44 protein-coding genes are annotated in these 50,622 nt (G+C 71.0%); 11 read left to right on the top strand and 33 right to left on the bottom strand.

Annotated features, from left to right (window positions below; genetic code table 11):
• Nucleotides 1-159: 159 nt before the first annotated feature.
• The 14 genes from ACFWWU_RS29450 to ACFWWU_RS29385 form a co-directional block, all read right to left on the bottom strand.
• The gene (locus ACFWWU_RS29450; RefSeq protein WP_384149484.1) at nucleotides 160-699 is read right to left on the bottom strand and encodes a carboxymuconolactone decarboxylase family protein; all 540 of its coding nucleotides are present in this window, start codon (nucleotides 697-699) and stop codon (nucleotides 160-162) included.
• Between the two features lie 214 nt (nucleotides 700-913).
• A complete protein-coding gene (locus ACFWWU_RS29445) occupies nucleotides 914-1,384 on the bottom strand; it encodes a hypothetical protein (RefSeq protein ID WP_384149483.1) in 471 nt (156 codons plus the stop codon).
• Between the two features lie 62 nt (nucleotides 1,385-1,446).
• Nucleotides 1,447-2,007: a hypothetical protein gene (locus ACFWWU_RS29440; RefSeq protein ID WP_384149481.1), complete on the bottom strand. Its 561-nt coding sequence runs from the start codon at nucleotides 2,005-2,007 to the stop codon at nucleotides 1,447-1,449.
• A gap of 110 nt (nucleotides 2,008-2,117) precedes the next feature.
• Complete coding sequence (locus ACFWWU_RS29435; RefSeq protein ID WP_384149479.1) at nucleotides 2,118-3,269, bottom strand: putative PEP-binding protein; 1,152 nt, start codon at nucleotides 3,267-3,269, stop codon at nucleotides 2,118-2,120.
• A 51-nt stretch (nucleotides 3,270-3,320) separates the two neighbouring features.
• Nucleotides 3,321-5,204, bottom strand: a complete 1,884-nt coding sequence (locus tag ACFWWU_RS29430) for an FAD/NAD(P)-binding protein (RefSeq protein WP_384149477.1) — start codon at nucleotides 5,202-5,204, stop codon at nucleotides 3,321-3,323.
• 175 nt (nucleotides 5,205-5,379) lie between these two features.
• The gene (locus ACFWWU_RS29425; protein WP_384149476.1) at nucleotides 5,380-5,883 is read right to left on the bottom strand and encodes a hypothetical protein; all 504 of its coding nucleotides are present in this window, start codon (nucleotides 5,881-5,883) and stop codon (nucleotides 5,380-5,382) included.
• Nucleotides 5,884-6,947: 1,064 nt separating this feature from the next.
• A complete protein-coding gene (locus ACFWWU_RS29420) occupies nucleotides 6,948-7,556 on the bottom strand; it encodes a DUF2306 domain-containing protein (RefSeq protein WP_384149474.1) in 609 nt (202 codons plus the stop codon).
• A gap of 162 nt (nucleotides 7,557-7,718) precedes the next feature.
• On the bottom strand, nucleotides 7,719-8,492 hold the full coding sequence (locus ACFWWU_RS29415; RefSeq protein ID WP_384149472.1) for an SDR family oxidoreductase: 774 nt from the start codon (nucleotides 8,490-8,492) through the stop codon (nucleotides 7,719-7,721).
• 22 nt (nucleotides 8,493-8,514) lie between these two features.
• Entirely contained in the window at nucleotides 8,515-10,038 is a 1,524-nt protein-coding gene (locus ACFWWU_RS29410) for an FAD-binding oxidoreductase (RefSeq protein ID WP_384149470.1), read from the bottom strand.
• A complete protein-coding gene (locus ACFWWU_RS29405) occupies nucleotides 10,035-10,892 on the bottom strand; it encodes a class I SAM-dependent methyltransferase (RefSeq protein WP_384149468.1) in 858 nt (285 codons plus the stop codon). The genes ACFWWU_RS29410 and ACFWWU_RS29405 overlap by 4 nt, the downstream gene beginning before the upstream one ends.
• A gap of 55 nt (nucleotides 10,893-10,947) precedes the next feature.
• Nucleotides 10,948-12,054, bottom strand: coding sequence for a 4-hydroxyphenylpyruvate dioxygenase (gene hppD, locus ACFWWU_RS29400; RefSeq protein WP_384149466.1), 1,107 nt, complete (start codon nucleotides 12,052-12,054; stop codon nucleotides 10,948-10,950).
• 11 nt (nucleotides 12,055-12,065) lie between these two features.
• Nucleotides 12,066-12,278 carry an MbtH family protein gene (locus ACFWWU_RS29395; protein ID WP_384149464.1) on the bottom strand — a complete coding sequence of 71 codons (213 nt, stop codon included), beginning with the start codon at nucleotides 12,276-12,278 and terminating at the stop codon, nucleotides 12,066-12,068.
• Nucleotides 12,275-14,059, bottom strand: coding sequence for a non-ribosomal peptide synthetase (locus ACFWWU_RS29390; protein WP_384149462.1), 1,785 nt, complete (start codon nucleotides 14,057-14,059; stop codon nucleotides 12,275-12,277). Before ACFWWU_RS29390 ends, ACFWWU_RS29395 begins: the two co-directional genes overlap by 4 nt.
• A gap of 21 nt (nucleotides 14,060-14,080) precedes the next feature.
• Entirely contained in the window at nucleotides 14,081-15,655 is a 1,575-nt protein-coding gene (locus ACFWWU_RS29385; RefSeq protein ID WP_384149510.1) for a 4-hydroxyphenylacetate 3-hydroxylase family protein, read from the bottom strand.
• Nucleotides 15,656-15,874: 219 nt separating this feature from the next.
• Between ACFWWU_RS29385 and ACFWWU_RS29380 the strand changes: the two genes are divergently transcribed.
• A complete protein-coding gene (locus tag ACFWWU_RS29380) occupies nucleotides 15,875-17,212 on the top strand; it encodes an extracellular solute-binding protein (protein WP_384149460.1) in 1,338 nt (445 codons plus the stop codon).
• A 57-nt stretch (nucleotides 17,213-17,269) separates the two neighbouring features.
• Here ACFWWU_RS29380 and ACFWWU_RS29375 read toward each other — a convergent pair whose 3' ends face one another.
• Nucleotides 17,270-18,664, bottom strand: a complete 1,395-nt coding sequence (locus tag ACFWWU_RS29375; protein WP_384149458.1) for a condensation domain-containing protein — start codon at nucleotides 18,662-18,664, stop codon at nucleotides 17,270-17,272.
• A 182-nt stretch (nucleotides 18,665-18,846) separates the two neighbouring features.
• Here ACFWWU_RS29375 and ACFWWU_RS29370 point away from each other — a divergent pair, with 182 nt between their 5' ends.
• The 6 genes from ACFWWU_RS29370 to ACFWWU_RS29345 all read left to right on the top strand — a co-directional run bounded on the left by ACFWWU_RS29370 (nucleotide 18,847) and on the right by ACFWWU_RS29345 (nucleotide 24,687).
• The gene (locus ACFWWU_RS29370) at nucleotides 18,847-20,085 is read left to right on the top strand and encodes an acyl-CoA dehydrogenase family protein (RefSeq protein WP_384149456.1); all 1,239 of its coding nucleotides are present in this window, start codon (nucleotides 18,847-18,849) and stop codon (nucleotides 20,083-20,085) included.
• A gap of 26 nt (nucleotides 20,086-20,111) precedes the next feature.
• The gene (locus ACFWWU_RS29365; protein ID WP_384149454.1) at nucleotides 20,112-21,497 is read left to right on the top strand and encodes an FAD-binding protein; all 1,386 of its coding nucleotides are present in this window, start codon (nucleotides 20,112-20,114) and stop codon (nucleotides 21,495-21,497) included.
• A 123-nt stretch (nucleotides 21,498-21,620) separates the two neighbouring features.
• Nucleotides 21,621-21,980, top strand: a complete 360-nt coding sequence (locus ACFWWU_RS29360) for a YciI family protein (RefSeq protein ID WP_384149452.1) — start codon at nucleotides 21,621-21,623, stop codon at nucleotides 21,978-21,980.
• Nucleotides 21,981-22,056: 76 nt separating this feature from the next.
• Entirely contained in the window at nucleotides 22,057-23,247 is a 1,191-nt protein-coding gene (locus tag ACFWWU_RS29355; RefSeq protein WP_384149450.1) for an acyltransferase family protein, read from the top strand.
• A 31-nt stretch (nucleotides 23,248-23,278) separates the two neighbouring features.
• Nucleotides 23,279-24,475: a cytochrome P450 gene (locus ACFWWU_RS29350; protein WP_384149448.1), complete on the top strand. Its 1,197-nt coding sequence runs from the start codon at nucleotides 23,279-23,281 to the stop codon at nucleotides 24,473-24,475.
• A 14-nt stretch (nucleotides 24,476-24,489) separates the two neighbouring features.
• Nucleotides 24,490-24,687, top strand: coding sequence for a ferredoxin (locus ACFWWU_RS29345; protein ID WP_384149446.1), 198 nt, complete (start codon nucleotides 24,490-24,492; stop codon nucleotides 24,685-24,687).
• 109 nt (nucleotides 24,688-24,796) lie between these two features.
• On the opposite strand, the gene ACFWWU_RS29340 is transcribed toward ACFWWU_RS29345, so the two are convergent.
• From ACFWWU_RS29340 to ACFWWU_RS29310, 7 genes are all read right to left on the bottom strand, one after another.
• On the bottom strand, nucleotides 24,797-26,344 hold the full coding sequence (locus ACFWWU_RS29340) for an MFS transporter (RefSeq protein WP_384149444.1): 1,548 nt from the start codon (nucleotides 26,342-26,344) through the stop codon (nucleotides 24,797-24,799).
• A gap of 116 nt (nucleotides 26,345-26,460) precedes the next feature.
• On the bottom strand, nucleotides 26,461-27,714 hold the full coding sequence (locus ACFWWU_RS29335) for an RNA polymerase sigma factor (RefSeq protein WP_384149507.1): 1,254 nt from the start codon (nucleotides 27,712-27,714) through the stop codon (nucleotides 26,461-26,463).
• Between the two features lie 180 nt (nucleotides 27,715-27,894).
• Complete coding sequence (locus ACFWWU_RS29330) at nucleotides 27,895-28,683, bottom strand: SDR family oxidoreductase (RefSeq protein WP_384149442.1); 789 nt, start codon at nucleotides 28,681-28,683, stop codon at nucleotides 27,895-27,897.
• Between the two features lie 87 nt (nucleotides 28,684-28,770).
• Nucleotides 28,771-29,139 (bottom strand): YciI family protein, encoded by a 369-nt coding sequence (locus ACFWWU_RS29325; RefSeq protein WP_384149440.1) that lies wholly within the window; start codon nucleotides 29,137-29,139, stop codon nucleotides 28,771-28,773.
• A gap of 177 nt (nucleotides 29,140-29,316) precedes the next feature.
• Nucleotides 29,317-30,333, bottom strand: a complete 1,017-nt coding sequence (locus ACFWWU_RS29320) for an alcohol dehydrogenase catalytic domain-containing protein (RefSeq protein ID WP_384149438.1) — start codon at nucleotides 30,331-30,333, stop codon at nucleotides 29,317-29,319.
• Nucleotides 30,330-31,568, bottom strand: coding sequence for a cytochrome P450 (locus ACFWWU_RS29315; protein WP_384149436.1), 1,239 nt, complete (start codon nucleotides 31,566-31,568; stop codon nucleotides 30,330-30,332). Before ACFWWU_RS29315 ends, ACFWWU_RS29320 begins: the two co-directional genes overlap by 4 nt.
• A 37-nt stretch (nucleotides 31,569-31,605) precedes the next feature.
• Nucleotides 31,606-32,781, bottom strand: coding sequence for an acyl-CoA dehydrogenase family protein (locus ACFWWU_RS29310; protein WP_384149434.1), 1,176 nt, complete (start codon nucleotides 32,779-32,781; stop codon nucleotides 31,606-31,608).
• 207 nt (nucleotides 32,782-32,988) lie between these two features.
• Between ACFWWU_RS29310 and ACFWWU_RS29305 the strand changes: the two genes are divergently transcribed.
• From ACFWWU_RS29305 to ACFWWU_RS29290, 4 genes are all read left to right on the top strand, one after another.
• A complete protein-coding gene (locus tag ACFWWU_RS29305) occupies nucleotides 32,989-33,405 on the top strand; it encodes an SgcJ/EcaC family oxidoreductase (protein ID WP_384149432.1) in 417 nt (138 codons plus the stop codon).
• 43 nt (nucleotides 33,406-33,448) lie between these two features.
• Complete coding sequence (locus ACFWWU_RS29300) at nucleotides 33,449-34,843, top strand: FAD-dependent oxidoreductase (RefSeq protein WP_384149430.1); 1,395 nt, start codon at nucleotides 33,449-33,451, stop codon at nucleotides 34,841-34,843.
• Between the two features lie 11 nt (nucleotides 34,844-34,854).
• On the top strand, nucleotides 34,855-36,012 hold the full coding sequence (locus ACFWWU_RS29295) for an epoxide hydrolase family protein (RefSeq protein WP_384149428.1): 1,158 nt from the start codon (nucleotides 34,855-34,857) through the stop codon (nucleotides 36,010-36,012).
• Between the two features lie 103 nt (nucleotides 36,013-36,115).
• Nucleotides 36,116-37,720 carry a PQQ-binding-like beta-propeller repeat protein gene (locus ACFWWU_RS29290; protein WP_384149426.1) on the top strand — a complete coding sequence of 535 codons (1,605 nt, stop codon included), beginning with the start codon at nucleotides 36,116-36,118 and terminating at the stop codon, nucleotides 37,718-37,720.
• 115 nt (nucleotides 37,721-37,835) lie between these two features.
• On the opposite strand, the gene ACFWWU_RS29285 is transcribed toward ACFWWU_RS29290, so the two are convergent.
• From ACFWWU_RS29285 to ACFWWU_RS29235, 11 genes are all read right to left on the bottom strand, one after another.
• A complete protein-coding gene (locus tag ACFWWU_RS29285; RefSeq protein ID WP_384149424.1) occupies nucleotides 37,836-39,407 on the bottom strand; it encodes an MFS transporter in 1,572 nt (523 codons plus the stop codon).
• Nucleotides 39,408-39,472: 65 nt separating this feature from the next.
• Nucleotides 39,473-40,804 carry an alkaline phosphatase family protein gene (locus ACFWWU_RS29280; protein WP_384149504.1) on the bottom strand — a complete coding sequence of 444 codons (1,332 nt, stop codon included), beginning with the start codon at nucleotides 40,802-40,804 and terminating at the stop codon, nucleotides 39,473-39,475.
• 53 nt (nucleotides 40,805-40,857) lie between these two features.
• The gene (gene eboE / locus ACFWWU_RS29275; RefSeq protein WP_384149422.1) at nucleotides 40,858-41,961 is read right to left on the bottom strand and encodes a metabolite traffic protein EboE; all 1,104 of its coding nucleotides are present in this window, start codon (nucleotides 41,959-41,961) and stop codon (nucleotides 40,858-40,860) included.
• On the bottom strand, nucleotides 41,958-42,818 hold the full coding sequence (locus tag ACFWWU_RS29270; RefSeq protein WP_384149420.1) for a TatD family hydrolase: 861 nt from the start codon (nucleotides 42,816-42,818) through the stop codon (nucleotides 41,958-41,960). The genes eboE and ACFWWU_RS29270 overlap by 4 nt, the downstream gene beginning before the upstream one ends.
• Complete coding sequence (locus tag ACFWWU_RS29265; RefSeq protein WP_384149418.1) at nucleotides 42,815-43,432, bottom strand: EboA domain-containing protein; 618 nt, start codon at nucleotides 43,430-43,432, stop codon at nucleotides 42,815-42,817. The genes ACFWWU_RS29270 and ACFWWU_RS29265 overlap by 4 nt, the downstream gene beginning before the upstream one ends.
• A 2-nt stretch (nucleotides 43,433-43,434) precedes the next feature.
• On the bottom strand, nucleotides 43,435-44,370 hold the full coding sequence (locus ACFWWU_RS29260) for a sugar phosphate isomerase/epimerase family protein (protein WP_384149416.1): 936 nt from the start codon (nucleotides 44,368-44,370) through the stop codon (nucleotides 43,435-43,437).
• Nucleotides 44,367-45,269, bottom strand: coding sequence for an SCO3242 family prenyltransferase (locus ACFWWU_RS29255; RefSeq protein ID WP_384149414.1), 903 nt, complete (start codon nucleotides 45,267-45,269; stop codon nucleotides 44,367-44,369). The genes ACFWWU_RS29260 and ACFWWU_RS29255 overlap by 4 nt, the downstream gene beginning before the upstream one ends.
• Nucleotides 45,266-46,429 (bottom strand): inositol-3-phosphate synthase, encoded by a 1,164-nt coding sequence (locus ACFWWU_RS29250; RefSeq protein WP_384149412.1) that lies wholly within the window; start codon nucleotides 46,427-46,429, stop codon nucleotides 45,266-45,268. The genes ACFWWU_RS29255 and ACFWWU_RS29250 overlap by 4 nt, the downstream gene beginning before the upstream one ends.
• A gap of 73 nt (nucleotides 46,430-46,502) precedes the next feature.
• Nucleotides 46,503-47,801, bottom strand: coding sequence for a PQQ-dependent sugar dehydrogenase (locus tag ACFWWU_RS29245; protein WP_384149410.1), 1,299 nt, complete (start codon nucleotides 47,799-47,801; stop codon nucleotides 46,503-46,505).
• A 154-nt stretch (nucleotides 47,802-47,955) separates the two neighbouring features.
• Complete coding sequence (locus ACFWWU_RS29240; protein WP_384149408.1) at nucleotides 47,956-49,125, bottom strand: LLM class flavin-dependent oxidoreductase; 1,170 nt, start codon at nucleotides 49,123-49,125, stop codon at nucleotides 47,956-47,958.
• A gap of 229 nt (nucleotides 49,126-49,354) precedes the next feature.
• Nucleotides 49,355-50,023: a dihydrofolate reductase family protein gene (locus tag ACFWWU_RS29235; RefSeq protein ID WP_384149501.1), complete on the bottom strand. Its 669-nt coding sequence runs from the start codon at nucleotides 50,021-50,023 to the stop codon at nucleotides 49,355-49,357.
• Nucleotides 50,024-50,622 lie beyond the last annotated feature (599 nt).

The following is a 50,622-nucleotide window of genomic DNA, read 5'->3' as shown; positions in this document are numbered from 1 at the left end:
GTGGTGGTGTGGGTGTTCACCTTTGGGGGGGGGGGGGGGGGGTGTTGTGGGGGGGGGGGGGGGGGGGGGCCCCCCGGGGGGGGGGGGGGGGGGCGCCCCGGGGGGGGGGGGGCGGCGCCCCCCCCCCCCCCCCCCCCCCGCCCCCCACGGCGCGCCGCGTCAGTTCCCCGAGACGTACCCCTCGACCGTGATCCGCTTCGCCCCCTGCTCGAAGTACCCCGGATCCTGCGGGAGTTCGGTATCCAGACCGGTGACATAGCGGTTGTACATACAGAACGCGGCGGCGATCAGCACCGTGTCGTGGATCTGCGCGTCATCGGCGCCCGCCGCCCGCGCGGCGGCGACCGTTTCGGGCGCCAGGGACCGCACCGGCCCCCGGATCTCGGCCGCGATCCCCAGCAGCGCCCGCAGCCGCGGCGTGATGGGCGCACTGTCCGGATCCGCGAGCACCGCGTCGACGACCTCACGCCCGCCCTCGAGCTGCGCGGCGGCGAACGCTCCGTGCGAGCCGGCACAGTAGGGCGTGGTGTTGAGGTGCGAGGTGTAGGCCGCGATCAGCTCCCGCTCCCCGCGCGACAGCGACATCGGGGAACGCAGCAGCGTCTCCGCCAGCACGCTCAGCGGAGCCGCGGTATCGGGCCGGTGGGTCATCAGCCCGCGAATACCGGGCTGGTCGTTGTTGAGATCGATATGGGCCACGGTAGGTGTCCTCTCCCGAACACGACGGTGCGGCCGTGAACTACGGCCGCTTCATGCTCCGCCTCCGACGGGGGAGCGGGCCACTCCCGCAGTGCGCGGCGCCCTCGCGCGGGCGCCCGCCGCGACAGCCGGCACCCACCCCAGGGACCCCCGGCCGGGCGGACGTCGCCCGACCCGGCACCCCGCACACTCTCTCCCGCCGAAGCCGGACGTTCTACGACGGCCCGCGGGCCGCCTTCCCCGCCCCGGCCGCCACCTCGTGGCCGGCGGCCGCAGGACCACCGCGCGCGCCGGCGCGCGGCGGCGGCATCAGATGCCGCCTGGCCAGCAGGACGACGATCCCGTAGCCGCCGACGAGCAGCACACCCGTGAAGATCCATTCGTGGGATCCCCCGGGACTGTAGACCCGCCCCGCGGCCCCGATGTCGACCGCCGCGACCTCCTGGCCGACCGCCAGCGCGTCACGGCCGCGCCCGTACATCTTGACCGGCTCGCGCACGATCACGCCGTCGGCGGAACGAAACGAGCCGACCCACTCGCACGTCTCGTGTCCCGGATGGCGCACACAGGCCAGCTGACCGGCCCTGAACACCCCCGGGACACCGTCGGCGGTCGCCGCGCGCATCACATTGCCCAGATTGGTCAGCGAGACCGCCAGCAGCGCGCACCCCGTCACCAGCAGCACGGCGGACACGAAGCCCGACGGCCGCCTGGCCCGCGCGCCGCTCGGCGCCCCAGGCCCCCCGGTCAATCCCGCGCCGCGCAGGAACAGCGCGCCGCCGCGTTGTCCGCCCGCTCCGCCCGCGCGTGCACGACCATGGCGATCACCATGGGAAGGGTGACGAGCGCGTTGTAGAACAGGTGCAGTTCCACCCGCGGCGCGATCAGCTGGATGATGCTCGTCGGCACCGCGCGGCCGGCCAGATACGCCCCCGCCAGCGCCTGGACCAGCAGCAGCAGGTGCTCGAAGTGGTGCCAGACCTGGACGCCCAGGGTGACGTTCCACCACGTGCGCGACGTGCCGGTGAACCCCGGACGCAACAGCACGAAGCCGACGAGCATCACCAGGGCGTAGCCGTAGTGCATCCACTCCGAGGTCACCAGCCAGGGGAACGGGATGCCGAGGACACCCTTGGCCTCCGGCACCGGCCAGCCCAGCACGTAGATCTGGACCGCCTGGGCGAGATGCTCCGCCCAGTGGGCGATGACGATGACCGCGAAGATTCTTAACCCGGTCTTGTGGAGTCTGCTGTTGAGAAGGTCCATACCGGTGCGGATCCGGTACGGCGCCGCGGTGTCGGCTGACATGGGAAACCCTTTCTGGTCCGATTCGAGGGGAGCCACCCCGGCAGTCTGCCCAGCGCCAAACCCTTTATCTATAGGCGAAGTTGAGTTCCCCGCCGACCCCTTCCCGGGGGTCAGGCCGGCGACTGGAGCAGCACCTGCCGGAGCTCGGCGGTGCACATCATGTAGCCGTCCGGGGACGGCAGCCGCTCCAGGTAGTGGGCGAGGTCCGCACCCAGCGCGAACACCCTCACCGGGGTACGCGCGGCGCGCGCGGCCTCGACCACCCTGAGCGCTCCGTCCAGGACCGCCGGGTGCCGGGTCTGGTAGGTATCGGCCACCAGATGGTTGCTGCGGTCCGCGGCGAGATAGAACTGCACCAGGTCCTTCATGCCGACGAACAGCTCGCTGGCGCCCGCGGCGCATATCGCCGTGGTGGCGTGCACCGCCGCGGGCGTCTCGATGAACGCGGACAACGACACCCCGGCCGGCAGCTCAAGGTGCGCCCTGAGCTGCGCGAACTCCTTCTCGTCGTTGAGGAACGGAGCCGACAGGTGCACGCGGCCCGCCTCCTCACCCAGCCGTTCGCGCAGGGCCCCGAGCACGGCGTGCAGCGCGTCCCGGTACGCGGCCGAACCCAGCAGCCACCGTGCGCCGTGCAGGCCCAGCTCGGGGTTGGGCTCGACCGGGACGGCGGCCAGTTCGGTGACGTCGGCGGCGTGGTCGGAGCGCAGGTCGAGAAGCCTCAGGACGAGGCGCTGGCCGGGCAGCAGCGCCTCGGCGAAGGCGCACAGCCGGTCCGCGACGGCCCGCCCGTACACGGCGATGTCGCCGGGGCCGCCGTCCAGGGCGTCGAGCGGGCGCAGGCCCGCCGCCAGACAGAGGAACTCCTCCCGGATGAAGAAGGACTCGACCCGCTTCGCGTTCGGCCCGCACGAGTTGATCGTGTGAATGTCCTGCAGGTCCGCGATGACCGCGCATGCCGAGCCGAGATCGTCCGGTGTGGGACTGGCCGGACTCGTGCCCGAGCCGATGACGACCGACTGGCTCTCCAGGTCCAGCGTCACCTCGCCGACCAGGCCGGCGAGATCCGCCTGGTCGACGCGGAGCACCGGGATTCCCCTGCCGCGGCAGATCGACTGCATGTGCCCGGTCAGCCCCCCCGAACCGCAGACCACCGCACGCGCCGCCACGATCGCCTCGTACAGACCCGCTTCGAGGGAGGGGGTGACGAGGATCGATCCCTCGAGTGGTCTTCTCGTGCGGTTACAGATCCCTCGTAACACACCCTGTTTGCCACCGGTCAGTAAAGATCCCTGAACCCGCCGCCCGTCCACCTAGTCCTCCAGAGCTTCGGCGTTCTCTATCCTCAATTGCCGGCGCAGCTGCCGTGGCGTCACGGAGACGTCGGTGAGCCGTCCGACGGCGACCCGGTTGACGACCGCCCTCGTCAGGCGTTCGCGGCGGGAAGCATCCACGGCGAGGGCCGGAATCGGGCCCATGGACCGGATACAGGCGTCCAACCGGGAATCGAGCAGTTCTCGCTCACGGCGAGTGCTCGTGGCCAACCTCCTCACCTCCAGGACGACAGCCTCCCCGAACCGGATCCGGTCCGCTTCCTCTATGTTGCTCACGTGGCTGCGGAATTGGGCTTCGATATGAGCCACCTCGTCTTCCGCCGATTCCAGCTGCTCGACGGCGCGCGCGGCGACCGTGATGGAGTGGTTCTTGATGGCGGCGAGATTGAAGGCGAACGCGCCGGTCCGCCCGTTCCGCACGATCTCGTCGCCCTCTCTGAGCACACCGACCGTGGAGATCGGGCCGGCCGGGCGGCCGTCGGTGCCCAGCAGCGTCCCGTGGTCGTCGACTTTCAGACCGCGCCCGGTGCGCTCATGGGGTACCGCGATCCCTCTGCGCAGGAGATTTTCCCAGAGCGAGTGCCCGACCTTGCTGTAGTCCCACTCCCGGCCGAAACTGGACACCACCAGGTCGGCCTCGATCGTCTGCTTTTCGTCCGGGGCCACCACCGAGACGACCAGCCGCCCGTCCCGCGCCGGCGTGATCCGCTCCACTTTTCCGACGACCAGCTTCACCACGCCGTCCGCCGACCGCATCGCCCGCTCGATGATCTCCATCGTGTACTTGACGGCGCCGACCCGCAGCGCGGCGATCGCGGTACTGAACTCGTCCAGCAGGCTTCGCAGTTCCGCCGTGGGAATCTGCTCGACGGCCTGCGGAAGATGCGGCTCCCACGCCTTGGCCACCCGCTCCGCGACCACCGCCGCATCGATCCCGGGGTGGTCGCGGGCGACCGTCGAGCACGCCGTGTCCCACTCGGTGCGGACCCGGGCGAGGAACTCCTCGCGATCGCGGTACGGCTCCAGCAGCGTTTTCGGGCAGGGCAGTTCCAGCACACCGTGTTCGTGGTCGCCGGGGTAGGTCCGAAACAGTGTCCCGGACCTGGAGATCAGATGGATCGTGCCGGTGTGCCCCTGACGCAGCAGAAGGCCCGCGGAGTCGTACGCGCTCAGCACGGATCCGACGATCGCGACGCTCGCCTCGGGCGGGAGGCCGGCGAGCTTGCGGACGCCGTCCGCGGAGTACGCGTTGCGCACGAACGCCGGGTGCGCCAGTACCTCGGTGGCGAAGGGCGGTTGTCTCAGTTCGAGGCCGGTCGCGAGAACGACGTGCTCGGCGCGGATCACGGCCGGCCGCAGACCCCGCCCGGCCCGCGGTCCGCCGGTGGACGGACGCCGCACCGTCACCTCGACCGCCGAGGGGAGCACTTCCATGTCGACCGCCTCGCCGTCCGCTTCGACGAGCACGACGCCGGGACACGCCTGCCCTCTCGCCTCGGCCAGCCGGTCGGTGAGGTAGTCCTGGAAGATCCGGCGGGGCGCCGGGCCCTGCTCGGTGAACTCCAGCTCGGCCCAGGGCGCCGGCCAGTCACGCCGGTCGGCCTCGTGGTTGGCCCAGCGGACGAAGTCCAGGACGTCCTCCCGGAACACCGACATCCGGCCCGCCTGGATGTTGAACACATGGTCCCAGGGATTGCCGTCCCGGTGATAGGCGACGCCGGCGGACCGGTACTCCGAACGCCGCTCGAGCAGGACGATCTCCAGCGGCCTGCGCGCGAAGCGAAGCAGCCGGATCGCCGTGGCGGTGCCGGCCAGACCGGCACCGACTAAGAGCACGCGCGGACGGGTGACTGTTCGACTCATGGCGAAACTCCCGGTGAGTGATCGAACCCGGCGCCGCAGTCCCACGCCGGGCACAAAGGACTGTCGACGGAGTATCCCTCCGGACCCCACACCCACGGCTCGGACCGACGCGATCCGCTCCAGGCCGGGGGGCGCCGCACCCGGCGGCGCTCCCCGGCGCTGCGCTCGCCCGTGGTCAGGCCAGGGCCGCCCGATCGGTCGTCACCGTGCGGCACTGCCCCGGGTCCGGGGCGCGAAAGACAGGCAGGACGGCGACGCCGTCCGCGGCGGCGCGCTCGGCGAACTGCCAGTAGTCCCGCTCGTTGGCGCGCGTCGCCGACATGATCACGATCATTCCGGAGCCCTGGGCGGCCATTTGCTCGGCGGCCGTCTCGGCGGCCGTCAGCTGGGCGCCGGCGTCCTCGCCTCCGATCGCCACGACGGCCACGTCGATGCCGCCGGTCCACTCCACCAGCTCGGCTGTGTACTCCTGGAGTCGGCCACGGTCGAAAAGGTCGACCTCGGCCGCTTCGGCGACTCCGCCGGCATCAATTATCCGGCGGGCCGCCGCATCGGCGTTATCGCGCGAAGAATCAGCTAAGAAAATCAGCGCACGCTGACTGGCGAACGCTCTGACCAGCACGGCGCTGTGCGGGGCCGTAACACCGTACACGACCACCGTTTTGTCCTCGAGGAGCACGAAGCACTTCCTATCCACGTTCTGCAGTTACGGGATGTGCATCGCCCCGGCGACGAGGGCGACGGCTGCTTTCCCATGAGGCGCCGCGGGGTTGTTCCTTTCCGGCGGCTCGATACGCCGATCGTATGAGAATAATCGCCGAAAGCAAATTCGAAGAACATTCGAACATTTGCGCCGAAAGTCGGGATATGTTGATCGCAGGCGGCTGTGTCACCGTCTAGTGCGGCTGGTTCAGCGGGGCGGCATATGCGCGGCTGGCCGGAGCACGGCGCGGGAGAGGCCGAATCGGTACCCCGGTGAATCGAGGATGTGCCACGGATCCGGGCCGCGCAGGAGATCCTGCGCACCATCGGCGTTATAGGGAGAAAATCGGACGAGCCGCTCACTTGGAATGCTCCGGCCGGTCCGGCGGGGCGGGGTGCGTACTTTTTCTCCCGCATGTTCCCGCGGGCTTCCGGAGTGACGCCGCACGGATTCCTCCCGGCGCCGAGGCCGGAACACCCGGAGAAACTCCGGCCGGCCGCGAACGGGACAGTCGCGGCCATGACAGCGGCCGCCGCATTCAATAGCGCCGGAACATTCGGCGCGCGCTTTGGCCGGCGCGCGGGGCCGTCCCCGACGAGCTGCCGGCGATCCTGCGGCTTCGCACCGTGCACCCATGGTGCGGAACCTTACGTCCCCGCCTCGCACGGTGTGCGGACCGGGGGCACGCTGCCGCGCTGTCGCCTGATCCCGGCGACGGGACGGCAGGGGAGCGGTGTGCTCGGGGACGGGGCGGAGAGCCTGCGGGGCACCGTGGCCCGAGCACGCCCGGGCGCCCTCAGAGCGCTCCACCCGAGCACTCCCGGCGCCCGCAGGGCGCTCCACCCGAGCGCTCCCGGGTGCCCTCAGAGCGCTTCACCCGAGCGCTCCCGGGCGCCCGCAGGGCGGTGCGCCGGTGTGTCCCGCCGCCGAGGACGCTCCCGCGCAGGCCCGCGACACGACGAAGCTCCGGTTGACGGCGGCCCGCCAGGGCCGCCCCGTCAACCGGAGCTTCGTCGTGCGTGTGGCCGGTGTCCGGCCGGTTACCGCGCCAGCAGGGCCGCCCGGGGCGCGGTGCGCTCCAGCCACCAGTGGGCGATCAGGAGATTGACCACCCAGCTGGTCCAGGTGGAGAGTTCCACGGCGAACGCGATGCTGACCTGGAGCCCGGGGAAGGCCAGGACCAGCTCGGTCAGCACCCGGCCCCAGGTGGTGCCGAGGGAGATGGCGAAGCTGTAGATCATCCAGCGGCGGTGGTCGACGAACCGGCGCTGGCGGACCGCCCGGTAGCCGAGCAGCGTGGTGACGATCCACAGCACCCCCGACAAGGCCAGTCCGGACGCGCCGAAGGGGGCCAGGCTGAAGGGCAGGAGGACGAACGCCAGCAGCGTCGTGGGCAGCATCGCGACGAAGATGTAGACCCGGCCGCTCACCCGGTGCACCCGCGGGTGGTGACGGCGAATCCAGGGCAGGACCTGGAGGAAGACCGTCACCAGCGCGAGATTGCCGAGGACGGCGTGCACCACCACGACCAGGTGGTGCTGCGGGAAGTCCGGATCCAGCGAGATCCGGGACTGCTGCGGATCCCCGCTCAGGTAGCGGGGCAGGGCGTACAGCAGGTTGAACACCACGACGACGGCCAGCGCGGCCACCCATGGACTGTGCCACCAGCTGGGTGCCGGGCCCGGCGCGCGCCGTGTGCCCGGTCCGCGGTGCCCGGCTCTGGCATGGGGGGCACCGGTTCCCTCCGTGTTCTGTGTCACCGCGGGCCTCAACTTTCCTCTGGGGGCGGGGAGTCGGTCAGGGCGATGGGGTCAGTGGTGGTATTCGCCGGCGTTGGCGTCCAGGCAGTGACCGGTGACGGCGCGGGCCATGTCGGAGGCGAGGAAGAGCACCACGTCGGCGATCTCGTCCGGTTCGGGCAGCCGGCCGAGGTCGAGGGTGGCCGCGATCTCGTCGTAGATGTCCTGGACGGTGACGCCGCGCTGCTCGGCCCAGTGGCCGAAGCCCTCGCGCAGGGCGTCCGCCCAGATGTAGCCGGGGGCGACGGTGTTGACCCGGATGCCCTGCGGGCCGAGCTCGGTGGCCAGGCTCTGGGCCAGGGACAGCAGGGCGGTCTTGCTCATCTTGTAGGTGCCGAAGAGCCGCTTGGAGTGGTGCAGCACCGCGGAGTTGATCATCACGACCGATCCGCGGCTGTCGGCCAGCGCGGGCGTGAACAGCCGGGTGAGCCGCAGCGCGGCGTACACGTTGGTCTCGAAGCCGGCCCGCACGTCGGCCAGGTCGACGTCGACGAGGTCGGTCAGCGGGGGAACGGCGAAGGCGTTGTTGACCAGGGCGTCGACGCGGCCGAAGGTGTCCGTCACCACCTTGGCCAGGGCGGCGGCCGACGTCTCGTCGGTGATGTCGGTCGGCACGGCCAGTGCCCGGCGCCCGGTCTGCTCGATCTCGGCGGCGATCTGCGTCAGCCGGGATTCGGTTCGCGCGGCGAGGACGACGTCCGCCCCCGACCGCGCCGCCGAAAGGGCGATCGCCCGCCCCAGACCCGGCCCGACACCGGAGACGACGACGACCTTGTTCTCAAGCACGGTGATCCTCCGGAAAGTGGATTCATTCTGGCGGGAGTTCGATCGACAGCGAGTGTCGGAAGACGTTGCGGGGGTCGTAATCCCGCTTGACCCGCTGCAGGCGCGGGTGGTTGTCGCCGTAGTAGATCCGCGACCAGGGCACTCCCGAGGAGTTCCAGGCCGGGTCGGCCAGGTCGGCGTCGGGATAGCCGATGTACGCGCCGGAGCTGACGTCGCCGGGGACGGGCACCCCGCCGGTCTCCGCGTAGACGTCGCGGTAAAAGCGCCGCATCCACGCGATGTTGGCCTCGTCCTCGTCCTCGGACTGCCAGACCCCGCAGCTGTAGACGACCTTGAGGATCGAGTCGCGCTGGACGGTGGCCGTGGCCTCGGGGGCGACGGTGTTGACCTTCCCGCCGTAGCCCGCGATGACGACGCACGTCGTCGGATTGGACCGGGCGGCATCGGTGAGGTAGCGGTAGACGACCCTTCGCTGGTACTCGGTGAAACCCTTGCGAAGGTTGCCAGACTTGTCCTTGTAGCGGCCCTTGGGGTCGTTCGGGAAGGTGTACGAGGGCATCCAGGAGCCGAACCAGGAGACGACCTCCGCGGTGTGCACCACCGGTTCGACGCCGACACCCCTGACGACGGCCTCGTACTGCTCGGTGAACACCGCCTCGGCGTCCGGCCCGTCACGGTCGATCACCACCGTCATGCCGAACATCCCCGATGCCCGGTGGGTGGCGACCAGATTGCTCCACAGCCCCGCCGCCGCACTGCCGGCGTCGTCGTTCTTCTCGTACCAGGCGCAGTAGTTGTCCAGCAGCGTGCCGAAGGCGTCCTCGGTCATGCCCTCCCAGGGCCACATCACCGTACGCTTGAACACCCGGGCCGGGGCCTTGGGCAGCAGCTCCCCGGGGGCGTCGGACGTGACGCCCGGCGTACGCAGCCAATACCGGGTCACCACACCGAAGTTGCCGCCGCCACCGCCGGTGTGCGCCCACCACAGCTCGCGGTGCGGGTCGTCATCGTCGGCGGTGGCCACCACGGCCCGGGCCTGGCCGGACTCGTCGACCACGACCACCTCGACGGCGTACAGGTGGTCGACCACCAGACCGTCGCGGCGCGAGAGATGACCGTAGCCGCCGCCCATGACGTGCCCGCCGGCACCGACGTCGAAGCAGGTGCCGCCGGGAATCGTCACCCCCCACCGCTTGAACAGGGTGCGGTAGACATCGCCCAGGGTGGCCCCCGCCCCGATCTCGATGGCACGGCGCTGCCCATCGTGCGCGATGCGGTTCAGCTGGGACAGGTCCAGCAGCACATCGATCTCCGGCGAGGCGGTGAAGTCCTCGAAGCAGTGCCCGCCGCTGCGGACCGCGATCCGCTTGCCGGCGGCCACCGCGTCCCCGACCGCCGCCACCACCTCATCGGTGTCCAAGGGCAGGCACACCCGTTCGGGCCGGCCGGTGAAGCGGTGGTTGTAGCCCTGGAGAAGGTTCTCGTAGCGGGCGTCCCCCGGCTCGATCACCAGCGGGGAGGCCGGTCCAACTCCCGTGTCCCTCATGCCTGTTCGCGCCTCTCTGTGCCCGGTGTCGCAAGCGACGCTCGCACCTCGGCACCCGGCGCCGCATCTCGCGTATTGCGCTCCTCCTCCACCAGCCCCAGCGACCTCGCCAGCGCGACGGTGTCCACGCGCACCCGGCTCCCCAGCCGCGGCCGCTGCCCGGTGTCGGAGTACTTCCTGGGCGTCGCGCCGCTGGTACGGCGCAAAACGGTCATGCTGTTCTGGCGCAGCTTGTGGTTCTCCAGCAGGCTCAGCACCTCGAACTCGCCAGGGCGCAGCCGCTGGCTCTCGGCGATGTACTGGAGAATCGCCTCCCCTTCCGGATAGGTCATCAGGTAGTGCATGACCACGATCCCGCCGTCGGGATCGATCAGATCCCAGCAGTTCTCGAAGAAGTACAGGCAGTCCCAGGCGTCCACCCACGCGAAGTCGATGGGCCGAAACGCACCGGGCAGACGCTTCATGGCGCCGCGCATGTCGGAGTTGACCACCGTGACCCGGTCGGCCAGGCCGAGTTCGGCCAGCGCCTCGGTCACCTGCGGCGCGGACGAATCGGCATCGGAGAGATCGTCGATCGCGACGAACTCGGGCCGGTAGGGCTGAAGGTAGCGGGACGGCACCAGCAGCGCCGGCTCGGCCTCGACCCACGCCTCGTCCAGCTCCCGGCCGTCCCTCAGGTACGGCAGGGTCTTGCGGGCCAGTCCCTCGGCCTCGGCCTCGGCCAGCGCCTCGGCCTCGGCCAGCGCCCGCGCCAGGAACGGTGTCGTGTGCCCCATGCCGATCTCCAGCACCCGGCGCGGCCGCACCAGGTGGATCAGCGAGGAGAGCAGCGGCGCCACCACCTCGGTGCCCATGCCGGGCATCCTCAGTCGCTCGACCACGGCCTGGAACCGCGCTTCGGCCACCACCTCAGGAGGCATCGCCGGTCCCCCTGCCCTGCTCGTACTCGACGGCCTGGTAGAGCGCCTTGATGTTGCCGCTGCCGAACGAGCGCGCCCCCATCCGCTCGATGACCTCCAGGAAGAGAGTGCCCCGCGGGTGCACCGACCGGGTGAAGATCTGGAACAGCTGCCCGTCGTGATCCTCGTCGATCAGGATGTTCAGCCCCTCCAGCTCGCCCACCGAATGCCCCAGTGGCGTCAGACGCTCCAGCAGCAGGCGGTAGTAGGCCTCCGGGGTGGGCAGGAAGTCCACGCCCCGGGAAGCGAGCGAACCCACCGAGCGCACGATGTCGTCGGTGGCGAAGGCGATGTGCTGCACCCCGGGCCCGTTGTGACTCTTCAGGAACTCGTCCAGATGACCGGTGGCCCTGCTCTGATCCGGCTCGATCAGGGTGAAGGTGACCGCCCGGGAACGGCTCTGCACCACCTTGGTGATCATGACCTGTTCGTCGACCTCGATCCGCTCGGTGAACACCAGCTCGAAGTCGAGGACCGTCCGGTAGAAGTCCACCGTCGCGTCGATTCGCCCGGGCTCGACGCAGATCGCGAAATGGTCGATCTCCGTCAGCCCGCAGTCCGGGCCCTCCACCGTCCCCGGCCCGACCGGCCAGAGCCCGGGCAGCGCGCGCTCCCCGCTGCCGCCCCCGCGCTCCACGAACGTATGCGTGATGTCGCCGACCCCCGCGATGGCCGCGACGACCAGGTCACCGCGGGCGACCGGCGCCGACACCGGCCGCGCGCCGCGGCGGACCGCTTCCGCGAAGGCGGCGCCCGCGTCCGCGACGCCCAGCGCGATGTCGGCCACCCCGTCCCCGTGCCTGTCCACGTACTCCGCCCCGGGATGACCGGCCGCGACCGGCTCGCTCAGCAACAGCCGGATCCCGCCCCGCCCCAGCGCCAGCGACCGCACCCCCACCGGCTCGCTGTCCGAACGCGCGTACACCGTCAGGCCGTACCCCCCGGTCAGCCAGTCCGCCGCCCGCGTGAGGTCCGCGACGTAGAACCCGACATGGTCGAGGACCATGTCCGAGAAGGCCGCCGTGGCCGCCGTGGCCGCTTCTATCCGTCCGCTCATCGTCCTCTCCTTCAGTTCGTCCGCAGGCGCCGCGCGAGAGCGCGCGGCCGAAGGTCGCTCCAGTGCTCCTTCACATACGCCAGCGAAGTGGCGCGATCGGCCGCGGGCCGGGCCACGGTCCACCCCCTCGGCACCGGCGCGGCGGCCGGCCAGAGCGAGTACTGGCCCTCCGCGTTGACCAGGACCGAGAACAGGGCGCTCTCGTCGTCGAAGGGGCCGCTCATCGTCGCTCTCCTTCCGTCCGCTCCTCAGGCGCCGCCCCGGCCGGCCCCAGCAGGCCGTCCAGCCCGAGCACCGTCGGCGCGTCGAAGAACTGGGTGATCGTCAAGTCCGTGTCGAACAGCGACCGGATACGGCTGATCAGCCGCATCGCCGCCAAAGACTGCCCGCCCAGGTCGAAGAAACTGTCCTCGATCCCGACCCGGGGCACCTCCAGCGCCTCCGCGAACAGCGCGCACAACGTCCGCTGCCGCTCGTTCAGCGGCTCCCGGCCGGCGGCAGGGCCCGACTCCGGCCCCGGCTGCGGCAGTGCCCGCCGGTCCAGCTTGCCGTTGGGCGTGAGCGGCAGCTCCGCTACGGCGACGAAAGCACTCGGCACCATGAAGTCGGGCAGCAGCCCCGCCAGATGCGCCCGCAGACCCGCGGTCTCCAACGCACCTCGCGCCGGCACGTAGTACGCCACGAGCCGCCGGTCCCCGGCCGCCGACGCCACCCCCGCCACCGCGGCCTGACGCACACCCGGGAAACGCGCCAGCGCCGCCTCCACCTCGGCGAGCTCCACCCGGAAACCGCTCACCTTGACCTGCTCATCGGCCCGGCCGAGACACTCCAGCAGGCCGTCACCGCCCAGACGCACCAGATCCCCGGTGCGGTACATCCGCTCCCCGGGCGCGCCGAACGGGTTCGCCACGAACCGCTCCGCCGTCAGATCGGGCCGCCCGAAGTACCCCCGGGCCAGACCACGTCCGGAGATATGGAGCTCACCGACACCGCCGGCCGCGACCTCGTTCAGGTCCGCGTCCAGGACATGCAGCCGCACGCCGTCCATCGGGTGCCCCACCGCCACCGGACCGTCGGCCACGAACGGCGCGGTCATCGGCAGATGCGTACTGAACAGCGTCACCTCGGTCGCGCCGTACATGGCCCGCACCACCAGCCCCGGGTTGGCCTCCAGCGCCTGGCGCACCGCGGCCGGCGCGATGACGTCACCACCGGTCAACACCTCGCGCACACCGGCCAGACACCCCGGATCCGCCTCCATCAGCACCCGGAACAGACCCGCCGTCAGATGGACGCCGGTGATCTCCTCCTCGGCGATCAGCCGGCGCACCAGAGCCACGTCCAGGTCCCCCGCAGGGGCCACCGCGACGCGGCCGCCGTGCAGCAGCGGAACCCACAGCTCATAGGTGGAGACGTTGAAGGCGTAGGGCGCCAGCGCCAGCACCCGCTCGTGCCGGCCACCCTCCCAGATCGAGTCCAGGGCCAGGCCCAGCGCCTCCTGGTGGGTGACGGCGACCCCCTTGGGCACCCCCGTCGAACCCGAGGTATGGATGACGTACGCCAGCTGCGCCGCCTCGACCGGGACGCCCGGGTCACTCGCCGGGTACGGGGCCAGGCCCTTCTCGCCCTCGACGGTCACGACCGAGGCACCGTGCGGCACGCCCCGCGCGCGCATCTCCTCGTCCACCAGCAGGACGGGCACGGCACAGTGATCCATGATCGACTGCATGCGCCGCAGCGGGTACGCGCTGTGCAGCGGGAGGTAGCAGCCACCGGCCTTGAGGACCGCCAGGATCGCCACCACCACGTCCACGGACCGCTCCATCAGCACCGCGACCGGCGTCTCGGCCCGTACCCCGAGCTCTCCCAGCCGGTGGGCCAGCCGGTTGGCCCGCTCGTCCAGCTCCCGGTAGGTCAGGCGGTACTCGCCGGACGAGAGGGCGATCGCATGAGGCGTCCTGCGTGCCTGTTCGGCGACATTCCCGTGCAGGGAAGGGGAAGTCATGGTCTTCTCCGATGTGTGGGATCAGCTGTCGAGAAGGTCCTGAACGGATTGCCCCAGGTCGGGGAACGAAGAAAGGTCCGGGACCGTCCATCCGTTGAGGTCGTACTCCGCCATGCACTCGTCGACGAGGCCCTTGTAGGAATCCAGATGCCCATTGGCCATCTGCGAGAACAGCAACTCGATCCGGGTGTTCTCGTGATTTCCCGCGTAGTTGCGCTCGTAGAGTTCATGACGTCCGCCGAATTCACTGCCCACGGCGTCCCACAGCAGTTTCATCAGTTTGACGCGCTCGACCGCCTCGACACCGCCGGATCCGCGGACGTACTTGTCCAGATACGGCCGGATCTCCGGGTTGGCGAAGTCCCGGGAACTCGAGTTGACGTAGATCAGCCCGCTGGCCACGTCCTGCAGCACGATCTCCCTGATCCGCGGATAGCCGACCTGCATGAACCAGCGGTAGGCGAGGCCGTACTGGGGGTTGGGCAGCACCGCGCCGTTCTGCCAGGCGACCGGGTTGCGGGCGGCGGCGTCCGACAGACCCAGGAACAGGTTGCGCCAGGCCAGCACCTCGCCCAGGCGGCTCTGCACACCGCGGAAGTCGCTCGTGCCGGTGACGTCGAGGGCCTTGGCGAGCAGCCCGGCGATGAACTCCAGCTTCACCGCGAGCCGCGTGCAGCCGTGGAAGGTGAAACGCTCGATGAAGCCCGACTGGCCGGTGAACATGCGGATCTTCTCCGGCTGGCCGTAGATGAAGACGTTCTCCCAGGGGATGAGCACCTTGTCGAGCACCAGGATGGTGTCGTTCTCGTCCAGCCGCGAGGAGAGCGGGTAGTCGAAGGGGCTGCCCATCGCCGCGGCCGTCGCCGTGTACGACGTGCGGCAGATCAGCTTCATGCCGGCGGCGTCCATCGGCACCGTGGCCACCAGCGCGAAGGTGCGGTCCTTGATCGGCAGACCGTAGTGGGCGATGAAGTTGTAATGCGTCAGCGCCGAACCGGTCGCCACCACCTTCGCCCCGGACACCACCAGGCCGGCGTCCGTCTCCCGCTCGACATGCACGAACACATCGGCCACCTGGTCCGGCGGCAGGCTGCGGTCGACCGGCGGGTGCACGATCGCGTGGTTCCAGTAGAGGACCTTCTCCTGCGACTCGGCGTACCAGCGCCGCGCGTTGTCCGCGAACGGCTCGTAGAACTCCGCGTTCGCGCCGAGCGTGCCGAGGAACGACGCCTTGTAATCGGGACTGCGGCCCATCCAGCCGTAACTCAGCCGCGCCCAGGCGGCGATGGCCTGCTGGGCGCCGACCAGGTCCTCGGCGCTGCGCGGGGTGGTGAAGAACCGGTGCGTGAAACCGTCGCTCCCGGTATCGGTCGGCGCCGTCAGCACCGGGCTGTGGCGCGGATCGTGCAGGGCGTCGTAGAGCCGGGCGACCATCCGGACCGGATTGTGGAACGCGGGGTGGGTGGTGACGTCCTTGACGCGCTCTCCGTACAGGTAGATCTCGCGATCGTCGCGGAGGCTGTCGATGTATTCCTGACCGGTCAGCGGACGCGTCTTCCGCCTGGTCTTGTCACTGCCATCGCGACCCTCGGTCATCAGACGCCTTCCGTTTCCACCGCCTCGAAGGAACATCTCAGAGCGTGGCATCCCGACCGCCCCCGGGCTTCTCTCAAGATGCGCAGCCCGAACCGCGGGAACACCCAACTGGGCAACCTCAAAGATGCCCGGCCCGGAAGGCGCACAAATCATTGGCAGGGCCCGAAGGCAGGCCTCCCGGCAAGACCTCCGGCAAGACCTCCAAAGGAGAATCCCCGAATGAGGAACCGCATCGACATTGACATATGGGTGCCGGTCTACCCGTTCATGCCGTACTTCCTGGACCGGACCCGAGAGCTCGCCGAGAAGTTCATGACCGCCCATCCCGAATACCGGATCCAGGTGACAGGCGCGGACTGGCTGGCACTGCCGCAGGCCGTGCACGACGCGGCCCGCCAGGGTGCCGCTCCGACCATCGCGCAGTACTTCTACACCTCCACCCAAGAGGCCCGCGACGCCCAGAACACGAGCGGCGGGCCGCTGTTCACCTCGGTGGAGCGGGCGATCGCGGGCCGCACCGAGATCCTCGGCGAGCCGGTGGTCCTCGACGACATCACCGACGCGGCCCGCCGCTACTACACCTTCGACGGCGAGGTGGCGGCCATGCCCCCGCTCACCTCGACCACCCTGCTCTACGCCAACACCAGCCTGCTCAAGCGCGTCGGGCTCGACGACGCCCCGCAGACCTGGGCCGAGCTGGAGGCCGCCTGCCGCGCTGTCGTCGCGCTGCCGGACGGCCCGGCCCACGGGATCAGCTGGCCCAACCACGGCTGGCTGTTCCAGCAGGCCGCGGCCCAGCAGGGCGCGCTGCTCGCCGACCACGACAACGGCCGGTCCGGCAGGGCGGAGAAGACGCACCTGGACTCGGAGGCCATGCTGGCGTACTTCCACTGGTGGCGGCGGATGCACCGGGACGGGCTGTACCTCTACCGCGGCAGGCCGACGTCCGACCAGAGCGACTGGGACGCCAACTTCCGTGCCTTCGCCGATCAGAACGTCGCCTTCACCCTCACGACCTCGGTCGAAGCCGAACGGATGATCGCCGCCGGCCGGGACGGCGGCTTCACGGTGAAGGCGTGCCGCATGCCGTACAACGAACAGGTGCCCTACGCGGGCAACGTGATCGGCGGCGACGCGCTCTGGCTGGCGGGCGGCCTGGACGCGGACACCCAGGACGGCGCACTGGCCTTCATGCAGTACCTCAACGCTCCGCGGGCCGCCGCCGACCGCCACCGGGACACCGGCTTCATCGCGGTCACCGACGGCGCCTTCCGGTTGCTGGACCAGGAAGGATGGTTCGCAGAAAACCCGCACTTCCGCACGGCCCTGGACCAGCTCGCCGCCAACGACGGCTCACCCGCCGCGCAGGGCGCGGTCCTGGGGGACTTCGCCGGGATCCAACAGACCCTGACCCAGGCCATGCACGACGTACTGGTCTCCGACGTCGACGTGCGCGAGCGCCTGACCCAGGCCAACGCCCGGGCCCAGCAGCTCCTTGACACCTACAACGACGGTGTCCGCGGCCTGCGCCCCAAGGGACCGATCACCGTCGGCTGAGCCGGTGAGGTGCGGGGCGACTCCGCTGCCCCGCACTCGCCCGCCGGCCCCCACGGCTCACGCCGGAATGCCCAGCGGAGCATCCGGCGCGTCGACCACCTCCGACAGCGTCCGCCGGAACAGGTCGACCATCGCGGCCACCGAACTCTCGTCGTAGAGATTGCTGTTGTACTGGATGCCCGCGACCACATCACCGGCCGGATCGAGGTTGAGCGTCCAGAGCGCACCGTTGGGCACGTCCGAGCCCACCGGCTGGGAATCCAGCCGACGCCGTATCTCGGTGTACTCCAGATCGCCGATCCGCGTCCCGTCCAGCACGAACGGGAACGGGAACACCTGAAAGACGCAGGCGGCCCGCCCGTCCTCCATGACCGGCTCCATCAGATCGGGTGCCTCCGCCAGGATCTGGACCGACGGAATGTCATGGGAGTAGGCCTCCAGGCAGGTGGTCCGGATCCGGGCCACCACCTCGCGGAAGTCCCGGCACCCGGCCAGCTCGGTGCGCAGCGGCAGCAGGTTCAGGAACGGCCCGACCGTGTACTGGAACCTCTCCTGGTCGCGCCCGGGAGAGAACGTCGGCACCACCACATCGGTGCTGCCGGTGGTCCGCTGGACCATGAGCGCGAACGCGCCGAGCAGCACCATGAACGGCGTGCTGCGCAGAGCCTTGGCCATCTCGACCGCCCGCGACACCAGGGGAGCGTCGATGCCGAAGCGGTACACCGCCGTGGACTCCGGCAGCCCGGACGACTTCGGCCGGTCGGTGGGAACGGACACGATCCGGGCACCGGCCAGGTTCTTGCGCCAGAACTCACGCGAACGCTCCGCCGCCGCACTCGCCACGAACTCCCTTTGCCAGGCGACGAATTCGCGGTAGGGGAGAGCCGGCGGCAGTTCGGGCACCGCGCCGCCGCGCAGCGCGGCATAGAAGACGGCCAGATCGCGGATGATCCGCCGGACCGACCAGCCGTCGGCCGCGGTGTGGTGCACGATCAGGACCAGAACCGACGACTCCGCGTCGAAGCGCAGCAACGTCGCCTTGATCAACGGCAGTTCACGCGCGTCGATCGTGCCGGACTCGACCTCGATCAGCAGCCGCTCCGCCGCCCGGTCCCGGCCGGCCGCGTCGAGCCCGCCCCCCTCTACACCGGCCGCCTCCCGCACGTCCCACCGCACCGGGACCGGCGTCCGGACCCGCTGATACCACCCCTCGCCGCCCCGGACCACCTCCGTCCGCAACGCCTCATGGCGTGCCACCACGGCGTCCAGGGCCTGCCGCAGGGCGTCGACGTCCACCTCACCGCGCAGCCGCCAGCCGTGGACGATGTGGAACCGCGGCCCGAACGGCCCCTCCTCGTCACCCCGGTCGAACCCGTAAAGAAACTCCTGATTGCAGGAGAGCGGAATCCTGCCGGCCACCTCGCCGGCCTGTGACGTGCTGTCGTGGCTCATAGGGGGTCCAGTCCTCCCGCCGAAATCAGCCGAACGTTCCCGCCGAACCCTAGCCGCCGGCCTTCCGCGCGGGTTCTTCCGTCATGCTGGCAATCCGGGAGATGCGCCCGCGCATGGCCGACGGGGACCGTGGCTGCCAGCCCATCCACCAAGGAAAGAACGGCCAGAGGAGCTGCGCTGGAATGACGGCCACCACGATTCCCGCTTCCGGACCGCCGTCCCGGCCCGAACCCGAGGTGACGCCCGCCGAGATCATCGCCAGAGCGCAGGCCATCGCGCCGACCCTCGTGGCCCGCCAGGCGGAGACCGAGCAGCGCACCTACTACGCCCAGGACACCCATGAGGCGTTCTCCGACGCCGGCTTCTACCGGCTCCTGGTTCCCCGGCGCTACGGCGGCTACGAGTTCGGCGTCGACACCTTCCTCCAGGTGTCCATGACACTCGCCCGCGGCTGCCCGTCGACCGCGTGGATGTTCTGCCTCGGGGCCACCCACGCCCTCCCGGTCGCCTCGCTGTTCGGCGAACAGGCCCAGGCCGAACTGTTTCGCGGCGGCGACTTCATCTGCCCGGCGACCATCGTCCCCTCCGGCTCGGCGAAACCGACACCCGAAGGGGACTGGGCCGTCGAAGGGACGTGGAAGTACTGCTCGGGCTCCCCGTACGCCACCCACTTCCTCGGCCATGTCCCGGCTCCCGGCCCGGACGGACAACCCTCGGCACCGATGCTCTTCGTCGCCCCGCGCAGCGAGTTCCGCCGCCTCGACGACTGGGGCGGCCAACTGGGCCTCAAAGGCAGCGGATCACACAGCATCGTCATCGACAACGGCCGGATCCCCGGGCACTTCGCGCTGCCGGGCACGCATATGAGCGAGGCCGACACCACCGGCGGCACACCGGGCAGCCGGCTGCACTCCAACCCCGAGTACGGCGGCGGCCCCCTCAGCTTCATGCTGCTGGAAGTCTCCTCCCTCGCGGTCGGCATGGCCCAGGGCGCCCTGGACGCCTACGAGGAACTCATGCGCTCCCGCACCACCCTGTTCCCCCCGATCGTCACCCGGGCCGAAGACCCCGACTACCAGTTCTGGTACGGAGAGGCGGCCGGGCTCATCGCGACCGCGGAAGCCGCCCTCCGGCAGGCGATCGGGCAGTGGCGCGACCTGTGCGCCGACGGCCCCGGCGCCTTCACCCGGGAGCACGATCTGCGCATCGCCACCATCTGCCGCGAGGTCGTCCGGCTGTGCTGGCGCGCCGTGGAAGGACAGCTGTTCCCCACGGCCGGCTCCAGCGCCGTCCGGCACGGCGAGCGCATCGAACGGGTCTGGCGTGACCTGTCCACCCTCCACAGCCACGCCGGGATCGGCGTCCTTCTGAAATCGGTGACCACGCGGGAACTGGCCCGCGCCCACTTCGGCATCACGTAGCCGACATCCACGAAAGGAACCGACCCATGACCGGGATCGACCCGCCGGCGGTGACGATCACGCACCCCGGCCAGGCCTCGTTCGCCGCGGCGACCGCCGTGTTCAACCTGGCCGCTCCGGTCCGGCCCGCCGCGGCCGTCACGGTCCACACCGCCGAACAAGCCCGGGCCGCCGTCCGCCACGCTCTCTCCGAACGGCTGTGGGCACGGCCGCACACCACCGGCCACGCCTCCTCCTCGGCCCGCCCGATGCACGACGCGCTGCTGATCCGCACCGAGCCCGCCGGAGCGGTCGAGATCGACGCCAAGGCCCGCACCGCCCGCGTCCCGGCCGGGACACGCTGGGGTGCGGTCGTCGAGGCCGCCGCCGCACACGGGCTGGCCGCCGCGCACGGGACGTCGTCGACCGTCGGCGTGGTCGGATACCTGCTGCGCGGCGGGATCAGCGTCTACGGCCGGCACACCGGACTCGCCGTCAACACCGTCCGCGCGATCGAACTCGTCACGGCGGACGGCGAGTCACGCCGGGTCGACGCCACCCGCGACCCGGAGCTGTTCTGGGCACTGCGCGGCGGCGGCGGCGGCTTCGGCGTGGTCACCGCCCTCGAGATCGGCCTCTTCCCGGCGGCCCGGGTGATCACCGGTGCGGCATTCTGGCCCGCGGCCCACGGCCCCCAGCTGTTCTCCCGGTGGATCCGGTGGACCCGCGACGCCCCCCAGGCCGTCACCACGGCACTGCGCGTGATGAATCTGCCCGACGTGCCCGGCATCCCACCCGAGCTGACCGGGGGACCGGTGGTGTGCCTGACCGGCACGGTACTCAGCCCGACCGACGACGACCTGGCGAACGCGCGACTGCAGGCCCACGACCTCCTCGGACCGCTGCGCGCCGTCGCCCCGACACTGCTCGACACCTGGAGCGACACCGCACCGACCGCGGTGGCCGCCTCCCACATGGACCCCACCGACCCGGTGCCCGTCGTCGGCGACCACCTGCTGCTCTCCACCCTCGACCAGGACGCGACCGACACCTTCCTCAGGCTGCTCGGCGAAGGCTCACACTCACCCCTGGTCAACGCCGAACTGCGCCAGCTCGGCGGCGCACTCGCCGCCCCAGACCCCCACGGCGGCGCACTGAGCCGACTCGACGCGGCCTTCGCCTTCACCGCCGGCGGCCTGGCGCTCGATCCGGCCGCGGCGGACACGATCAGGGCACACTGCGCCAAGGTCCGCTCCGCCCTGGCCCCGTGGGACACCGGATGGACCGCGCCCACCCTGGTCGAGCGCCCCGACCAGCCCCAGCGCCACCTCCCGCCCGACGCGATCGCCCGAGCCGACCGCGTCCGCCGCCGCGTCGACCCGTCCGGAATCTTCCGCTACGACATCCCTCCGGGCGCCTCGGCCCGGTACTGACAAGAAGAAGGGGAGTCCACCCGCAGCCGCAACGATGTCGAATCCCGGCCACCGGCACCGACGTACGGGCGAGCGACGTCTGTAGGAGGCGTCCGCGACGTCAGGAGCGCAGGTGTGAAGTACATGCTGATACTGCACATGGACCCCGCCGCGTGGGACGCCCTCACGGACGCCGACCGCGAGGAGTTCGTGCAGGGACACCGCGCCTTCCACAACACCGTCGCGGAGGCGGGTGAACTCGTCGCCGCGCACACCCTGGCCCACGTGTCCCAGAGCACGGTGGTCCGCGTCGTCGGCGGCGCCGTGTCGGTCTCCCGCGGCCTGCCCACGACCTCCCCGATCCAGTTCTCCGGCTTCTACCTGATCGACTGCGAAACCGAAGAGCGCGCCCACGAGCTCGCCGCACTCGTCCCCGAGGCCCGCACGGCCGGGCTGGGCATCGTGGTGCGGCCGATCATGCAGCCCTCAGGCGTCGAGATGTGACCGTGGGCCCGCCCGCCCACCGGGAGTTCGAACCGTGTCGCCCAGCCATTCCATGTACGGGAGAAAGAGGTTGCACATGAGCTCGCCGTCACCTGCCCGTCCGAGAACACTGCGCTCACTCGAAGGCCTGCGCGCCCTCGCCGTCGTCTTCGTCTTCGCCAGCCACGCCCTCGTCCTCGGCGCGTTCACCTCAGCGGACGCCGCCGCCGTCTTCAACACCGCGACCGGCGAAGGACGTATCGGCTTCCTCGCGGTGTCGTTCTTCTTCGTCCTCAGCGGATTCGTCCTGACCTGGTCGGCCAAACCGAGTCAGACCGCCACCGGATTCTGGCGGCGCAGGCTGATGCGCATCGGCCCCTGCCACCTGCTCATCGGGGCCATCGCCCTGACCCAGTTCGCCGCCGCGGGCGAGACGATCCGATGGGGCCCCGCACTGGCCAACGTCTTCCTGGTGCAGAACTGGTGGCCCAGCCAGGACCTGATCATGTACCAGTTCAACGGCGCGACCTGGACCCTGGCCGTCGAAATGCTGTGCTACGCGATGTTTCCCCTGCTGATCCGCCTGGTGCGCCGGCTCAGCACCCGAGCCCTGTGGTACTGGATCATCGGCCTGGGCGTGGCCGCCGTCCTGATCCCCCTGATCAGCTACCCCCTGCTCTCGGGATTCCCGCCGAGCAAGTTCTACCCCCTGGGATCATGGCCGCAGCTGTGGGCGCTGTACTTCTTCCCGCCCGTCAGGGCCATCGACTTCGTCATCGGCATGCTCCTCGCCCGGATCATCGCCACCGGAGGATGGCCGAACATCCGGATCCTGCCCGCCGTCCTGGCCAACGTCGGCGTCTTCCTGCTCCTGTTCTACCTGCCCATACCCTTCGGGATAGCCGCCCTCTACCCCATCCCGACCGCCCTGCTGATCGGCGCACTGGCCACCAGAGACCTCTCCGGCCGCACCACGGTGCTCGGCAGCCGGTTCATGGTGTGGCTCGGAGAACTGTCCTTCTCCTTCTACATCATCCACATCACCGTGATGTTCGCGGTACACGCCGCCTTCGCGGGCGACCTGGTGGGCTACGCCCACGCCTACACCCCCACGCAGTTCAGCACCCCCGTCGCCATCGCGTTCATCATCGCCCTCTACGCCCTGTGCGTCGCACTCGCCTGGGTACTGAACAGGACCGTCGAACTTCCGGCCATGCGCCGCTGGAGCCGCCCGGCGTCCGAACGCACAGCCCGCCGCCCCGAACCGGAACCCCAGCCCCAAGCCTGACCACCCGTCATATCCACGAGAGGAGACGTCCATGGCCGACACCGACCCCCCGTCCTACCCGATGCCGCGAACCTGCCCGTACGCCCTTCCGGACGGATACCGAGAACTGCGTGAACGCCCGACCCTGGGCAAGGTCCGGCTGCCCAACAGCAAACTCGCCTGGGCCGCCACACGCTACGAAGACGTCAAGGCCATGCTCGGCGACAACCGGTTCAGCTCCGATCTGCGCCACCCGGGATTCCCGGTGATGATGGACCACCAGGTCCCCGCACCCGAGTTCTCCACCTCACTGGTGGGAATGGACCCCCCGGAGCACACCCTGGCCCGCCGCGCCGTGGCCACCGACTTCACCCCGCGCAGCGCCCGGCGCCTGCGGCCCCGCATGCAGGAGATCGTCGACGAGTACCTCGACCGGATCCTGGACGGGCCCCGCACCCTCGACCTCGTCGACGCGTTCGCCAACCCCGTACCCCTGCTCGTCATCTGCGAGCTGATCGGCGTCCCCTTCGACGACCGCGACTTCTTCCTGCGGATCTCCTTGACGGTGATGAACGCCACCACACCGGAAGCCGGCGCCCAGGGCGTGGCGGAGCTGATGGGCTACATGGACAAGCTGGTGACCGAGAAGGAAAAGGAGCCGACCGACGACGTCATCGGGCGGCTCGCCGCGCGCCGCGGCGAGCCGGGCGTCCCCGACCACCGCGACCTCGCGGCCATGGCCTTCATGCTGCTGATGGCCGGACACGAGACACCCGCCAACCTCATCGGACTGGGCGCCATGCTGCTCCTGGACCGCCCCGACCTGCGCCAGGCCCTCAGCGACGACCCGTCACGCTGGCCGGCGGCCGTCGACGAGATGCTGCGGTACTTCACCATCGCGGAGATCGCCAACTCCCGCGTGGCCCTGGCCGACGTCGAACTCGGCGGCGTGCGGATCGCGGCCGGCGAGGGAGTGCTCGGCCTGACGGTGGGAGCCAACCGGGACCCGGAGCGCTTCACGGACCCCGACACCTTCGACCTCGACCGCGGCGACCAGCGCAGCCTCGCCTTCGGGTACGGCGCACACCAGTGCCTCGGCCAGCACCTGATGCGCATCGAACTGGAGGTCGCCCTGCGGACGCTGTTCGACCGCATACCCGACCTGCGGCTCGCCGAGCCCGTCGAAGCACTGCGGTTCAAGGAGGAACACGTCAACTACGGCCTCCACGCCCTACCGGTCACCTGGTGAAAGGAGGGGAACACGTGAGGGTCCGGACCAACCGGGACACCTGCATCGGCGCCGGCCGGTGCTACCTCGTGGCGCCCGAACTGTTCGACCAGCGCGATGACGACGCGACCGTGATCGTCCTGGTCGAGCACGTGACGGGCACCGCACTGGACAAGGCACGCGAAGCAGCCGACGAATGCCCCACGCGCACGCTGTACCTGACCGAGGAATAACACCCCTCACCGCCGGCGCGGGCCCCGGGCCCCGCGCCGGCGGTGAGGGGTGACGCGGCCGGCCGCGGTTCCCCGGGCGCGATGGCCGCGCCCGAGGACCGCGCCCCGTTCACTGCGGCGAGTCGCCCGCGCGGCTCACCCGCTGGAAGTACACCCCCGCCAGGACCGCCAGCCCGAGCAGGATGGCGGTGGAGACGCCGGCGACGACGTTCAGCCCGGTCAGGAACGCATCGTGCGCCGTCTCCAACAGCGCCGCCGAAGCATCCGGCCCGAGGCGCGACGCCTCGGCGGAGGCCCCGGCGACGGTCTCCCGCGCACTGTCGGCGGCGGCGCCGTCCAGACCCGCGGGCAGCGCACCGCTCATGCGGTGGGTGTAGACGGCCGAGCCGATCGTGCCGAGGACCGCAAGACCGAGCGCACCGCCGAGATAGTTCGAGGTCTCCGCCATCGACGCGGCGGAACCCGCCCGCTCCGGCGGCACGGATCCGACCACCAGGCCGGTGCCGAGCGCGAACATCGGACCGGCCCCCAGGCCGATGATCCCCGTGCCGAGCACGATCGGCCAGGCCCCGAGGCCGTCCTTCACCACGATCAGAATCGCCGCCCCGATCGCGGACAGGAGCAGGCCGCCGATGATCGCGGTCCGCGGCGTGATCCGCTGCGTCAGCGCCGGCGTGGACATCGTCCCCACCGCCATGCACAGCCCCATCGGCATGAACCACAGGGCCGAGGCCAGCGCCGAGTAGCCGAGCACCGTCTGCAGCAGCTGCGTGACGGTCAGCGCGGTGCCCGCCAGGACCATCCCCGTCAGCGCCAGCGCCGACAAGGTGAGCGTGAACGAGCTGTTCGCGAAGAGCCTGAGGTCGAGCAGCGGGTCCTCGGCATGCAGCTGACGGCGCACGAACAGCGTGCCGAACACCAGACCCACGACCAGCGCCCCCCACGCGGACACCGAGCTCCCGTTCCCCAACGACAGCGCCTTGATCGCGTACACCACCGGCAGGATCCCGAGCAACGAGAGCGCGACACTGGTCAGGTCAAGACGCCGCGCCCGCTCCGTGCGGAACTCCGGAAGCACCAGCGGACCGGCGATCAGCACCACCGCCGCGACCGGGATGGCCAGCAGGAACACCGCACCCCACCAGAACGGGACCAGGAGCACCCCGCCGAGCACGGGCCCGAGCGCCGCGCCCGTGAACGTGCAGGTCGCCCAGATCGAGATGGCCTTCCCGCGCTCCCTGTCGTCCCGGAAGATATTGCTGATCAGAGCGAGCGTCGACGGCATAAGCGTGGCGCCCGCCATGCCCTGCACACCGCGCGCCACGATCAGCATGTTCGGGCTCGTCGCCCAGGCACACACGATCGAGGCCAGGGCGAACACCGCCATACCGATCATCAGGAGCCGGCGGCGCCCGATCCGGTCGCCGAGCGTTCCCATGGTGATGACCAGCCCGGCGACCATGAACCCGTACGCGTCGGTGATCCACAGCTGCTGGGCGTTGCTCGCGCCCAGATCGGCGGTGAGCTCGGGCAGAGCCAGGAGCAGGACGTTCGCGTCGAGCGCGACCAGCAGCGTCGGCAAAGCGAGGACCGCGAGCGCCCACCAGCGCCGCGATCCGCTATCAGTGAGGCTTTTATCCTCCGTGGTGACCGACATGTCGTGTGGTCCTCTCGCTCGTCAGAGTGTCGTTCACGACGTCGTCGGAGCGAGAAGCGAAATCTTGCGCCCGATCACGGAACTTTTTCGGGACTGTCCCCTCACGGCACCGCCGGTCACCCCCCGCTGCCGCCCACACGGTCCGCCCGGGACTCCAGAAAACGCCTCTCCGGGAGACTGGCCGTGCGCCGCGCCGCCTCCCGATAGCTCTCACGGGCCCCGCCATGGTCACCGGCCATCTCCAGCAGATGGCCGCGCACGGCATACAGCCGGTGATGATCGGCCACCCGGTCGTCCTCGGCCAGGGACCGCAGCAGATCGAGACCGGCCCGCGGCCCCTGAGCCATGGCCACCGCGACGGCGTGATTCAGCGTGACCATCGGATTCGGCGACACCTGTTCGAGCAGCCGGTACAGGATGACGATCTGCCGCCAGTCGGTCTCCTCCGCACTCGGCGCGTCCGCGTGCACCGCGGCGATGGCCGCCTGCAGCTGATACAGACCCATCGGCTCGCGGGCCAGCACCTCGGTCGTGAGCGCGACACCCTCCTTGAGGGCCACCCCGTCCCAGCGCGTACGGTCCTGCTCGGCGAGCGGAATGAGGTTCCCGTCCTCGTCGGTACGCGCCGGCCGCCGGGCATCGGTCAGCAGCATGAGCGCGAGCAGGCCCGTCACCTCCGGAGTGTCGGGCATCGCCCGGCCCAGCGCACGGGTCAGCCGGATCGCCTCCCGGGTCAGCTCGACCTGGTGGAGATCGGCGCCGGACGTACTGGTGTATCCCTCGTTGAAGATCAGGTACAGCACGTGCAGGACCACACCGAGCCGCCCCGGCCGGTCCTCGGGCGGCGGCAGCTCGAACGTCGCCCCCGCGGCTCTGATGCGCTGCTTCGCCCGGCTGATCCGCTGCGCCATCGTCGCCTCGGGCACGAGGAACGCGCGGGCTATCTGGCTCGTCGTCAGACCACCGCACGCCCGCAGGGTCAGCGCCAGCTGCGACGACGGGGAGATACTCGGATGGCAGCACAGGAACAACAGGACCAGCGAATCGTCCTGGTCCGACGGGTGGAGGTCGGCGGGGCCGAACTCCGCGAACTCGTCCGCCCGGACCATGGCCGCCACGGTCGCCTCCCGGCGCCGGCGCGCGATGTCGCTGCGGGCACGGTCGGCGAGCCTGCGATAGGCGACCCTCGTCAGCCAGCCGAGCGGATTGTCGGGGACACCGTCCTTGCGCCACTGCACGGTCGCGTCGAGCAACGCGTCCTGGGCGGCGTCCTCGCACTCCTCGAACCGGCCGTAGCGGCGGACCAGAGTGCCGACCACCTGGGGGATGAGCTCTCGCAGCAGCGCGCCGATATCGGTACCGCGGTTCACCGGGCTCCCCGGCGACGCCCCGACAACGCGGGGCCAAGAAGCGCTGCGGCAGTCATACGACTCGGACCATCCCCTGCGGCTCGCGGAGCTGCCGAGCGGCGCGGCAGCCGGTGCCGACACCGTACAACAGGCCGACCGGCCCTGCCCGGCAAGCACCGCGATCGCCAAAAGACCCTGAGGTCAGTGGTGGTACTCGCCGCAGTTGACGTCCAGGCAGTGACCCGTGATTGCACGCGCCATGTCCGAGGCGAGGAAGATCACCGCGTCGGCGGTCTCCTCCGGACTCTGCAGACGCCGCAGATCCATCCCGGCGGCGACCTCGTCGTATCCCTCCTGGAGCGACATGCCCCGCGCCGCCGCGAGCCCCCCGACGAACTCCTTCACCTTGTCGGTCCACATCGGGCCCGGAGCCACACTGTTGACCCGGATACCCTCCGGACCCAGCTCGGTGGCCAGGCTCTGAGCGAGCGAGAGCAGCGCGGACTTCGCCATCTTGTAGGCACCGCAGGCACGCTTGGAGTGCCGCAGGACCGACGAGTTGACCATGACGATCGAACCCCGGCTCTCACGCAGCGCCGGAGTGAACAGCCCGGACAGCCGCAGCGCCGCGTAGACGTCCACCTCCATGCCGAGACGGATGTCCTCCAGCGAGGTCTCGACGAGCTCCGTATGGGGCGGCTCCACCAGCGCGTTGCTGATCAGGGTGTCGACCCGGCCGAAAGTATCGAGCGCGGCGGCGGCGAGCGCTTCGGCGGCGGCCGGATCGGTGATGTCGGTCGCCACCGCCAACGCACGGCCCCCGGCCTCGTCCACGGCCTTGGCCACCTCGTCGAGATAGGACGCGGTACGCGCCGCGAGCACGACGTCGGCCCCCGCCTGCGCGCATCGCACGGCCAGTGTTCTACCGAGCCCGGACCCCACACCCGACACGACGACGACCTTGCCGCGAAGCAACTCCGGAACCTTCATGTGCGCGTACGTCCTCTCGATACGGAGCGGGCGGACATCCTGAGGGGGAGGGGACGCCCGGGGGCACGACGGCCCCCGGGCAGAGAGTCACGCCGACGCGTCCTCGCTGAAGATGATCGGCCGGACCTCGATCCCCAGGCCCTCGACAGCGGCGTCCGGGATCATCGCGGCGACCTCGTGAGCCCGCTCCCGGTCCTTGACGTCGATGACGTAGTAACCGCCCATGAGCTCCTTGGACTCGGCGTACGGACCGTCGGTCACCGCCGGAACCCCACCGCGCACACGCACCACGGAGCTGTCGTCGGGCCCGGTCAGCGCCACGGTGCCGACGAACTCGCCGCTCTCCTTGATCTTCGTCATGAACTCCCCGTGGCCCTGGAAGACGGCGTTGCGGTCCTCCTCCGACAGCGCGTCCATGACGGCGGCGTTCGGGTACATCAGGATCAGGTACTTCACGGTGCTGCTCCTTACGGTGTGAGGCGTCCAGCGCGCCTCTTTCGGACCTTCGTCGGTGCCGAGTCACGGATCTCGACATCGGCACGAAAAAATTCTTTCCCGCAGTGGATCATCAGGCAACGCCACGGCCCGGACCGCGGCACAGCGGGTCCGGGCCGAGCACCGCGGAACACACGGTCAGTAGGCCACGACCGCCCGGAACCTCACCTCGCCGGCCGCCGTCCTCGCGACGGCCTCGGCGATGTCCTCCTTCGGGAAGACCTCGTACACCGGCGTCACCGCACCGCGCCCGACCATGTCCAGGGCCTCGGTCAGATACTGCAGGCCGTTGTGCGTGGCGCCGATGACCTGCTGGCGCAGCGACCAGAACGGAGCCGTCGGCTCGATGGTGAACGCGCTGTTGGGGTCGATGGTGGCCAACACCATCCGGCCACCGGGCCGCAGCCCCCGCAGGGCGTTCGTCGCGGCCCGGTAGGAGATGCCGGTGACCAGGATGACGTCGGCGCCGCCCGCGTCACGCAGCCCGTCGCCGTCGGCCACCACGGTGCCGGCACCGAGCTCGCGGGCCAGGTCGTGCTTGTCGGGCGACGCGGTGACGGCCACCGTGTCGAACCCGCAGGCACGGGAGTACTGCACGGCCATGTGCCCCAGTCCTCCGATGCCCAGCACGGCGACCCGCTCATGAGGCCGGGGATCCGCCGCCCGCAGGGCACTCCACGAGGTGTAGCCCGCGCACAGGACGGGCGCGGCCGCCGCGTAGTCGAGGCCGTCGGGGAGCAGCACCGTGCTCGCCGCCTTCACACAGACGTACTCGGCGTGGCCGCCCTGGACGTTGAGCCCGGTCATCACCGACGCCGCGCAGTGGATTCCCGACTGTCCGGTGAGCGGGAGATTGAGGCGGCAGTACTCGCACCGCCCGCAGGTCTCCTGCACCCACGTCGTTCCCACCCGGTCGCCGACCCGCCGGCTGCTCACTCCGGGGCCGACTTCGGCGACCTCGCCCGCGGCCTCGTGCCCGATGACCGCCGGGCTGAAGGCCGGGAACGGGAACACGCCCTCGCCGGTCCAGATGTCGTTGTGGCAGATGCCGCAGGCGCGGACCCTGACCAGGACCTCGCCGGGACCCGGCCGGGGCGTGGGGATCTCCCGGATCTCCCAGGGCGCCTTCGGCGCGGCGATGACGGCGGCCTTCACCCCCGCTCACCCCCCGCGCCCAGGCGCACCGGCAGGGATTCCAGGCCGTTCATGATGAACGTGCTCTGCGGCTTGATCTCCCCGGGGGCGACGGCCAGTTCGATGTCCGGGAAGCGGCCGAACAGCGCGGGCAGCGCGATCCGCAGCTCGGCGCGGGCCAGCGGCATGCCGATACAGCGGTAGATCCCGTGCCCGAAGGCAAGGTGGGTCTTGTCCTGGCGGGACAGATCGAACCGGCCGGCGCTCTCCCCGTGGACCATCGGGTCCCGGCCGACGGCCGCGAACGCGATCAGCACCGGCTCGCCCTGACGTATCGTCACGCCACCGACCTGGACGTCCTCGGTGGCGAACCTGAACGGCAGATGGGCCACGGGAGCCTCCGCGCGCAGCGTCTCCTCGATCACGTCGTCCCAGTCGGCCTCCCCCTTGCGCAGCCGCGCGTACTGGTCCGGATGGGTGAGCAGCGCGTGGACCGCGTTGCCGATGAGGTTCATCACCGGTTCGGTCCCCGTCGCCAGCATCAGATGCAGGGTGCCCACCAGTTCGGACGGGCTCAGCCGGCTCCCGTCCGCTTCCTGAGCGGCGATCAGGTCACTGGTGAGGTCGTCTCCCGGAGCCCGGCGCTTGCGCTCCACGAAGTCGTGCATCTGCTGGTGCCAGCGCTCGACGTTCGCCGCCGCCTCTTCGGGACTGGTGGTCGTGTCGACGTTCACCTCGCCGCCGCGCAGCAGCTCGGCACGCTCCTCCTCGGGGACGCCGAACAGGTCGGAGATGACCCGCGCCGGAAGCGGATGGGCGAAACGCCTCTTCAGGTCCACGCTCTCGCCGGGCGCCACCGTGGCCAGGTCGTCCAGCAGCTCCGCCGTCGCCTGCTCGATCACCGGGCGCATGGCCTCGACCCGCCGCGGAGTGAACGCCGAGGCCGTCAGCCGCCGCAGCCTGCTGTGGTCGCTGCCGTGCGCCGTCGTCAGGTTGTCCATCAGCACCCACCCGATCAGCGGGAAGTCCGCGCCGATCTCACCCTTGCGGAAAGCGGGCCAGTGCTTACGGGGGTCCTTCGAGAACCGCGGGTCGCCCAGGACCTGCAGGGCGGCCTCGTAGCCGGTCACCGACCAGGCCTGCACCGCCCCGGGCAGCTCGATCCGGGCCACCGGGCCCTGGCGGCCCAGCGCGGCGAGCTCGGCGTGGATGTCGGAGCCGGTACGGTCGATGACGGTCGGGGGGTGGTGGGTCACTACGGCCTCCGGAGGCTGGGGCGAAAGCCCGCGACGGCTACAGGTAGAGGGTGTTCGGCTCGAGCCCGCACGCGATCCGGCCGTACAGCTCGTAGTTCGTGTTCGGGTGCAGGATGGCGTGCAGGTTGAGCGTCTGGACGTCCCGCTCGATGCGCTGGATCGGCACCGTGGTGAACACCGAGGAACCACCACTGGCGGTGGTGAGGATGTCCACGGCCTCCTTGGCGCGCTGGCTGACGGCGCCCAGGTCGAGCCGCACACGGGCACGCTCCTCCAGCGTCCACTGCGCGCCGGCGGCGGAGTGGGTGTCGACCAGGTCGGCCGCACGCCGGGCGTGGAACTCCGCCTCGTCGATCTTGGTGATGGCCTCGGCGACCTGAAGGTGCGTGATGGGAGCCTCGGCCTGGCTCTCGTAGGTGGTGTAGCTGATCTTCCGTCCCGGCAGCCGCTCGAAGAAGCTGTCCTTGGCGGCCCTGGCCAGTCCGACGGCGGGCGCGGAGACCGTGGCGCACGCGGTGGCCATGAACGGCGCCCTGAAGACGGGCGAGTCGGCGTTCGCCACCGACCGGTGCTGCCCTTGCAGGACCGGAACCATGGGCAGGACCCGCGGCTCGGGGACGAACACGTCACGGGCCACCGAGGTGACACTGCCGGAGCCGCGCAGGCCCGCCGTGTGCCAGTCGTCGATGATCTCCAGGTCCGTCATCGGAAGGGCCACCATGATCGGCTGGGGGCCCTCCGGCGTCAGCAGCACCGCCGCGTTGGTGTTCCAGGAACTGTGCAGCGCACCGGAGTTGAACGACCACTTGCCGTTCAGGAGCACGCCGCCCTCGGTCGGGACGGCGGTGGCGGTCGGGCTCAGGATCCCCGACACCCGCACCCCGGGCTCCGCGAAGATCTCGTCCTGGACCTCGTCCGGGAACAGGCCGGCCATCCAGGTGCTGATGGCGAACACCGAGGCGACCCACGCGGTCGACCCGTCGCCGCGGCCCAGCTCGGCCACCACGTCGACCACCGTGCGCATGTCGGACTCGTAGCCGCCGTAACGGGTGGGAACCCGCATCTTCAAAAGCCCGGAATCGGCCAGCGCGTCGATGGTTTCCTCCGGGAGGCGCCGGTTCTCCTCGCCCCAGGGCGCGTTCTTCTGCAGCAGCGGTACCAATTCCGCGGCACGGCCGACGAGTTCTTCCCTGGACGGAATGCTGTTCGACATCGGCGGGTTTCCTCCGGGATCAGACGACAGGGTGATCGACCTCGTCGAGGCTGGCATTCGCACCGGGCGCCCGCATCTCCCTGATTGCGGCGCGAGCCGGCGTGCCGTGCGGAACCGACAGGCGCAATCGGGAAGATGCACCCCTCGGCGGACGCGTGTGAGCCTGACCGGCATCCGGAATTCGACTCGCACCCGAAGGAGAGGCCCATGGCCGCCAACCCGTCGATGGACACCGGCGACACCGACGCTCTTCGCGCCATCCCGCAGCACATCGTCGAAGCCTGGGCGGATCACGACGCCGATCGGTTCGCCGAGGTATTCACCGACAACGCGACCCTGATCCTGCCCGGTGATGTCTTCCTGACCAGCCGCGAGGAAATCCGGACCTTCATGCGGAACGCCTTTTCCGGCCCGTTCAAGGGCACTCGGGTGACCGGCGAACCGCGATCCATCCGGCCGCTCGCCGGCTCCGTCGCCGTGCTCGTCACCCAGGGCGGCGTCCTCGCCCCCGGGGACACCGTGCCGACCGACGCCCGCGCGATCCGCGCGACCTGGGTGCTGGTCAAGGAGGGCGCCGACTGGCGCATCGCCTCCTACCAGAACACCCCCATAGCCGCCGCGTGACCCAGCCCGGCGGGAAACCGCGCGGGAGAAGGAGGTACCGGCGATGGGCCGCCCTGTAGGAGATCGCGCGATCGTGCTCGGCGGCAGCATGGCCGGGCTCCTGGCCGCCACCGTCCTGGCCGAGTCGTACACCGAGGTCCTGGTCGTCGACCGGGACGAACTGGACGGTGCCACCGAGGCACGGCGCGGCGTCCCGCACGGACGCCACGCACACGGTCTGGTCGCCCGCGGCCAGCAGATCTTCGAGGAACTCTTCCCCGGCCTGACCGAGGAACTGCGCACGGCCGGTGTCCGGCCCGGTGACTTCGGCAGCTCCATCCGCTGGTACTTCAACGGCCGCCGGCTCGCCACCGGCCACTCCGGACTGCTGTCGGTCCCCGCGACGCGCCCGGTACTGGAGTACCACGTCCGCCGCCGCGTCCAGGACATGCCCCAGATCACCTTCCTCGAACGGCACGACATCCTCGGCCTGGAGACCAGCGCCGACGGCCGCAAGGTCACCGGCGCCCGCGTCCAGCGCCAGGACGGCGGCGCTCCCGAGGTACTGCCGGCCGATCTCGTCATCGACGTCACCGGACGCGGCTCGCGCACCGGGACCTGGCTGGAACAGCTCGGCTACGAGCGCCCGGAAGAGACCAGGATCAAGATCGACCTGGCCTACACCACCCGCCACTTCAAGCTGGACACCGATCCGTTCGGCAAGGAACTGGCGATCATCCCGGTGGCGACCCCGTCCCATCCACGGGGCGCGTTCTTCTACCGGATACCCGGTGACGACGGCCAGGTACAGCTCTCGCTCACCGGCATCCTCGGCGACCACCCGCCCGCCGACCTCGACGGATTCCTCGCCTACACCAAGTCACTGCCCGTGCCGGACATCTACGAAGCCGTCCGCCGGGCCACACCGACCCTCGACTCGGGGACACACAAGTTCCCCGCCAGCATCCGGCGCCACTACGAGCGCCTGGCCCGCTTCCCCGAGAACTACCTGGTCATGGGCGACGCCGTGTGCAGCTTCAACCCCGTGTACGGGCAGGGGATGACGGTCGCCGCCCTCGAAGCACTCGTCCTTCGGAGCCAGCTGCGCTCCGGCGCGCCGGTGGACTTCCGGCGCTTCTTCCACGCCGTCGGCACGGTCGTCGACGCGCCCTGGGACTTCGCCGCCGGCGCCGACCTCGGCTACCGCGGGGTCGAGGGACGCCGCACCCCCCGGATCCGCCTGGCCAACGCCTACGTCAACCGGCTGCACCACGCCGCCACCCACGATGCCGAACTCACCTCGGCCTTCATCCGCGCGGCCGGGCTGATCGACCCGCCCGCCGCGCTGATGCGCCCCAGGACACTGCTGCGCGTCCTGCGGCACTCGCTGCGCCCGCCGACCGGTGCGGCCGCCACCGCCGAAACCGCGCCGGACCACGTCGCACGACGGCCCAGCTGAGAGGCACTGCCATGCGTCCCTTCCGTATCGACGTCCCCCAGGAAGACCTGGACGACCTCCAGCGCCGGCTCGCCGCCACCCGCTGGCCGCAGGAGCTGCCCGGCGTCGGCTGGCAGCGCGGGGTCCCGCTCGGCTACCTCAAGGAACTCGCCGAGTACTGGCGCACAGGCTTCAAGTGGCGCCAGGTCGAGGAACACCTCAACTCCTTCCCCCAGTTCCTCACCGACATCGACGGTGTGGACATCCACTTCCTGCACGTCCGCTCACCCGAGCCGGACGCCATGCCGCTGATCGTCAGCCACGGCTGGCCCGGCTCGGTGGCCGAGTTCCTCGACGTGATCGGCCCGCTGACCGACCCGCGAAGCCACGGCGGAGACCCCGCCGACGCCTTCCACCTGGTCATCCCCTCGCTGCCCGGCTACGGCTTCTCGGGCCGCCCCCGCGAGGCCGGCTGGGACACCGAGCGCATCGGCCGGGCCTGGGCCGAACTGATGCACCGCCTCGGCTACCGGCGCTACCTCGTCCAGGGCGGCGACTGGGGGACACCCATCTCGCTGCGCACCGCCCTGGCCGACCCCGAACACGTCGCCGGCGTCCACCTCAACATGCTCCCCACCATCCCGCCGCCCGATCCGGACGAGCCGGCCCGTCTGGACGCTGCCGACCTCGCCCGCCTTCAGTTCGCGGCCGACTTCGAGCAGGACGGCGCCGGGTGGCGAAAGATCCAGTCCACCCGCCCGCACACCCTCGCCTACGGCCTCACCGACTCCCCGGTCGGGCAACTGGCCTGGATCGTGGAGAAGTTCAGGGAGTGGACGGCGCCCGGGCAGGCCGCGGAGATCCCGGTGAGCCACGACTGGCTGCTGACCAACGTCTCGATCTACTGGTTCACCGCCTCCGCCGGTCCCAGTGCCCAGCTCTACTACGAGTCCAACCGGCTGGACGCCGACTTCCTGCGGACCTGGACCGGCCCCTGGCCGCTCGCCATGCCCGTCGGGGTGGCCGTCTTCCCCGACGACGCCGTCCGGCCGATCCGCCGCTGGGCGGAGCGGATCCTGCCGACCCTCACCCACTGGTCCGAATTCGACAAGGGCGGGCACTTCGCCGCCCTGGAACAGCCGGAGCTGTTCGTCGGCGACATCCGCGCGTTCGCACGTACGCGCCGCTGAGACCACGGCCCCACGGCCCCACCCCCCCCTTTTTTCCTGGGACAACACACCACCTTGAGCAGCCCGGCACCGCGGACCGGCACCGGGCGGAAATGAGACCGGCTTGACAGCCAAGGCAATCGTGCGCGCCCGAGGGGCCAGACGGATCGGACCAGGCCGGATCGCCCTGACAGGACTGGCCCTCCTGGGCACCCTGGTCGCATCGGCCTGCAACGGCCCGCAGAACGCGGGCCCGGCGGCGCCACCGGACCGGCCGGCCCACGCCGGCGAACGACCGGCCGACTGGCCCATCGCCAACGGCGATCTCCTCAACACCCGGGCCACCACCCGCACACCGATCAACTCCAAGAACGTCCGGGACCTCAAGGTGAAATGGCGGCTGCCGCTCCAAGGCAAGCCCACCTTCGCCGGCCTGATGGCCTCCAACCCGATCGTGGTGGGGGAGACGGTCTACCTCATCGACCTCAACTCCAACGTCTACGCGGTCGACAAGGAGACGGGCCAGGTCCGCTGGAAGCGGCAGTTCGACGACCCCAACGTCGGACCGAACGGCGTCGCGTACAGCAACGGCCTGATCCTGGGCACCACCTTCACCAGCGCCTACGCCCTGGACGCGCGGACCGGCCGGACCGTGTGGTCCAGGCAGCTGATCGAGGACAAGAAGGGCGGCATCGACGTCGCCCCCCAGGTCTACGGCAACACCGTCGTGGTCAGCACCGTCCCGTCGACCTTCGGACAGTACGTGCCGGGAACGATGGGCATCGTCTGGGCCCTCGACATCGCCACCGGCAAACCGAAGTGGAGCTTCAACACCGTCAAGGACGGCGACCTGTGGGGCCACCCGGAGATCAACTCCGGCGGCGGCCTCTGGTTCCCGCCCGCCATCGACAGCAAGGGCCGGATGTTCCTGGCCGTCGGCAACCCGGCGCCGATGCCCGGCACCCCCGAATACCCCAACGGCAGCAGCCGCCCGGGCCCGAACCTCTACACCAACTCCCTGGTGGCACTGGACGCCAAGACCGGGAAACTGCTCTGGTACCAGCAGGCCCTGCCGCATGACATACGCGACTACGACCTCCAGATCTCACCCATCATCACCACCGTCGCCCTGCACGGTGTGAAGACCGAGATCGTGATCGTGGCGGGCAAGATGGGCAAGGTCTTCGCCTACCGCTCCGACGACGGCAAGCCGCTGTGGACCCGCCCGCTCGGCATCCACCTCAACGACGTGGGCCCGCTGCCGGACACGCCGACCACCATCTACCCGGGCGTCCTGGGCGGGGTGGAGACACCGATGGCCGTCGCCGAGGGCCGGGTCTTCGTGCCCTGGGTCGACCTCCCGTCCGAGATGAGCTCCACCGGCGGCATGAGCTATCCGGGAACGGACGCGGGCCGCGGCGGACTCGCGGCACTCGACACCAAGACCGGCGAGGTCCGCTGGAAGCGCGACCTGCCGCAGATGCCGCTCGGCGCCGCCACCGTCGCCAACGACGTCGTCTTCACCTCCACCTACGACGGCCGGATCTTCGCCTTCCACACCCGCACCGGCAAGACCCTGTGGACCCAGACCACGCCGGCCGGCATCAACTCCTTCCCGGCCATCAGCGGCGACATGCTGCTGGTGGGCGCGGCTGTCGCCGGGAACGCGAAGGACGCGAAGACCGAACTCATCGCCTACTCCCTGGATCCCGGCAGCCCGCGCGACTGACGCCGCGACAGGACGCAGCCGGCCCGCCCGGGGGCGGACACCGGCCAGAGCGTGCCCGACCGGACAGCCCCGGACCGCATCACGGTCCGGGGCTGCGCCGCGCCCGGGGGGTCAGTCAGGGCAGCGCGGCGGTGTCCGCGTCCTCGGCCTCCCGCCGCCGGCCGGTGGGCGGGACGTGACGCAGCAAGGCGGTCACCAAGGCCGCCGCGGCCAGGAGCAGGACACCCGCGACGGCCACCACACCGTGCACCTGCGTGGCGAACGCCGCACGCGCCGCGCCCAGGAGCGCGTCGGCCGCCTGGGGCTCAAGCCCGTGGGCGGCCTCCACGGCGCGCCCGAGGGACTCCTCGGCCGCTGACACCGCAAGCGGGGGGAGCCCCGGCGGAAGATCGATCGCGCCCCGGTAGACCGCGGCGCCGAGGCTGCCGAGGGCCGCGATGCCCAGCGCGAAGCCGAGCTGTCCGCTGGTCTCGTTGAGAGCCGCGGCGGAACCGGCCTTCTCCGGCGGGGCGGAGCCGATCACCAGGCCCATACCGAGGGTGACCATCGGACCCGAGCCGAGGAAGACCAGGGCGAACCCGGTGATCAGCAGCGCCGGCCCCGAACCGGCCCGGATCTGGGTGATCAGTGCCATACCCAGGACGCAGACGAGCAGCCCGCAGCCGATGACGTACGCGGGACGCAGCCGCTGCCCGAGCCAGGGGGCCACGACGAACCCGACCGTGTTGGTGACGATCGCCGGCAGCATCCACAGACCCGCGCTCAAGGGGCTGCGGCCGTAGAGGAGTTGCAGCGACTGGGTGACGAAGTACATCACCGCACCGGTGAGCATGGTGCCGAGGAACATACTGAGCAGAGCGGCGCTGAACCGGCGCCTGGAGAACAGGGACAGGTCGAGCAGCGGGCCGGCCAGCCGGCGCTGACGGCGGGCGAACACGACGCCGAAGCCGACGCCGGCCAGCACCGCGACACCCGGCAGGACCCGCCAGCCCTGCGTGGCGATCTCCTTCATGCCCCAGACGGCCGGGAACACGGCGGCCACCGACACCACGACGCTGACCAGGTCGAGGCGACCGGCGCCGGCATCCCGGTACTCCGGCAGCAGCACCGGCCCCAAGACCAGCAGGAGAGCCAGGGCGGGCACGCCCAGGAGGAACGCCGAGCCCCACCAGAAACGGGCGAGCATCGCACCGCCCACCAGCGGGCCGAGGACGGCACCGACGGAGAAACACGCCCCCCAGATCCCGATCGCGGCACCGCGCTGCCGGGGATCTCGGAACATGACGGAGATCAAGGAGAGCGTGGACGGCGCGAGGGTCGCCCCGGCGACACCCATGAGGGCGCGCGCCGCGATCAGAGAGCCGGGACCGGTGGCGTAGGCCGCGCCGACGGACGCGACGCCGAAGGCGGCGGCGCCGATGAGCAGCAGCCTGCGCCGGCCGATCCGGTCGCCCAGCCTGCCCATGGTGATCAGCAGACTGGCGAGCACGAAAGGATAGATGTCGGTGATCCACAACTGCTGGCCACCGCTCGCACCCAGCTCGGAGGACAGCTGCGGCAGGGCGAGCAGCATGACGTACACGTCGATCGAGACCAGCAGGGTCGGCAGGGCCAGCACGGCCAGCCCGATCCACTGCCGCCCGCCGGCGCGCGGGGCCGAGGCGCCCGATGTCGCGGTGGCACTCATCACGGGTCCTTCCAGAAGGTCGACTCCCCGAGTCCACCGCCGGGTTCACGGCGCGCCGGACACGCTCACCCCTCCAGGCCCTGCAGACGCAGCAGCAGACCCGGAAGGTCGACCGCGCGCACGGCACCCGCAGGAGTCAGGTCGGGCCGCCAGTCGGGTTCGGAACACAGCACCACGGGCCCGTCGGACGGCGAGTCCGGCAGACGGCCGTGCGAGCCCCGCACACAGGACGGATCCAGCGGCACCGCGTTCATGGTGTAGCGCAGGCCGAGCCTCTTGCGCGCCAGACCCAGCGCCGCCTTCGCCTTGACCAGCCGGTCCGCCGGGTCGAAGAACAGCTCGGCCGGGTCGTAGCCCGGCTTGCGGTGGATCTCGACCGACCGGGCGAAGTCAGGGGCCCGGGCGTCGTCCAGCCAGTAGTAGTACGTGAACCAGGAGTCCGGCGCGGCCACCACCACCAGTTCACCGGAGCGCGGGTGGTCGATCCCGTACGCCGCCTGCTCCTCCCGGCCCAGGACCTCGGCCACCCCGTCAAGCCGCGTGAGCAGGTCACGCACCTTGGGCACATCGGCCTCGTCGGCGACGTACACATGCGCGGCCTGATGATCGGCGACGGCGAAGGCCCGCGAGACCCACGGATCCAGGTACTCCATCCCCGCCTGCTCGTACACCTCCAGCCAGCCGCCGCGGCGCAGCGCCCGGTTGATGTCCACCGGGCGGTCGACCGCGGTGATGCCGTACTCGCTGAGCGCGATCACGGCCGCGCCCTCCTGCTCGGCCTGCTCCAGCAGCGGCGCGAGCTCCGCGTCGACGGCCCTGGCGGCGGCCACGGCCTGCGGGGAGTCGGGGCCGAACCGCTGCAGGTCGTAGTCCAGATGCGGCACGTAGGCCAGCAGGAGTTCGGGGCGCTCGGTGCTCAGGATGCGGCGGGTCGCCGCGACGATCCACCGGGTGGAGGCCAGCCCGGCGGTCGGACCCCAGTACTGGAACAGCGGAAAAGGACCGAGTTCGTCGGTGAGCCGGTCGTGCAACGCCGGCGGCTGGGTGTAGAAGTCGGGCGATTTGCGGCCGTCGGCGTGGTAGACCGGGCGCGGCGTCACCAGCAGGTCGGTGGAGGCACCCATGGCGTACCACCAGCACACATTGGCCACCCGGTAGCCGGGGTACCGGGCGCGCGCGGTCTCCCACACGTTCGGGCCCCGCACCAGCCGGTTGTGCTGCCGCCAGAAGTGGACCTCGCCGAGCTCGCGGAAGTACCAGCCGTTGCCGACGATGCCGTGCCCGGCCGGCATCCGCCCGGTGAGCAGGGTCGACTGGACGCTGCAGGTGACAGCGGGCAGGACGGTGCTCAGCGGGGCGGATCCGCCCCGCTCGGCCAGCCGGGACAGGTTCGGCATCCACGACAGCAGACGCGGCGTCAGACCGACCACGTCCAGGACGAGCACCGGCTTCACCGCACACCTCTTTCGTCCAGCAACTCACGTTGCGCCCAGTCGAGTTCGGCGGCGATGCCGTGGACGGGGTCGGCGCCCCCGGGCAGCACCTGCCAGGTGTAGGTCTCCACCTCGATCACGGTCCGGTTTCCCACGGCCGCCACCGCCCGCCGCAGCACGTCGGTGGTGGCTCGCAGCGGACGCGCGGGTTCGGCGTGCAGCGGAATGTGGAAGTGCACCCGCCAGGCCCCTAGGCCGGGCAGCGTCTCCAGCGCCTCCGGGAGATCGTCGGCCCCCAGCACCCGCCCCTGCTCACCCACCTCCCTGACCTGGTGCAGGTAGCGGGGCTCGGCGTACTCGGCGAGCAGCCGGCGGGCGGCCGGGTCACGGGGATCATCGACATGCAGGGCCGCGGACGCCTGGACCTTGACGACCGCGAGCCCGGCCTCCTCGATGGCGGCGACGGCCTGCTCCGGCTCGGCGAAGGAGACGGCCAGATGAGCGGTGTCCAGGCAGATTCCGACGACCTCGGGATCCACCCGGGGCGCGAGCCAGCGCACCGCGTCCGCCACGGTGTCCAGGACACAGCCCGGCTCCGGCTCGACCGCGAGCCGAATCGGACGCCCCGCCCGCGCGGAGGCCTTGCGCAGCTCGGCGGCCGTCCACCGCAGCGCCGACTCGGCGGCCCGGTCGGCCTCGGCCGACCACGGATGGCGCCAGCCGAGCGGCAGCGTGGACAGGCTCGCGCCGTCCGCGTCCTCGGGCATCAGCCCGGCCAGCACATGCGCGCAGTCGGCCGTGTAACGGGCCCGGGCCGGATCGGTCCAGTCCGGCCGGTACACGGAGTGCTTGACGACCTTTTGGTGGAATCCCCCGTAGGGGAACGCGTTCAGGGTCAGTACCGACAGACCACGAGCGTCCAGTTCGGCGCGCAGGCGGCGCACCGCCGCCGGATCGGCGGCCAGTTCCGCCGCCGCCTCGGCCGCCAGCCACAGACCGAGTCCGAGCCGGTCCCACCCGAGCCGTTCACGCACCGGGACCGCGTGGGCGTCCAGCTGACGCAGAACACCGGCCACATCCTCGGCAGGATGGACATTGGTGCAGTAGCAGACCCGCGTCATGACTGGCCCCGCAGAACCGAATTGCCCTCGTGCAAAGCCCCCGCGGCGCCGGCCTCACGGCCTTGACCCAGGATCAGATGCCCGCTGCGCCGGTAGAACTCCACCGGGTTGTGCCACAGCACCCTGTCGACATCCGCGTCACCGAACCCGGCCTCCAGCATCGCCAGCCCGACCCGGTGCGTCGTGAGCGGGTCCGAACGACCCCAGTCCGCCGCCGAGTTGACCAGCATCCGCGCGGTGCCGTACTCCTTGAGCACGGCGACCATGCGGTGCTCGTCCATCTTGGTGTCGGGGTAGATGGAAAACCCCATCCAGCAGCCGGAGTCGGCGACCATCCGCACGGTCACCTCGTTGAGATGGTCCACCAGCACGGAACCCGGGTCGATACCGGACTCGCGCACCACATCCAGGCTCCGGCGCGTCCCCACCGCCTTGTCCCGGTGCGGAGTGTGCACCAGGACCGGCAGGGACCGCTCGACGGCGAGCGCCAACTGGCGGGTGAACGCCTCGTCCTCGGCCGGCGTCATCGAGTCGTAGCCGATCTCCCCGACCGCGACCACCCCGTTCTTTCCGAGATAACGCGGCAGCACGTCCAGCACCTCCGCGCAGCGCGGGTCGTTGGCCTCCTTCGGGTTCAGAGCGATCGCGCAGTGATGACTGATCCCGAACTGCGAGGCCCGGAACCGCTCCCAGCCGATCAGACCGTCGAAGTAGTCGACGAACGACGTCACCCCGGTGCGGGGCTGACCCAGCCAGAAGGCGGGCTCGACCACGGCCCGCACCCCGGCCGCGTACATGTTCTGGTAGTCGTCCGTGGTACGGGACGTCATGTGGATGTGCGGATCGAAAATCCTCATCGGGAACGCTCCTCTCCTCGCGACGGCACCGGGGCCGGCAGGACGGCGATATCGAGCAGCGCGCGCAGGTCAGGGCCGATCTCCCGCCCGGCCGCGCGCCGCTCCTCGGCCAGGTCGCGGGCCATCCGCAGCAGCTCGGCGTCGGTCCGGCGGGCCAGATCCGCCACCGCCATCAGCGGAATCCCGAGGAACAGGCACTTCAACACGCCCTGCCGCCACGCCGCCTGACCCAGATGCGCGGCGGCGAACGGACCCATCGCCGCCGCCACCAGCCGCGGGTCGTTGCTGCGCAGCCCGTCCCCGACAAGCTCCACACCGAGCCGCACCGACGACGCGGGCAGCACCGGCAGAGCGCGCAGCACCCCCCGCCGTTCGGCGTCGTCACCCTGCCGGTAGAGCCGCTCCGTCTCGCCGTCCAGCTCCGCCTCGGGCAGCACCTCCACCAGGACCGCGAGCAGCCGCGCCCGCGCCTTGTCCTCACCGGTACCGAAGACCAGCGCCTCGGGACCGGCGCCGCCCCCGACGGGCTCCGCCCCGATCAGCGCGTACTCCTCGTGAATGGCCAAGGGCCGTTCCCGGACGCGCCGCTCCGCGGCCGCGAGCAGATCGTCCATGATCACCGCTCCCCGATCGTCGACGACACCGTCGGCACCGTCGGCACCGACGGCACCGACGGCGCACCGTCCGGCATCGGCGCACCGCCCTGCCGGGGTCCCGTCCCTTCCCGGGCCCGACGCAGCGCCGCCAGCGCCCTCGCCGCGACCTGGGGCGCCGCGTGACTGTGCCGCGGCAGTTCGACGGCCGCGACGCCGCGATATCCGATCCGGTCCAGGGCCGCCAGCGTCCCGGCGAGATCGAGCTCGCCCTGCCCGAACTCGAGGTGCTCGTGCACGCCCGGCAGCATGTCGTCGAGCTGGACATTGAACAAAAGCCGCCCCGCCCGTACGACGCACGTCGCCGCGTCGACCGGTTCCACGGCGACGCAGTGCCCCACGTCCAGGGTGACGCCCAGCACCTCGGGCTCACCCAGCGCCCGGCGCAGCTCCAGCGCCTCGTCGAGCCGCTCGACGACCATGCCGGGCTCGGGCTCCAGAGCGAGCCGGACACCGCGCCGCTGCGCCTCGTCCACCACCGGCCCCAGATGATTGGTCAGCCGATCGCGGTTGGTCTGCCCGGACACCCCCGGTTCGCTCACCCCGGACCAGAACGACACGCACTCGGCGCCGAGTATCTGGGCGATCCGCACGGAGCGGAGCAGGAAGTCGATCCGCGGCCCGGCCGACTCCGACACCAGCGTGGGATGGTGCTTACGGGACGGATCGAGCAGATAACGCGCCCCCGTCTCCACCACACAGCGCAAGCCCAACGACGAGAGCAGCCCCGCGAGCCGCTCGGCGGCCCGGGCACGGCCGGGCGCGAACGGGTCGAGATGGTGATGGTCCAGGGTGAGACCGACCGCGGTGTACCCGAGATCGGCGATCACCCGCAGCGCGTCGTCCAGCCGGTGGTTCGCGAACCCGTTGGTGCCGTAACCCAGGTCGAAAGAGTTCATGTCGGACTCCGAACGGTCGACAGCCGGCGCACCAGCGGCCAGACACCCAGCACCAGCGCGGCGGCGGTGAACGACCCGGACCGCGCGGCCAGCCCCGCCTGCAGCGGCACCATGCCGTGGATCCCGGCCACCGTGGCGGCCCGGACGGCAGCCGGATCGGCCACGCCACCGGCCGCGGACCGTACGGGTGCCGCCGCCAGCTGAGCGCGCGCCGTCGTAGCCGCGTAGACCAGCGAACACAGGGCGGCCGCCGCCCCGCGCCGTGCGGAGGACACCCGCCCTGCGCAGGTCAGGGCAGTGGACAGCACCGTGGTGCTCAGCGCCACCCGCCCATCGGCCCGTCGCCCCCCGTGGACCTCGCCCCGGGCCAGCGCCGTCACCCCGAAGGTGTGCACCGCCAGAGCCAGCGCCGGTGTCCGCGCGGACGCCGCGCGAGCGGCTCCGGCACCGAGCAGGACGTCCAGACCGCGACAGGCCGCCATCCCCAGCGGCGCGGCCCGGGTCGGCTTGAGCACGGTGTCGTACGCCCAGATCGCCGCGGTCAGCGGAACCGCGACGTGCAGGGCGTCGGTGCCCCCGGCGAAGGCGGCCAGCGCGAGCCCGGCGCCACTGAGCCCGGCAGCCGCGGCCAAGGCCGCCCCCGGCGCGATCCGCCCCGACGGAAGGGGCCGCTCGGGGCGTTCGTCCGCGTCCACCGCACGATCGGACCAGTCGTTGAGGGCCATGCCCGACCAGTACAGCGCGACGGAGGCGAGCGGCAGCGCCAGCCGCCGCCCGCGCAGCGGTCGCCCGGCGGCCGCGGCCCCGGCCACCGCGTCACCCAGCACCGTGAGGGCGGCGGGGCCACGGACCAGCTCGATCCAGTCGCCCGGCCCGCCCCCGGGCCCCCGAGCACTCACCGGGCCACCGAGACGCGCCGCACCCAGCCCACCAGGTCCCGTTCCTGCTGGGCGAGCCGATGCTCATCGCTGCCGACCGGGTCCTTGAAGAAGAAACCCAGCGCACCCAGCGGCCCCGACACACCCGCCGCGTGCGCGCCCGCCGTGAGCCGCGCGAGATCGAGGACCAGCGGCGCCGCCAGCGCCGAGTCGTGGCCCTGCCAGGTCAGCTGGAGGCTCATCTGCGCGCCGAGGAACCCCTCGAAGGAGACGTGGTCCCAGGCCACCTTGCGCTCCCCGAGGTCGGGCACGTAGTCGATGTGCAGCGGCGCGTCGGCCTTGCCGCCGAGCAGCGCCTCCAGCCCGCGGGCCTTGGAGGCCAGCTTTCCCGCCGCACGGCCCTCCTGGCCGAGGTTCGCGCCGTCGCCGCCGCCGAGCAGGTTGGTCCCCGCCCACGACCTCACGTGCAGGGCGCGCGCGACGAACATCGGCGCCAGCGCGCTGCGCAGGAGCGTCTCACCGGTCTTGCCGTCACTGCCGGCGTAGGGCAGGTTCCGCCGCCTCGCCAGCTCGACGACGGCGGGAAGACCCAGACCGGGCGAGGGCGTGAAATCGACGTAGGGGCAGTCGGCGAAGAACGCCGCGTACGCCGCCAGCGCACTGGGCGGGAGCACCCGCTGCCCGGGAGAGGCCAGGGCGCGGTCGAGGGCGGCGAGGTCGGCGTGCTCGGGCAGCGGGTGGACGGGAGGCTCGGTACTGGAGACGTTGACGACGACGACCCGGTCCAGGCCGTGGGCGTGACGGAACGCCGTGATGTCGTGGGCCAGGTGTTCGACGGCTTCGATCTGGCGGTCGGGCCCGTCGACGCCGTCGTATCCGGGCCGGATCTCGCGGTCGGCCGCCTCGAGGTCGTCGGCGACCGCCGCCGGAAGCCAGGCCGGCAGCACACCGGCGGCGGCGAGGTCGTCCGCCCGCTTGCGCAGCGGGGTCCGGACGATGTCGTGGCCGCCGACCACCAGCTGGGACCAGCCGGGGAAGAGGGCCGGATCCAGGTCCAGGAGCTCACTGACGGAGCCGGTGGCCGGGGACAGCCCCGCCCTGAGCGCGGCGAGGCCGCAGATGGCGGTGGTGCCCACCGAGCCCCTGCCGCCGACCAGCCACAGACCGCTTCTGCCTTGCATCGTGCGACTCCCTTTCCCAACCAGGTGACAGATGGCGTGCCCCAGCCCCCGCGGGCCGGCTCAGCGGGCCGGCTCAGTCGGCGGAGGCGGCGGAGGCGGTGGGCCCGTCCCAGCCCTCCCAGCGCAGGAGCCGGCCGGTCCCCGCCTTGGCCTCGACACCGTGGTCGGTCATCTCGAACCGGCCGAAGTCCAGGACGTACAGGGCGGGATCACCGGGCGCGAACCCGACGTCGATCGGCCGGTGCAGCTCGGGCTCGCCTTGCAGGCCACGGGTGGACCAGTCGTCCGGGTCGACCATCAGCAGGTGCCGGCCGAGCTGCGGCCCGCCCGGCGGAAGCGTCATCGGGGCCTCGTCCCCGAACAGCGTGACCACGAGCTGTCCGGCGAACGGGGAACTGGGCGGGGCGACGGCGAACTTGGTCGCCGCGACGTGTGCCTCGAAGTCGAGCACGGCCTGCTCCGGGGGCGGCAGCCGGTCGTGACCGGCGAGCAGGAACGTCGGCTGGGGGCCGCGCTCGGGCGCGAACCGGGGGTCGGTCACCGGGATTCCGCCGATGAAGTCCGGCCAGCCGTACCAGGCTCCTTCGTGGATCTCGAGCAGCAGGTCGGGCGCGTTGCCGATGGGCCGGCTGCCCCGGTCGTCCGCTCCCTGGTCCACCGCGAGCAGCCGCCCGTCGGGAAGGAACCCGAGCCCGAAGGCGTTGCGGATGCCCCAGGCCACCAGTTCCAGGTTGCCGCCGTCGAGATCGCAGCGCATGACGGACGCGGTGCAGGGCAGTTCGGCCGCGATCCGCTGACCGGGTCGGGTGGCGGTGCCGAAGGGCGCGAACGCGCCGGTGACGGCCTGCGCGTCGGGTGTGCCGGACAGCGGGTCGCGGGTGGTGGCGTTGACGCCGGTCAGCTCGATGTCGAGCCCGGGAACGTCATAGGCGTGCGGGAGGCGGCCCAGCCAGCCGAGCTCGTAGGCGTCCAGTCCGATGATCCCCAGGTTGGACATCGCTCCCTGGGCGAAGTACAGCTTGCCGTCGGGGCCCGCCACCGCCATGTCGACGTGGTAATTGCCGGGGCCGGGCAGGCCGTCGACGATGACGGTGCGCTTCCCGTCGGGGCCGATCCGGGTGATCCGCCCGGCACCGCCCTCGGACACGTACAGGTGGTCCTGGTGCCACAGAAGCCCGGTCACGGGCGCGGCCAGCTGGTCGGCGACGAGCCGCCGGCCGGCGCCGTCCCTGCCCATCCGCCAGATCCGGCCGCCCGGCGCGGCGCCTGCGAACGGCAGGCCCGACTCGGCCAGATACACCCCGTGGTCGTTGTCGAAGGCCAGGCTGGTCGGGAAGTCCAGCCCGTCGGCCACTGCGGTCAGGGAAGACACGAAGGCTCCTTCAAAAGGGGTGCGCCCGGACGGTCGCCGCCGGAGGAACAGCGCGTCACGCGCACAGGGAAATGGCCATGGCGCCACCGGGGAACGCCCCGGCCCGGCGGATCGGACGCACCGGGGAGGGCGTCCGCCGGGCCGGGGCACCGGGTCAGGAGGCCGTCTCGTCCAGACCGGCCTTCGCGGCGGAGAAGAGCTCGGGCGCCACATCGTGGGCCATGGCCGTCGCCGACTGCCAGCCGACCTCGTGGGCGTTGCCGACGCCGCCGCACAGCAGCACGAACCGCTTGAACCCGGCCGACACCAGGGCGTCCAGCTTCGCCTTGACCGTCTCGGCCGATCCCACGAGGGCGAACGGATTCCTGAGGTAGGAGTCCGCCGGCGCTTCGAACACCCCTTGCACGCCGGTGTCGCCCTCCTTCGCCAGCATTTCCAGCGAGCTGTCGGTGAGATTGGCCCCGGCCAGCCGCGCCAAATGCCCGCCGGCGGCTTCCACGTGCGAAGCGAAACCATCGCGCACGATCTCGGCGGCTTCCTTGTCGGTGTCCGCGATAACGGTGAAGCAGCTCGCCGAAACATTCGACATGGACAATGCGTGCCCGTTTTCCTGGCCGATCTCGATATACCGGTGCAGGCGCGTGACCATCTCGTCCACACTGACCTTGGACATGCCGCCCGCGGACGGGTCGAGGTTCAGTCCCGTGAACACGTTCCATCCGCGGCGCGCCGCGGTGGCCAGGGACCCGTCCGTCTCCGCCGCCACCCACAGGGGCACGCGCCGCTGGACCGGCCGGGGCCACACGGTGACCCTCGCGGTCTCGATGTCCTGCGCGAAGGGCGCCAGCGCCGGCGTCAGATCGGCCTTCGGCACCGGGTGGTCGATCTGGTTGAGGACGCCGTCGACGAGATCGGCCGCGTGCTCGAAAGCGGCACGGTCGCCGCGCCGGCCGAGACCCACCTCGAGCCGGCCGCCGGAGAGCACGTCGATCATGGCGAACTGTTCGGCCAGGTGCAGCGGATTGTGCAGCAGGGCGAGGTTCACCCCCGACATGATCCGGGCCCTGGTCGTCCTCGCGGCGAGCGCCGCCAGCATGATGTTCGGATGCGTGACCAGCGAGGACGGGCCGAAATGCTCCGGCATGCTGAGACCGGCATAGCCAAGACGCTCCGCCTCGACGCAGTGGTCGAGATAGCTCTCATAAATCTGGGCCCCGAGCCCGGCGTCCCACTTCTCCGGGTCGCGCGATCCCGGGGGCGCGTAGGTGAGGTTGTCCCAGTAGATGAACTTGACGATTTCCGAGTCGTCGCCGATTTCGCTCATGCCTCGATGCCCCTCTGCTCGCAATCACCACCGCCTGGCTGTGCCTCAATTGAGGCAGGCGGTGGGGGAGCCGGGCATCTTCCATATTGCCAAGGCGCCGAGGCGCCATCGGATAAAGCACCGCGATCCCGAGCGAACCGGACCGCTCACCTTCGAAAAGCCCCGACAACGGCACGGTTCCCCGGCACCCGGACCCGGGTGCCGGGGAACCGTGCGTCAGGCCGCCGCCTCACCGCCTCCAGAACAGCAGGTGGGTGACCCCGCTGGAGCTCGGCACCGACTCCATGTGGAAGCGGTCGAGCAGCTCGTCGGGGCTCTTCCACAGCCGTTCGCCCCGACCGATGTCGACGGGCGCGACGGCGATGTGCATCGTGTCGACCAGGTCGGCCTCGATGAACTCGCGGATGGTGCTGACTCCGCCACCCAGATGCACGTCCCGGCCGGCCGCCGCCTCCTTCGCGCGCGCCAGCGCCTCGGCCGGTGTCGCGTCGAGGAAGTGGAAGGTGGTGTCGGCCAGGGTGAAGGACGGGCGTACGTGATGGGTGAGGACGAAGACCGGCGCGCGGAACGGCGGGGTGTCGCCCCACCATCCCTGCCACTCGTAGTCCTCCCAGGGGCCGCGCTGGGGGCCGAACTTGTTACGCCCCATGATCTCCGCCCCCATGTTGCGGGCATGGTCGCGCGTCAGGTAGTCGTCCAGGCCGCGCGTGCCGCCGGGGTCGGTGCGGTTCACCCAGCTGGCGGTGGCGCCGGCCCAGGAGAAGAGGGCGCTGGGGTCCGCGTGCCCGAAGGGCCGCTCCAGGCTCTGCCCCTCGCCGGCGCCGAACCCGTCACGCGACACGTTGAAACACTGCACCCTCAACAGCTGTGACCCGCCCCCTCCTTCAGGAGCCGACACCGGCCCGGCCACGTTCTCCGGCTCCGCGGCCGGCGAGGACGACAAGGAGGAAGGAAAGGCGCTCATAGTGCTCATACCGACATCAACGAGACGAAACCGATTCGGATGCGCTACGAGCGACGGAGTGGCGGAGCGGCGATCGCCAAGGGGGGCCAGGCATCCCGCGGGCCTCCGGCGGGGGAGTCGAGGCCCGCCGGGGGAGCGGTCCTGCCCGGTCGCCGGGCACGAGTCGGCCTTCGCGGGGATGGCGTGAAAGGCCTCACGCTTCGCCCGTCACCGGCTCCTCGTCACCGGCTCCCATATCGGGCCGTTCCGCACTCCGGCGCGTCCGATCCGGAATCCCCGCTACCTGCGGAATCGTCGAGTCCTGGAGAAACGGCCTGCGGCGCCCGGAGAGGTGAAGTCGCAGGCCGGCAGGCATGCCGTTGCTCCAGAGGCTCCGAATTACGCGGAACGCGGGCGTATCGTCGGACCTCGTCGCCGGCCCCTTTATCACCGGCTCTTTTCCGTCGGTGGGAGATCACCGCCTTCCGCTCATTTCTTGATCTAACGGACCGCCGGAGTAATCGCCCTACTCTATTGGCGGGAACCGTTGCGAC

It is taken from the genome of Streptomyces sp. NPDC058650, from assembly GCF_042717315.1.
Taxonomy (GTDB): domain Bacteria; phylum Actinomycetota; class Actinomycetes; order Streptomycetales; family Streptomycetaceae; genus Streptomyces.
The sequence above is the reverse complement of the archived record's forward strand: the minus strand, read 5'-3'. Positions and strand labels throughout refer to the sequence as shown.

Coding starts and splice junctions, on each gene's coding strand:
- ACFWWU_RS29355 (WP_384149450.1), top strand. CDS start 22,057: ATGAGCTCGCCGTCACCTGCCCGTCCGAGAACACTGCGCTCACTCGAA.
- ACFWWU_RS29385 (WP_384149510.1), bottom strand. CDS start 15,655: ATGACCGAGGGTCGCGATGGCAGTGACAAGACCAGGCGGAAGACGCGT.
- ACFWWU_RS29285 (WP_384149424.1), bottom strand. CDS start 39,407: ATGAGTGCCACCGCGACATCGGGCGCCTCGGCCCCGCGCGCCGGCGGG.
- ACFWWU_RS29340 (WP_384149444.1), bottom strand. CDS start 26,344: ATGTCGGTCACCACGGAGGATAAAAGCCTCACTGATAGCGGATCGCGG.
- ACFWWU_RS29265 (WP_384149418.1), bottom strand. CDS start 43,432: ATGGACGATCTGCTCGCGGCCGCGGAGCGGCGCGTCCGGGAACGGCCC.
- hppD (WP_384149466.1), bottom strand. CDS start 12,054: ATGAGCGGACGGATAGAAGCGGCCACGGCGGCCACGGCGGCCTTCTCG.
- ACFWWU_RS29310 (WP_384149434.1), bottom strand. CDS start 32,781: ATGTCGAACAGCATTCCGTCCAGGGAAGAACTCGTCGGCCGTGCCGCG.
- ACFWWU_RS29300 (WP_384149430.1), top strand. CDS start 33,449: ATGGGCCGCCCTGTAGGAGATCGCGCGATCGTGCTCGGCGGCAGCATG.
- ACFWWU_RS29280 (WP_384149504.1), bottom strand. CDS start 40,804: ATGCCGAACCTGTCCCGGCTGGCCGAGCGGGGCGGATCCGCCCCGCTG.
- ACFWWU_RS29365 (WP_384149454.1), top strand. CDS start 20,112: ATGACCGGGATCGACCCGCCGGCGGTGACGATCACGCACCCCGGCCAG.
- ACFWWU_RS29440 (WP_384149481.1), bottom strand. CDS start 2,007: ATGTCAGCCGACACCGCGGCGCCGTACCGGATCCGCACCGGTATGGAC.
- ACFWWU_RS29240 (WP_384149408.1), bottom strand. CDS start 49,125: ATGAGCGAAATCGGCGACGACTCGGAAATCGTCAAGTTCATCTACTGG.
- ACFWWU_RS29270 (WP_384149420.1), bottom strand. CDS start 42,818: ATGAGGATTTTCGATCCGCACATCCACATGACGTCCCGTACCACGGAC.
- ACFWWU_RS29410 (WP_384149470.1), bottom strand. CDS start 10,038: ATGAGGGACACGGGAGTTGGACCGGCCTCCCCGCTGGTGATCGAGCCG.
- ACFWWU_RS29350 (WP_384149448.1), top strand. CDS start 23,279: ATGGCCGACACCGACCCCCCGTCCTACCCGATGCCGCGAACCTGCCCG.
- ACFWWU_RS29390 (WP_384149462.1), bottom strand. CDS start 14,059: ATGACTTCCCCTTCCCTGCACGGGAATGTCGCCGAACAGGCACGCAGG.
- ACFWWU_RS29295 (WP_384149428.1), top strand. CDS start 34,855: ATGCGTCCCTTCCGTATCGACGTCCCCCAGGAAGACCTGGACGACCTC.
- ACFWWU_RS29395 (WP_384149464.1), bottom strand. CDS start 12,278: ATGAGCGGCCCCTTCGACGACGAGAGCGCCCTGTTCTCGGTCCTGGTC.
- ACFWWU_RS29405 (WP_384149468.1), bottom strand. CDS start 10,892: ATGGGCACCGAGGTGGTGGCGCCGCTGCTCTCCTCGCTGATCCACCTG.
- ACFWWU_RS29430 (WP_384149477.1), bottom strand. CDS start 5,204: ATGAGTCGAACAGTCACCCGTCCGCGCGTGCTCTTAGTCGGTGCCGGT.
- eboE (WP_384149422.1), bottom strand. CDS start 41,961: ATGACGCGGGTCTGCTACTGCACCAATGTCCATCCTGCCGAGGATGTG.
- ACFWWU_RS29250 (WP_384149412.1), bottom strand. CDS start 46,429: ATGCAAGGCAGAAGCGGTCTGTGGCTGGTCGGCGGCAGGGGCTCGGTG.
- ACFWWU_RS29330 (WP_384149442.1), bottom strand. CDS start 28,683: ATGAAGGTTCCGGAGTTGCTTCGCGGCAAGGTCGTCGTCGTGTCGGGT.
- ACFWWU_RS29360 (WP_384149452.1), top strand. CDS start 21,621: ATGCTGATACTGCACATGGACCCCGCCGCGTGGGACGCCCTCACGGAC.
- ACFWWU_RS29375 (WP_384149458.1), bottom strand. CDS start 18,664: ATGAGCCACGACAGCACGTCACAGGCCGGCGAGGTGGCCGGCAGGATT.
- ACFWWU_RS29305 (WP_384149432.1), top strand. CDS start 32,989: ATGGCCGCCAACCCGTCGATGGACACCGGCGACACCGACGCTCTTCGC.
- ACFWWU_RS29260 (WP_384149416.1), bottom strand. CDS start 44,370: ATGAACTCTTTCGACCTGGGTTACGGCACCAACGGGTTCGCGAACCAC.
- ACFWWU_RS29380 (WP_384149460.1), top strand. CDS start 15,875: ATGAGGAACCGCATCGACATTGACATATGGGTGCCGGTCTACCCGTTC.
- ACFWWU_RS29370 (WP_384149456.1), top strand. CDS start 18,847: ATGACGGCCACCACGATTCCCGCTTCCGGACCGCCGTCCCGGCCCGAA.